General features: G+C 67.4%; 37 protein-coding genes (1 of these 37 only partly in view). 19 read left to right on the forward strand and 18 right to left on the reverse strand.

All coding sequences use genetic code 11. The features are described 5' to 3' along the window. Nucleotides 1-108, forward strand: the 3' portion of a protein-coding gene (locus BU28_RS0106025; RefSeq protein ID WP_028718677.1) for a FadR/GntR family transcriptional regulator. It extends 612 nt beyond the left edge of the window; the window shows 108 of its 720 coding nt (coding positions 613-720); its start codon lies beyond the left edge, outside the window; its stop codon occupies nucleotides 106-108. A 114-nt stretch (nucleotides 109-222) separates the two neighbouring features. On the opposite strand, the gene BU28_RS0106030 is transcribed toward BU28_RS0106025, so the two are convergent. The 3 genes from BU28_RS0106030 to BU28_RS0106040 form a co-directional block, all read right to left on the reverse strand. After that, nucleotides 223-1,332 (reverse strand): iron-containing alcohol dehydrogenase, encoded by a 1,110-nt coding sequence (locus tag BU28_RS0106030; RefSeq protein ID WP_028718678.1) that lies wholly within the window; start codon nucleotides 1,330-1,332, stop codon nucleotides 223-225. An 81-nt stretch (nucleotides 1,333-1,413) separates the two neighbouring features. Continuing rightward, on the reverse strand, nucleotides 1,414-2,364 hold the full coding sequence (gene pdxA / locus BU28_RS0106035; RefSeq protein ID WP_028718679.1) for a 4-hydroxythreonine-4-phosphate dehydrogenase PdxA: 951 nt from the start codon (nucleotides 2,362-2,364) through the stop codon (nucleotides 1,414-1,416). Continuing rightward, nucleotides 2,361-3,560, reverse strand: coding sequence for a sialidase family protein (locus BU28_RS0106040; RefSeq protein ID WP_028718680.1), 1,200 nt, complete (start codon nucleotides 3,558-3,560; stop codon nucleotides 2,361-2,363). The genes pdxA and BU28_RS0106040 overlap by 4 nt, the downstream gene beginning before the upstream one ends. 340 nt (nucleotides 3,561-3,900) lie before the next feature. Here BU28_RS0106040 and BU28_RS0106045 point away from each other — a divergent pair, with 340 nt between their 5' ends. The 8 genes from BU28_RS0106045 to BU28_RS0106080 are packed head-to-tail and all read left to right on the forward strand — an operon-like array spanning nucleotide 3,901 to nucleotide 12,673. Next, nucleotides 3,901-5,418, forward strand: coding sequence for an ABC transporter substrate-binding protein (locus tag BU28_RS0106045; RefSeq protein ID WP_028718681.1), 1,518 nt, complete (start codon nucleotides 3,901-3,903; stop codon nucleotides 5,416-5,418). Between the two features lie 53 nt (nucleotides 5,419-5,471). Then, nucleotides 5,472-6,383 (forward strand): ABC transporter permease, encoded by a 912-nt coding sequence (locus BU28_RS0106050; RefSeq protein WP_028718682.1) that lies wholly within the window; start codon nucleotides 5,472-5,474, stop codon nucleotides 6,381-6,383. Between the two features lie 12 nt (nucleotides 6,384-6,395). Beyond that, a complete protein-coding gene (locus BU28_RS0106055) occupies nucleotides 6,396-7,307 on the forward strand; it encodes an ABC transporter permease (protein ID WP_036762088.1) in 912 nt (303 codons plus the stop codon). Beyond that, on the forward strand, nucleotides 7,300-8,919 hold the full coding sequence (locus tag BU28_RS0106060) for an ABC transporter ATP-binding protein (protein ID WP_028718684.1): 1,620 nt from the start codon (nucleotides 7,300-7,302) through the stop codon (nucleotides 8,917-8,919). The genes BU28_RS0106055 and BU28_RS0106060 overlap by 8 nt, the downstream gene beginning before the upstream one ends. A gap of 43 nt (nucleotides 8,920-8,962) precedes the next feature. Continuing rightward, entirely contained in the window at nucleotides 8,963-9,844 is an 882-nt protein-coding gene (locus BU28_RS0106065; RefSeq protein WP_028718685.1) for a dihydrodipicolinate synthase family protein, read from the forward strand. A 4-nt stretch (nucleotides 9,845-9,848) separates the two neighbouring features. Then, nucleotides 9,849-10,814, forward strand: a complete 966-nt coding sequence (locus tag BU28_RS0106070) for a phosphoglycerate dehydrogenase (protein ID WP_028718686.1) — start codon at nucleotides 9,849-9,851, stop codon at nucleotides 10,812-10,814. Nucleotides 10,815-10,822: 8 nt separating this feature from the next. Continuing rightward, nucleotides 10,823-11,881 (forward strand): Ldh family oxidoreductase, encoded by a 1,059-nt coding sequence (locus tag BU28_RS0106075; RefSeq protein WP_028718687.1) that lies wholly within the window; start codon nucleotides 10,823-10,825, stop codon nucleotides 11,879-11,881. Between the two features lie 12 nt (nucleotides 11,882-11,893). Next, nucleotides 11,894-12,673: an HpcH/HpaI aldolase family protein gene (locus BU28_RS0106080; protein WP_028718688.1), complete on the forward strand. Its 780-nt coding sequence runs from the start codon at nucleotides 11,894-11,896 to the stop codon at nucleotides 12,671-12,673. A 58-nt stretch (nucleotides 12,674-12,731) separates the two neighbouring features. Here BU28_RS0106080 and BU28_RS0106085 read toward each other — a convergent pair whose 3' ends face one another. The 3 genes from BU28_RS0106085 to BU28_RS22135 all read right to left on the reverse strand — a co-directional run bounded on the left by BU28_RS0106085 (nucleotide 12,732) and on the right by BU28_RS22135 (nucleotide 16,065). Next, nucleotides 12,732-14,174 carry a GntP family permease gene (locus BU28_RS0106085; RefSeq protein ID WP_028718689.1) on the reverse strand — a complete coding sequence of 481 codons (1,443 nt, stop codon included), beginning with the start codon at nucleotides 14,172-14,174 and terminating at the stop codon, nucleotides 12,732-12,734. A 1-nt stretch (nucleotide 14,175) separates the two neighbouring features. Then, nucleotides 14,176-15,219: a patatin-like phospholipase family protein gene (locus BU28_RS0106090; protein WP_028718690.1), complete on the reverse strand. Its 1,044-nt coding sequence runs from the start codon at nucleotides 15,217-15,219 to the stop codon at nucleotides 14,176-14,178. A 132-nt stretch (nucleotides 15,220-15,351) separates the two neighbouring features. Next, nucleotides 15,352-16,065 carry a GntR family transcriptional regulator gene (locus BU28_RS22135; RefSeq protein ID WP_051577846.1) on the reverse strand — a complete coding sequence of 238 codons (714 nt, stop codon included), beginning with the start codon at nucleotides 16,063-16,065 and terminating at the stop codon, nucleotides 15,352-15,354. Nucleotides 16,066-16,283: 218 nt separating this feature from the next. On the opposite strand from BU28_RS22135, the gene BU28_RS0106100 reads away from it, so the two are divergent. From BU28_RS0106100 to hydA, 7 genes are read left to right on the forward strand one after another with little or no spacing between them, the layout of a single operon-like run. Beyond that, nucleotides 16,284-17,903 carry an ABC transporter substrate-binding protein gene (locus tag BU28_RS0106100; protein ID WP_198944924.1) on the forward strand — a complete coding sequence of 540 codons (1,620 nt, stop codon included), beginning with the start codon at nucleotides 16,284-16,286 and terminating at the stop codon, nucleotides 17,901-17,903. A 60-nt stretch (nucleotides 17,904-17,963) separates the two neighbouring features. Next, nucleotides 17,964-19,004: an ABC transporter permease gene (locus tag BU28_RS0106105; RefSeq protein ID WP_198944925.1), complete on the forward strand. Its 1,041-nt coding sequence runs from the start codon at nucleotides 17,964-17,966 to the stop codon at nucleotides 19,002-19,004. 12 nt (nucleotides 19,005-19,016) lie between these two features. After that, entirely contained in the window at nucleotides 19,017-19,874 is an 858-nt protein-coding gene (locus tag BU28_RS0106110) for an ABC transporter permease (RefSeq protein WP_036762092.1), read from the forward strand. After that, complete coding sequence (locus BU28_RS22140; RefSeq protein WP_036762095.1) at nucleotides 19,874-21,481, forward strand: ATP-binding cassette domain-containing protein; 1,608 nt, start codon at nucleotides 19,874-19,876, stop codon at nucleotides 21,479-21,481. Before BU28_RS0106110 ends, BU28_RS22140 begins: the two co-directional genes overlap by 1 nt. 17 nt (nucleotides 21,482-21,498) lie before the next feature. Further along, the gene (locus BU28_RS0106120; protein WP_028718694.1) at nucleotides 21,499-22,419 is read left to right on the forward strand and encodes an NAD-dependent epimerase/dehydratase family protein; all 921 of its coding nucleotides are present in this window, start codon (nucleotides 21,499-21,501) and stop codon (nucleotides 22,417-22,419) included. A gap of 8 nt (nucleotides 22,420-22,427) precedes the next feature. Further along, a complete protein-coding gene (locus tag BU28_RS0106125) occupies nucleotides 22,428-23,189 on the forward strand; it encodes an SDR family NAD(P)-dependent oxidoreductase (RefSeq protein WP_028718695.1) in 762 nt (253 codons plus the stop codon). A 19-nt stretch (nucleotides 23,190-23,208) separates the two neighbouring features. Continuing rightward, nucleotides 23,209-24,642 (forward strand): dihydropyrimidinase, encoded by a 1,434-nt coding sequence (gene hydA / locus BU28_RS0106130; RefSeq protein ID WP_028718696.1) that lies wholly within the window; start codon nucleotides 23,209-23,211, stop codon nucleotides 24,640-24,642. On the opposite strand, the gene BU28_RS0106135 is transcribed toward hydA, so the two are convergent. The 8 genes from BU28_RS0106135 to BU28_RS0106170 form a co-directional block, all read right to left on the reverse strand. Then, nucleotides 24,639-25,598, reverse strand: a complete 960-nt coding sequence (locus BU28_RS0106135) for a CobW family GTP-binding protein (protein ID WP_028718697.1) — start codon at nucleotides 25,596-25,598, stop codon at nucleotides 24,639-24,641. The two genes, hydA and BU28_RS0106135, sit on opposite strands and share 4 nt — an antisense overlap. Beyond that, entirely contained in the window at nucleotides 25,591-25,884 is a 294-nt protein-coding gene (locus tag BU28_RS0106140; protein WP_028718698.1) for a hypothetical protein, read from the reverse strand. The genes BU28_RS0106135 and BU28_RS0106140 overlap by 8 nt, the downstream gene beginning before the upstream one ends. 4 nt (nucleotides 25,885-25,888) lie before the next feature. Next, nucleotides 25,889-26,791, reverse strand: a complete 903-nt coding sequence (locus BU28_RS0106145) for a polysaccharide deacetylase family protein (RefSeq protein WP_028718699.1) — start codon at nucleotides 26,789-26,791, stop codon at nucleotides 25,889-25,891. Beyond that, nucleotides 26,791-27,828: an asparaginase gene (locus tag BU28_RS0106150; protein WP_028718700.1), complete on the reverse strand. Its 1,038-nt coding sequence runs from the start codon at nucleotides 27,826-27,828 to the stop codon at nucleotides 26,791-26,793. Before BU28_RS0106150 ends, BU28_RS0106145 begins: the two co-directional genes overlap by 1 nt. Nucleotide 27,829: 1 nt before the next feature. Then, entirely contained in the window at nucleotides 27,830-28,945 is a 1,116-nt protein-coding gene (locus BU28_RS0106155; protein WP_028718701.1) for an ABC transporter ATP-binding protein, read from the reverse strand. Beyond that, the gene (locus BU28_RS0106160) at nucleotides 28,942-29,784 is read right to left on the reverse strand and encodes an ABC transporter permease (RefSeq protein ID WP_028718702.1); all 843 of its coding nucleotides are present in this window, start codon (nucleotides 29,782-29,784) and stop codon (nucleotides 28,942-28,944) included. The genes BU28_RS0106155 and BU28_RS0106160 overlap by 4 nt, the downstream gene beginning before the upstream one ends. Nucleotides 29,785-29,793: 9 nt before the next feature. Continuing rightward, complete coding sequence (locus BU28_RS0106165) at nucleotides 29,794-30,669, reverse strand: ABC transporter permease (protein ID WP_036762099.1); 876 nt, start codon at nucleotides 30,667-30,669, stop codon at nucleotides 29,794-29,796. A 70-nt stretch (nucleotides 30,670-30,739) separates the two neighbouring features. Continuing rightward, nucleotides 30,740-32,038, reverse strand: a complete 1,299-nt coding sequence (locus tag BU28_RS0106170) for an ABC transporter substrate-binding protein (protein ID WP_028718704.1) — start codon at nucleotides 32,036-32,038, stop codon at nucleotides 30,740-30,742. A gap of 242 nt (nucleotides 32,039-32,280) precedes the next feature. Here BU28_RS0106170 and BU28_RS24110 point away from each other — a divergent pair, with 242 nt between their 5' ends. After that, nucleotides 32,281-33,303, forward strand: a complete 1,023-nt coding sequence (locus BU28_RS24110) for a GntR family transcriptional regulator (RefSeq protein WP_051577851.1) — start codon at nucleotides 32,281-32,283, stop codon at nucleotides 33,301-33,303. Beyond that, complete coding sequence (locus BU28_RS0106180; RefSeq protein WP_028718705.1) at nucleotides 33,296-34,462, forward strand: ABC transporter substrate-binding protein; 1,167 nt, start codon at nucleotides 33,296-33,298, stop codon at nucleotides 34,460-34,462. Before BU28_RS24110 ends, BU28_RS0106180 begins: the two co-directional genes overlap by 8 nt. Before the next feature lie 9 nt (nucleotides 34,463-34,471). Here the strand turns inward: BU28_RS0106180 and BU28_RS0106185 are convergent, their stop codons facing one another. Further along, nucleotides 34,472-34,936 (reverse strand): Lrp/AsnC family transcriptional regulator, encoded by a 465-nt coding sequence (locus BU28_RS0106185; RefSeq protein WP_028718706.1) that lies wholly within the window; start codon nucleotides 34,934-34,936, stop codon nucleotides 34,472-34,474. Between the two features lie 109 nt (nucleotides 34,937-35,045). Between BU28_RS0106185 and putA the strand changes: the two genes are divergently transcribed. Continuing rightward, nucleotides 35,046-38,450 (forward strand): bifunctional proline dehydrogenase/L-glutamate gamma-semialdehyde dehydrogenase PutA, encoded by a 3,405-nt coding sequence (putA, locus tag BU28_RS0106190; protein ID WP_028718707.1) that lies wholly within the window; start codon nucleotides 35,046-35,048, stop codon nucleotides 38,448-38,450. Between the two features lie 103 nt (nucleotides 38,451-38,553). Here the strand turns inward: putA and BU28_RS22150 are convergent, their stop codons facing one another. The 3 genes from BU28_RS22150 to BU28_RS0106205 form a co-directional block, all read right to left on the reverse strand. Beyond that, nucleotides 38,554-40,053: an FAD-dependent oxidoreductase gene (locus BU28_RS22150; RefSeq protein ID WP_051577852.1), complete on the reverse strand. Its 1,500-nt coding sequence runs from the start codon at nucleotides 40,051-40,053 to the stop codon at nucleotides 38,554-38,556. Between the two features lie 10 nt (nucleotides 40,054-40,063). Further along, the gene (locus BU28_RS0106200) at nucleotides 40,064-41,089 is read right to left on the reverse strand and encodes a quaternary amine ABC transporter ATP-binding protein (RefSeq protein ID WP_028718708.1); all 1,026 of its coding nucleotides are present in this window, start codon (nucleotides 41,087-41,089) and stop codon (nucleotides 40,064-40,066) included. After that, a partial coding sequence (locus tag BU28_RS0106205; protein ID WP_028718709.1) for an ABC transporter permease occupies nucleotides 41,082-41,480 on the reverse strand: 399 nt, incomplete at its 5' end. The genes BU28_RS0106200 and BU28_RS0106205, both read right to left, overlap by 8 nt.

Here is a 41,480-nt window from a genome sequence, read left to right on the forward strand (position 1 = left end):
ATCCGCGACGGCAAGGCCGACCTGGCGCAAAGTCTGATGCACCAGCACCTGATCGGCTCGCGCGAGCGGCTGTTCGAACGCAAGCGTCCCGGTGCGGTGGTCGCCTGAGGGGCGGCCAAGACGCCTGCCGCGCTGGAATGCCGGCCAAGACTGGATTATTTTCCAGATCGGATTGGATGGCCGGCCCCGCTCCCGCGGGCCGGCCGATCCGGTTTCGTGGCCTTAGTAGGCGGCGCGATAGATCGCCAGCACGTCCTCGGCGCTCATGTCCCGGGGGTTGTTGTCCATCAGGCGGCGGATGGCATGGGCGTCGCTGGCAAAGCGCGGCAGCTGATCCCTGGCCGCGCCATGGGCGGACAGCCGCATTTCCACCCCCAGGTCCGCGCAGAACCCATGCGCGGCGGGCAGAAGCTCGGCGCCCGAAAGGCCAAGGGCCGTCGCCACTTCGGCGGTCTTTTCCGGCACCGCGCTTTCGTTGAAGGCCAGCACATGCGGAAAGATGATCGCATTGGCCAGTCCGTGCGGCAGGTGCAGCAGCGTGCCCAGCGGATAGGCCAGCGCATGACCGGCGGCGGTGTTCACCGGCCCCAGGCAGATCCCGCCATAGAACGAGGCCAGCATCATCCCCTCGCGCGCCTCGGTATCCGATCCGTCGCGCACCGCGCGGGCCAGGTAGCGGCCGACCAGCGCGATGCCCATGCGCGCAAAGCCATCGATGACCGGATGGGCGTTCTTGTTGGTAAAGGCCTCGACGCAATGGGCCATGGCGTCGATCCCGGTGGCGGCGGTGACGGCAGCGGGCACGCTGAAGGTCAACTCGGGGTCCAAGACGGCCAGGTCGGCCAGCAGATGGGGGCTTTCGACGGCGATCTTGTTGCCGACGCCCGGGTCGGTGATCAGGGCGCGGATGCCCGCCTCGGACCCGGTGCCGGCGGTGGTCGCGACCTGCGCCAGCGGCGTGCGGCGGCCCGCGACCTTGTTCGGTCCGGCGACATCGGCCAGCGTCTGCGCGCCGTCCCACAGGGCCGCCACCAGCTTGGCCAGGTCCATGACCGACCCGCCGCCCAGGCCGACGACCAGATCGGGCCGCGCGGCGCGGGCGGCCGCCATGGCCGCCTCGAAGCACGCGATGTCAGGTTCTCCCGGAATATCGTCGAAGACGGTGACATGGCCGTTTAGCCCCAGCCGCTCGACAAAGCTGGCGGTGTGCGGCGTGGCCAGCACGAAGACGCGCTGCGTCTCTTTGGCCCAGGGGCCGACCTTGGCGACGGCGCCGGCGCCGATTTCCAGACGCTTGGGCAAATGCAGGGTGATGTTGCGGGCTAATGACATGCGGGCCTCCCCCGGCGAACGTGATTGCGCCCGGATGGGCGAATGGCGCCGCCCATCTTTCGGGGCGGTGCGTTGAAATCCTCAGCCGCGCTTGCCGGCGACCAGCTTGCGGGCATAGGCGATGGCGGCGTTCATGTTGCCGTGGTTGGCAATGCCCTTGCCGGCGATATCGAAGGCGGTGCCGTGATCGACCGAGGTGCGGTCGATCGGCAGTTCCACCGACACGTTCACCGCATCGTCAAAGGCCACCAGCTTGATCGGGATATGCCCCTGATCGTGGTATTGCGCGACCACCAGGTCGAAGGCGCCGTTATAGGCGCGGTGGAACACCGTATCGGCCGAAATCGGGCCCGAGGCGTCGATGCCCTCGGCGCGGGCGGCCGCGACGGCCGGGCCGATCTGGTCGTCGTCCTCGGTCCCGAACAAGCCGTTTTCGCCGCAATGCGGATTGATGCCGGCGACCGCGATGCGCGGGCTTTCGATGCCGATGCGCTTCAGATGCGCATTGCCGGCGCGGATCGTGGCCAGCACCCGTTCGGTCGTGGCGCGCGCGATGGCATCCTTCAGCGACACATGGGTCGAGACATGGATCACCTTCAGCCGCTCCGACGCCAGCAGCATGTAGGCCGCCTGCGATCCGGTCAGGCTGCGCAGCATGCCGGTGTGGCCGTCGTAGTGGTGGCCGGCGGCGTTCAGCGCCTCCTTGTTGATGGGGGCGGTGACGATGCAGCCGATCCGGCCGGCCTCGGCGTCGCGCACGGCCTTCTCGATAAAGCGGAAGGCGGCGTCGCCCGCGGCGGGGGACAGCTTGCCCCAGGGCAGCGGCGCGCCCTCGACGGCCAGGTCCACCACGCGGCCGGTCAGGTCCACGTCGCAGCCGACGGCGGCCTTGGCCGCCTCGAGCGTCGCGCGGTTGCCATAGATCAGCGTGCGGTCGCGATCCTCGGGCGACATGCCGGCCAGGGCCTTGATGCTGATTTCCGGGCCGACGCCGGCCGGGTCGCCCATGGTGATGCCGATGATGTCGCTCATGAAGTCCTCGAAGGGGTTGCGGGCGCCCAGCCCGGCGCCAGCCGGACGTATTTGATGGCGCGGCGGTGATAGGTATAGGCGATGTGCAGGCTGCCATCCGTGCCTTCCAGCAGCCAGGGATAGGACAGCTCCTTGTTGCGGCCGTCGGTCGAATCGTTGCTGGTGCAGGTGCCGGGACCATCCTCGATCACGATGTGCTGGGGGAATGTCATACCGCCATCGCAGGACAGGCAGACCGCCACCGGCGCGCGCGGCACGCCCCAGACCGGGGTGCAGCCGCCCGTGGGGTCGGCATCGGGTCGGTCGTCGTCCTCGCCCAGCTCGTCGTAAAGCGAGGCGCGCCGGTCTGCCGAGGTTGCGGCGGAGGCGAGGTTGCAGATCACTGCCACGCGGCCATCGGCAAGGCGGGTCGCGGCAATCGAGGAATTGTTGTTCGGCAGATCGGTCGGCTGCGGCGCCGACCAGCTGAAGCCGCCGTCCAAGGACAGGCTGCGGTGCACCGCATCCGCCTGCCGGCGGCGATAGAAGGCGGGGATGGACCCATCCGGCAGCGGCACGGGGCTCATGTGGACCGAACCGACCGAATCCGGCACCTCCTGCAATTGCCAGGTGGCGCCGCCGTCGGTCGAGACGCCGACCGCCGCCACGTCATGGCTGCCGGTCCATTTCTGGCCCGGCCGCGGAACGCAGCGAAAGATCGGCAGCAGCCAGGCGCCGTCGCGGCGCAGCATGACCCGGCCGCGCACGAAGCAGCCGCGGGGCAGGTCGTCCAGGAACCGGCCGGCGCCCGGAAGCAGCCGCAGCGGATCTGCCGGATCGCGTGCCAGCGCCACCATGCGCACGCGGCACTGGTCCTGGTTCCCGGCCGGCTGCGAGGTGTGAAACAGCCACAGGCGCCCGTCCGGTGCGGCAAAGACCACCGGGTTCTGTTCGGAATGGGCGGGATCGTCGCTGATCTGCTGCGCCGGTCCCCAGGCGTCGGCGCCGGGCAGCAGCATCGAGGCATGGATCGAGATGTCGGATTTCCCCTCGAGCGTGCCGCCGAACCACAGGCACAGCAGCGCCCCGTCGTCGAACAGATGCAGGAAGGCCGCGTGGTTCTGGACCATGGGCGAGGGCAACAGCGCCTCGACCCGGCCGGGGGCCGTGGCCGAGAGCACCCCGGTCATGCCGCTTGCGATTTCTTCGGGTGACATGGGCCTCCTCCGCCTCGCGGACCGCCGCGATCAGGTCCAGAAACAGCATTCTTCACACAGTTGTCAAGTTGGTGTTTTTCGATTTGATTGCCAGTGGTATCGGTTTTGTCGAAAAATACCCGTATCTTACAATATATTAAATATAATCTTGACCCCTTATCCGGGAATGCGACCATCAAAACGTTGACAAATATTCCACACTGACTGCAATCTGCCCCCTGAGGAGAGGGCGCCATGAGTCACGGCGGAATGCGCCCAGCCGGATGTCCGGCGATCCGCAGCAGGTGGCGAACAGGTCCGCGGGAACGCCTTTGGCCGGCGCCAGCAAGGGGAGGAGACAATGGGAAAACGCATTCTTGCCATGGGCGCGGCGGCTGTGCTTGCCGGGCTTTCAGTGACGGTCGGGACGGCGCAGCCCGAGGGAACGGACATCAAGATCGTCCTGCCCGAGGATCTGGACCTGCTTGAACCCTGCATGGCCACGCGCTCGAACATCGGGCGGGTGATCTTTCAGAACGTCAGCGAGACACTGACCGAATACGACGCCCGCGAAGGCAGCGGCGGCGTCCTGCCGCGCCTGGCCGAGACATGGGAACAGATGCCCGATGGCTCCTGGCGCTTTCACCTGCGCCAGGGCGTGACCTTTTCGGACGGCAGCGGTTTTGATGCCCAGGACGTCAAGCATTCCTTCGAACGTGCCCTGAGCGACAAGATCAGCTGCGAGACGCCGCGCTATTTCGGCGGCATGACGGTCCAGGCGAATGTGGTCGATGACCATACCATCGACTTCAAGGCCGATCCGGTGCAGCCGATCCTGCCCCTGCTGATGTCCATGGTCACCATCGTCCCCGAGGAAACCCCGATCGAATTCGTGCGCGACCCGATCGGGACCGGGCCCTACAAGGTCACCGAATGGACCCCCGGCCAGCGTATCGTGCTGACGCGGCGCGACGGCTATTGGGGCGCCGAGCCCAAGGTGACCTCGGCCACCTATCTGGTGCGCTCGGACCCCGCCGTGCGCGCCGCCATGGTCCAGACCGGAGAGGCGGATCTGGCGCCCTCGATCTCGCTGGTCGATGCGACCAACCCGGAGACCGATTTTCCCTATCTGGACTCGGAAACCGTCTATCTGCGGCTGATGCACGACGTGCCGCCGATGAACGACGTGCGGGTGCGCAGGGCGCTGAACATGGCCATCGACCGCCAGGCCTTCATCGGCACGCTGCTGCCCGAGGGCGCCGAACTGGCCGTGGCCCTGTTCCCGCCGACCACCGCCGGCTGGAACCCGAATGTCAAGGTGCCCGCCTATGATCCCGAGGGCGCGAAGAAGCTGCTGGCCGAGGCCAAGGCCGACGGCGTGCCGGTCGACACGCAGATCAGGCTGATCGCCCGCACCGCGCAGTTCCCCAACATCACCGAAGTGATGGAGGCGATGCAGCAGATGCTGACCGACGCGGGCTTCAACGTGAAGCTGGAGTTCCGCGAGGTGGCCGAGCACGAGTCCTTCTACAGCAAGCCCTATCCCAAGGATCAGGGTCCCTACATGCTGGCCGCGATGCATGACAACAGCCGGGGCGATCCCGCCTTCACCATGTATTTCAAATACGACAGCGAGGGCATGCAATCGGGCATCGCGGACCCCAAGGCCGACGACCTGATCGCGCGGGCCTCGGCCGCGACGGGGGACGAACGGGCGAAGCTGTGGCAGGACCTGGTCGCCTATCTGCATGACGACGTGGTGGCCGATGTCCTGCTGTTTCACATGGTCGGCTATGCCCGGGTCAGCGAGCGGCTGGACTTCAAGCCCAGCATCGCCACGAACGGGCAACTGCAACTGTCGCAAATCGGCTTCAAGTAACCAGCGCCGCCCGGTCGGCCGATGCGCCGGCCGGGCAGGGGACGGGAGGCACCATGCTAGGCTTTCTCAGAAAACGTGCCGTCGGCAGCCTGATCTCGCTGGTCGGGTTGATCGTTCTGGTGTTCTTCCTGTCGCGGCTGACAGGCGATCCGACGGCGCTGTTTCTTCCGGTGGACGCGACCATCGAGATGCGCGAACAGTTCCGCGACCTGCACGGGCTGAACGATCCGCTTCTGGTCCAGTTCGGGCGTTACGTCGGCGATCTGATGCATCTGGATTTCGGCGACTCGCTGCGCAAGGCGCGCCCCGCCATCGAGGTGGTGATCGAGGCCTTCGCCTGGACGCTGCAACTGGCCGTCATCACCATGACCATCGTGACGGCGCTTGCCGTCGTCATCGGCTCGCTGGCGGCGTGGCGGGGCGGTCTTTTCGACCGCATCGCCTCGATCCTGGCGCTGATCGGCGCCTCGGCCCCGGATTTCTGGATCGCCATCGTCGGCATCGTGATCTTTTCGGTGTCGCTGGGCTGGCTTCCGACCTCGGGGACCGGGACGGTCTGGCACTGGATCCTGCCGATCTCGGTGCTGTTCATCCGGCCCTTCGGGCTGATCGTGCAGGTCGTGCGCGGCGCGATGATGACGGCGCTGAGTTCGGCCTATGTCAAGACCGCGCGGGCCAAGGGCGTGCGGGCGCGGCCGATCATCTTTGTCCATGCGCTGCGCAATGCGATGCTGCCGATCATCACCGTGATCGGCGATCAGGCGGCGGCCCTGCTGAACGGCGCCGTGGTGATCGAGACGATCTTCGGCTTTCCCGGCGTCGGCAAGCTGATGATCGATTCCATCCTGCAACGCGACTTCAACGTCGTCATGGCCGCGATCATGGTCACGGCGCTGGCGATCTTCCTGATGAACGTGCTGATCGACATCGCTTATGCGCTGCTCGATCCGCGCATCCGGCACTAAGGGGGCAGGGCAATGACCGATATCCCGATCGTGGAGGAACCCGGCGCGCTGCGGCGCTATGCCCGGATGCTGTGGGCCGACAAGTTCGCGCTGTGCGCGGTGATCTTTCTGCTGGTCGTGGTGCTGATGGCCCTGTTCGGCCCGGCCTTGATGGGTGATCTGGCGACCCGGCAGAACCTGCGCGGCCGCAACGCCCCGCCCTTCGATCTGTCGCGCGGCTGGGTCTGGTTCATGGGCGCCGATGCGCTTGGCCGCCCGCTGCTGGCGCGCATCGTGGTCGCGGCGCAGAACACGATGCTGGTCGCGGCGGGCGCGGTGCTGGGTTCGGCCGTCATCGGCACCACGCTGGGGCTGGTCGCGGGCTATGCCGGCAGGCGCACGGGCGAGGTCATCATGCGGCTGGCCGATATCATCATGTCCTTTCCGTCGCTGCTGCTGGCGGTGGTGGTGCTGTATATCCTTGGACCTTCGGTTCCCAACCTGATCATCGTCCTGGCGATCACCCGCATCCCGGTCTATCTGCGCACCACCCGCGCCGAGGTGCTGGAAATCCGCGAGCGGATGTTCGTGCAGGCTGCCCTTGTGATGGGCGCGCCCACGCAGCGCATCCTGTTCCGCCATATCCTGCCGGTGGTGATCCCCACGCTGACGACGCTGGCGACGCTGGATTTCGCCTTTGTCATGCTGGCCGAAAGCAGCCTGTCGTTCCTGGGCATCGGCATCCAGCCGCCCGAGATCACCTGGGGGCTGATGATCGCGCAGGGCAAGCAATACCTGACCAATGCCTGGTGGCTGTCGTTCTGGCCCGGCCTTGCGATCATACTGACGACGCTGTCCTTGAACCTGCTGTCGAACTGGCTGCGCATCGCGCTGGACCCCGTGCAGCGCTGGCGTCTGGAAATGAGGGGACGCAAGAATGACTGAGCACCTGCTGGAGGTCCGCGACCTTTCCGTCGAATTCCACACCGCCGCCGGCACCGTGAAAGCCGTCCAGAACGTCAGCTGGCACTTGGACCGGGGCGAGACGCTGGCGATCCTCGGCGAAAGCGGGTCGGGGAAATCGGTCTCGGCCTCGGCGATCATGAACCTGATCGACATGCCGCCGGGCAGGATCACCAGCGGCCAGATCCGTTTCGGCGGTCAGGACCTGCTGACGCTGTCCGACGAACAGCGGCGTACCGTCAATGGCCGCCGCATCGCGATGATCTTCCAGGATCCGCTGAGCCACCTGAACCCGGTCTATACCGTGGGCTGGCAGATCGCCGAGGCGATGACCACCCACGGCAGCGACCAGGCCCGCGCAAAGGCCGAGGCGCTGCGGCTTCTGACCCGTGTGGGCATCCCCGATCCCGCCGGCGCGCTGAAGAAGTACCCGCATGAATTCTCGGGCGGGCAACGCCAGCGCCTGATGATCGCCATGGCCCTGGCGATGAAGCCCGATGTCCTGATCGCGGACGAGCCGACCACCGCGCTGGATGTGACGGTGCAGGCCGAGGTGCTGTCCCTGCTTGAGGAACTGCAGGCCGAAACCGGCATGGGCATCCTGATCATTACCCACGACCTGGGCGTCGTCGCCGAGATCGCCGACCGCGTCGTGGTGATGAACGGCGGGGTGGTGGTCGAGACGGGCAGCGCCGCCCAGGTTTATGCCAATCCCAGCCATCCCTATACCCGCAAGCTGATCGGCGCCGCGCCGGGCAAGGGCGCCATGCACCAGCCTCTGCCTTCGGCGCAGCCGGTGCTGAGCGTGCGCGACCTGCGCAAAAGCTATGGCGGCTTCACCGCGCTGGACGGGGTCAGCTTCGACCTGATGCCCGGCGAGACGCTGGCCGTGGTGGGCGAATCCGGGTCGGGAAAGTCCACGCTGGCACGCATCCTGCTGCGGCTGGATCAGGCCGACAGCGGGCAGGCGCTGTGGCAGGGACGCGACCTGCTGAGCATGCCGCCGGCAGAGCTGTTCAAGCTGCGCCGCGATCTGCAGATGGTGTTCCAGGACCCGACGCAGTCGCTGAACCCGCGCATGACGGTCTTTCAACTGATCTCCGAGGCCTGGGTGATCCATCCGGACATCCTGCCGAAATCGCGATGGCGCGCCCGTGTCGCGGATCTGCTGGCGCAGGTCGGGCTGTCGCCCGAGCATGCCGCCCGCTATCCGCACCAGTTCAGCGGCGGCCAGCGCCAGCGCATCGCCATCGCCCGGGCCCTGGCGATGGAGCCCCGGCTGATCGTCTGCGACGAGGCGGTGTCGGCGCTGGATGTCTCGGTCCAGGCGCAGGTGATCGCGCTGCTCGACAAGCTGCGCCGCGACATGGGCATCGCCTTCATCTTCATCGCCCATGACCTGCCCGTGGTGCGCGACTTCGCCGATCACGTCATGGTCATGCAAAAGGGCCGGGTGGTCGAGATGGGGACCGTCCGGCAGATCTTCGACCACCCGCGCCAGCCCTATACGCAAGCCCTGCTTGCCGCCGGGCTCGACCCGGACCCCGCCGTGCAGGCCGCCCGCCGAAAGGCACGGCTGGCCCTTGCCCGATGAATCCCTGCGGCGGAACGACCCGCCCCTCTACCCGGAGCCCTTGATGACCAAAGAAGCCTTTGTCGCGCTTGTCACCTGTTTCAACGATGACGAGACGATCAATTTCGACGCCACCCGCGCGCAGGTGCGCCGCCAGGTGCAGGCCGGCAACAACATCATGTGCGCGGGGACCAACGGCGATTTCACCGCCCTGACCTATGACGAAAAGGTGGCGCTGACCGAGGCGGTGGTGGACGAGGTTGCGGGCAAGGCGCGCGTCATCGTCAACGCCGGCATGCCCGCCACCTTCGAGACGATCAAGCTTGCCCGCGAGTTCGACCGCATCGGCGTCGACGGCATCGCGGTCATCACGCCCTTCTTCATCGCCTGCACCCAGGACGGGCTGGTACGGCATTTCTCGGCCGTGGCGGATGCGGTGGAAACGCCGGTCTATTTGTATGACATCCCGGCCCGCACCCAGAACCATATCGAGCCCGAGACCGCCCGCGCCCTGGCTGGTCATGGCAATATCGCCGGGATCAAGGATTCGGGCGGCGCGCAGGACACGCTGGAGGCCTATCTGGCCGTCGGCCGCGAGGTCGAGGGCTTTGCGGTCTATTCCGGTCCCGACCATCTGGTGCACTGGTCGCTGCAGAACGGCGCGGCGGGCTGCATCTCGGGCCTGGGCAACGTGCTGCCCGAGGTGCTGGCCGGCATCATCCGCGCCTTCAACGCCGGCGATCAGGCCGAGGCGGCGCGCCAGCAGGAGATCTTCGGGAACTTCCGCAAGGATCTTTATGGCCTTGGCTATCCGCCCGCGCTGGTCAAGCGCGCGCTGTTCCTGATGGACAGTTCGGTCGGCGCCAGCCGCCAGCCCGCCCTGCTGCCCGACCCGGCCCAAGACGAAAAGATCCGCGAAATCCTTGTGAAATACGAACTGGTATAAGCCCATGACCGTCCTTTTGACCACCTCGCCCAGCTTCGGCCGCATCGGCCGCGTCGCCGCCAAGCTGGAGGAACTTGGCTGGGAACTGATCCGCTGCTCGGACCCGAAGCTGAAAGATGGCGGGGTCTGGGACCATATCGACCGCGCCGACTATCTGGTCGTCGGGCTGGTGCCCGCGACGGACGCCCTGCTGGAAAGGGGACCGCGCATCAAGGCCGTGCTGAAGCATGGCGTGGGCGTCGACAACATCGACATTCCGGCCTGCACCCGGCGCGGCCTGCCGGTGCTGAACACCCCCGGCGCCAATGCCGACGCGGTGGCGGAACTGGCTTTGGGGATGATGTTCGCCCTGGCCCGCAACATGCCCGCGGGCCATCAGACGGTGGTGACGGGCGGCTGGGACCGCAAGGTCGGCAGCCAGCTTGGCGGCAAGACCCTGGGCATCCTTGGCCTTGGCAACATCGGCCGCACCCTTGCGCTGAAGGCGCGGGGGCTGGGCATGCGGATCATCGCCTCGGACCCCTATGCCGATGCCGAATTCGCGACGGCGAACGACATCGAGCTGACCGACCTGGACGGGCTGCTGTCCCGTTCCGACTATCTGTCGCTGCACATCTTCGGCGGCAAGGACAATGCCGCGCTGATCGACGCCAAGGCCATCGCCCGGATGAAGCCCGGCGCGCGCCTGCTGAACCTGGCCCGCGGCGAGGTCGTCGATCTGGACGCGGTGTCCGAGGCGCTGCGTTCCGGCCAGCTGGGCGGGGCAGCCATCGACGCCTATGTGGTCGAGCCGCCGGACCGGAGCCACCCGATCTTTACCGCGCCGAACACGGTCTTCATGCCCCATAACGGCGCCGACACCGTCGAGGCGGTGGAAAACGTCGGCCTGATGAACATCGCCGACATTCGGGAACTGATGGCGGGCGGCCAGCCGCGCCGCGTCCTGAACCCGGAAGTCTTTGCCAAATGAGGACCGACATGACGATCAAAGCCGATATCCTGCGCGGTTTCTCGGCCGAGCTGTTCCGGGCCGCCGGGCTGGCCGATGACAAGGCCGAGGCCGTGGCGAAATACCTGGTCGAGGCCGACCTGATGGGCCACACGACCCACGGCCTGGCGCTGGCGCCCTGGTATCTGCAAAGCATCGCGGACGGGGTCATGACCCGCGACGGCACGCCCGAGACGGTCTCCGACAAGGGCGCCGCGATCTGCTGGCGCGGCAAGCGCCTGCCCGGCGCCTGGCTGGTCGCCCAGGGCGTCAAGCTGGCCTGCGCGCGGGCCCGCGAATACGGCACCGCGACGCTGGTCATCGGCGACAGCCACCACATCGGCGCGCTGGCCGCCTATCTGGAGGATGCGACCAGCCAGGGCCTGATGATCTCGATCGCCTCGTCGTCGCCCTCGGGGGCGCAGGTGGCGCCCTTTGGCGGGCTCAAGGGGGTGTTCACGCCCGACCCGGTGGCCTACGGCATCCCGACGCCGGGCGACCCGATCCTGATCGACATCTCGGCCTCGATCACCACGGTCAACATGGCGCAGCGCATGATCCGCGAAGGGCGCGTCTATGACCACGCCTGGGTGGCCGACGCCACGGGCAAGCCCACAACCGACCCCAAGGCGGTGCTGGAGGGCGGCACGCTGCTGCCGACCGGCGGGCTGGACCACGGCCAGAAAGGCTATGGCATGGCGCTGTCGGTCGAGGCGATCACCCAGGGGCTGGCGGGCTATGGCCGTGCCGATGCGCCCAAGGGGACGAATGCGGCGGTGACCATCTCGGTTTATGACCCGGCGGCTTTCGGCGGCGCGGAGGCCTTCCTGAAGCAGACCGGCTGGCTGGTGGATGCCTGCCTTGCCTCGCCCCCGCGCAACCCCGACCAGCCGGTGCGCCTGCCGGGGCAGGCGGCGCTGGCCCGCAAGCGCAAGGCCCTGGACCAGGGCGTCACCCTGTATCCCGGCATCCTGGCCGGGTTGATCGAACAGGCGGGCACGCTGTCCGTCGACGTTCCGGCCGTGCTGGCCGCCCACGAAGCCGCGTGAAAGGAAAAGCGCATGGGAAAATGGACCTTTGCCGCGCGCCTTCGCGCGCGTGAGCGGCTGGTCGGCTACTGGTCGCAACTGCCGGTTCCGGCCGTGCAGGAGCGCGCGGCCCGGCATGGCTACGATTACGTCTGCTTTGACGCGCAGCACGGCTTTCTGGACTATCACGCCGTTCTGAACGGTCTGATCGGCATCGACGCCGGGGCTGCGCTGGCCGGTAGCGCCTGCGGCGGCATGGTCCGCGTGGCGGCCAATGATCCGGCGCTGATCGGGCAGGCGCTGGACGCCGGCGCCCAGGGGGTGATCGTGCCGCTGATCGACACCCCGGAGCAAGCCCGCGCGGCCGCAAGGGCGTGCCGCTTTCCGCCGCTGGGAACGCGCAGTTACGGGCCGATGCGGGCGGGTTTGCGGTCGGGCCCGCGCACTGCCGACATGAACGCCGAGGTCGCCTGCATCGCCATGATCGAGACGCACGAAGGGCTGGCCAACCTGGAGGCCATCGCCTCGGTCGAGGGGATCGACGGCCTTTATGTCGGTCCGGGCGATCTGATGCTGGCGCTGGGGGGCGAGACGATCACCGATCCGGCCCGCGCCGAGGATTTCGAGGCCGCTCTGGCCCGGATCCGCGAGGCCGGCGCCGCCGCCGGGATCGCCACGGGCATCCACACCGGCCACGGCGATGTCGCGCGGCAAAGGCTGGACGAAGGCTTCACCTTCGCCTCGATCTCGTCGGACCTGAACCATCTGGATCAGGCGGCCCGCCAGCACCTGGAAAAGGCCCGCGCCGACTGACGGGCCGCGGGGCGGGTCCGGGCCGATGAAGGCCCCAGGACCCGCCGCCCGGCAGGCGCTAGAAGCTGCCCAGCAGCGTTCCCAGCGCGATCACCGCGACCAGCGCCAGCAGGGCGCCGACAATGGCCACCATGACGATGTCGCGATAGCTTTGCCGGGCCGAAACGCCGCAGACCGACAGCAGCGTCACGACCGCGCCGCTGTGGGGCAGGCTGTCGAGCGTCCCCGCGCTCATCACCGCGACGCGATGCAAAAGTTGCGGGTCGATGCCCAGTTCGGCCGCGCGTTCCAGATAGGTCGGACCCAGCGCGTCCAGCGCGATGGTCAGCCCGCCCGAGGCCGAGCCGGTCAGCGCTGCCAGGATGTTCGTGGCGACCGCCATGGAGACCAGCGGGCCGCCCTGGATCGACAGCACCCAGTCGCGCACCAGCTCAAAGGCTGGCAGCGCGGCGACGACGGCACCGAAGCCGACCAGACTTGCCACCGCAAAGATCGGCAGGACCGAGGCGCTGGCACCGGCATCCAGGGTTTCGCGCAGCCGCGTCAGGCGCGGCCGGTTCAGGACCAGCACGACCAGGATCGCCGCCGCAAGCGCCACCGCGACCGACCAGACGCCGCTGACCGCGCCGATGTCCGTCCCGCCCCAGCGCGGCTGCGCCAGCCAGTCGAAGGATCGCGCCGGCAGGATCAGAAAGGACATGGCCATGTTCACCCCGATCACCACGAACAGGGGCAGCACGGCAATCGCCGGCGGGGGCAGTTCGGGACTTTGATGGCCGTGCGGGGCCTCGGCCGGGTCGAACTCGCGCGCCGTCACCGCCCGCTGGCGCAGGACGGTTTCGTCCACGCCCGGAACGCGGCTGTCGGAAAAGCCTTCGCCCCGGGCGCGCGCGGCACGTTCGGCACGGGCCAGCCACCACAAGCCGAAACCCAGCATGATCGCCGAGGCGAGGAGCCCCAGTCCCGGTGCGGCAAAGGGCGTCGTGCCGAAGAACGGCATCGGAATGGCGTTCTGGATCGCGGGGGTGCCGGGCAGCGCCATCATGGTAAAGGTGAATGTGCCCAGTGCAATCGCCGGAGGCATCAGCCTGCGCGGGATCCGGGCGCGGCGAAAAAGCGCCTCGGCCATGGGTGCCAGCACGAACAGCGCGACGAACAGGCTGACGCCGCCATAGGTCAGCGCCGCGCCCGCCAGGACCACGGCCAGGATGGCACGGCCAGGGCCCAGCGTCCGGGTCAGCAGGTCGGCGATGGCGCGGACCGATCCGCTGTCCTCCATCAGCTTGCCAAAGACCGCGCCCAGCAGGAACAGCGGGAAGAACTGACCGATGAACCCTGCGCCCGCTCCCATGAAGGTCTGCGTCCAATGCGCCAGCAACGGTTCGCCCGAGATGGCGGCCGCCAGAAGCGCGGCGACCGGCGCCAGCAGCAGCACGCTCCAGCCGCGATAGGCCAGCCAGATCAGCAGCGCCAACGCCAGCAGAATGCCGGTCAGCCCCATGTCAGACCCCGTCCAGAAGCGTGTCGATGTCGACGGACGACCGCTGGCCGATGTTCCGGCCGTTTTCGGTCAGGAAACGGTCCGCCGCCTCTCGGCCCCGGTCGCGGAGCCAGCGCAGGAAGGTCCGGTCCGCGTTCAGCTTGGACGAGTGGTCAAGGCTGGTCATGACCGCATTCGGCACCATGTGGACCCGCATCCGCGCCCATCGTGCGCCTTCCCCGTTGCCGGGGTCGGCGACCTGGCGCAGCAGCGCGATCATGCGCAATTCCTTCAGGGTCGCTGCGTTGAACGAAACCTCGTTCAGGCGATTCAGGATGGCCGCCGCGCTGCGCGGCACGCCGGGGCGCTCGATGGGGTTGATCGGGACCAGGATGGTGTCGTCGCTGTCGACCTCCCGCACCAAGGGGGTCAATGTCGGGTTCCCGGCATAGCCGCCGTCCCAATAGCTTTCGCCGTCGATCTCGACCGCCTGGAACAGCGTCGGCAGGCAGGCCGAGGCCAGCAGCACCTGAGGCGACAGGTCGGCGTTGCGAAAGACCCGGCCCCGCCCGGTGCGGACGTTGGTGGCGGTGACGAACAGCTTGATCGGCGCGGCGCGCAGGCGGTCGAAGTCGATCACCCGATCCAGCACCCGCAGCAGCGGATTGATCCCCGCCGGGTTCAGCGTATAGGGCGAGGCCAGCCGCGACAGCATGTCCATGGCGACGAAGGCGGGCGAGTGGGCCAGCGACCAGTTGCCCAGCGCCATGTCGATGGGGGTGGCCTGGAACGGGCTGAGCCGGGCTGCATCGGCGACGAATTCCCAGAAGGCGGTCAGCGCCTTGCGCGCGCCCTCGGCCCCGCCCTGGGCAAAGCCGTCGGCCAGAACGGCGGCGTTCATGGCCCCGGCCGAAGTCCCCGAGATGCCGGCAATCGTCAGCCGATCCTCCTCGAGCAATCGGTCGAGCACGCCCCATGTGAACGCCCCGTGAGAGCCGCCGCCCTGCAGGGCCAGATCGACGGGCACCGAGGCCGTCTTGCCACGAGGGGGAGATGAACTGGCCATGGGCCCCCCAATATGCTGCTTCGGCGCGATCCTAGCACGGTGTCCCGCGTTCTCAAGGCTTTCTCTGCGGTGCAGAAAGAGGCTTGGCCCCTGGCATCGCGGGCTATGGTTGTACCAGCTGCGTCGGCAGGCCTACTGGGCGGCACCCAGCCAGCGCAGCGCGCTTTCAAGGCTGGGCTCGGGCCTTAGGGTGTTGATCTGCAATTCTTCCGAGATATGGGACAGGTGATGCGCCATTTCGGCCGCCGCCTTTTCCCCATCGCCCTGAGCTATGGCGTTGACGATGCTGCTGTGTTCGTCCCTCGGACATCCCGTCTCGGACTCGGCATGGACCAGGATGGCAAGGCAGGTCAGCACCTGCAGCTGCGTCATGATATGAACCAGATAGACGTTGCCGCTGATCTCGGCCAGCTTTAGGTGAAACTCTCCGGTCAGGCGCACAAGGGTCGAACGGTCGCCCGCGCTGCGCGCCGCCTCCTCGGTGGCGATGTGGTCCAGAAGCGATTGCAGATGTTCGGCCGACCGGGTCACGGCGATGGACCGGACCATGCTGGGCTCGATCATCTTGCGCACGTCCAGCATCATCCTGGCCTCGGCGCGCGAGGGCGAGGCGATCGTATATCCGAGGTTGGGGGTCTTTCTGAAAACGCCGATCTCGGAAAGCTTGCTCATGGACAGGCGCACGACCGTGCGGCTGACCCCGAAGATATCGGCAAGCTGGTTTTCCGTGATCCTTTCCCCGGGCGGAAGCCGCTGTTCGAAGATCGCCTCGATCAGGCGGCGTGTGATTTCCTGCTCGGTATAGCCGTGGCGGCGCTTCTGCGGGGGGATGCCTGTTTCTGCCATGACGTTCTACCAATCGACTGCCTGAAAAATGGACGTCACCGACGGCACCCACCTTTTTCACGCGCTTTTCCTTGCTATCGCACGGCGCAGAGGCAATTTCAATTGACAGAAGCCAGCGTTGTTCATTTCATTGTATCCAACGTAGTAGACGACTCACCATCCAGAAACCTTGCGCAGACAGGGGCGGGAAAGGGAGTCCAGAACAGGGAGTTTCCGTCTTGAAGATCAACCATATCCCTTCGCCCCTGCATCGCCTGCTGATGCAGGCTGCCATCGGTGCGCTGATGGTGGCCGCGCCTTGGGGCGGTCAGGCGGCCTGGGCGCAAAGCCCGCAGGAAACGCTGATCGTCGCCGGTCCCCGCACCCCGGAGTCGCTGGATCAGGAATACCCGCCGACCGAGGCGGTGCACGAACTGCGCCGGAACGTGAACGAACGGCTTCTGGCCTATGAGATGAAGAAGGCCGAGGATGGCATCTCCTATGAGGACTTCTCGAAGATCACCGGCGCCCTGGCCGAGCGATGGGAGGTCGCGCCCGACTTCAAGTCGATCACCTTTCATCTGCGCCCGGGCGTGGTCAGCGGGGCAGGGCATCCGCTGGATGCCGACGATGTCATGTGGTCGTTCGAACGGGGCTGGAACCTGAAGTCGAACTTCCACTGGTACATGACCCAGATCCTGAAGATCGAGGATTTCGACGCGGCCTTCACCAGGGTCGACGACATGACCGTCCGGGTCAGCATCCCCAACGCCTCGCCGCTGCTGGAAAAGCTGTGGATCAACAGCGATCTGGGCATCCTCGATTCAGACACGATGAAGGAACACCTGACGCCCGAGGACCCTTGGGGCCAGCGCTGGCTGGCGACAAACTCGGCCTCGTTCGGGCCCTACAAGGTAACGAAATATTCGCCCGGCCAGGAAATCATCTATGAGGCCAACACCGATTATTACCGCGGCGTCCCGAAGCTGAAGAAGGTGATCTTCCGCGAGATGCCGACCAGCGCCAACCGGCTGGCGGCCCTGCAGGCGGGGGCGGTGGATGTGGCGGAATACCTGTCGCCGCGCGAACTGTCCATGCTGGGACAGATGCCGGGGGTGAAGGTCAACAAGGTGTTCGGAAACTTCATCCATCGGGTCGAGATGCAGAACGAAACGCCGCCCTTCGACAATCCCAAGGTGCGGCTGGCGCTGAACTATCTGGTACCGCGCGACGAGATCGCCAAGGCCGTCTACTTCGACACCGCCCGTCCGACAAAAAGTCCGATTTCCGAGATCTATCCGGCCTTTACGGACGAATACTACAGTTTTTCCAACGACCTCGAAAAGGCCAAGGCGCTGCTGGCCGAGGCAGGCTTGCCGGACGGGTTCAAGACCGAACTGGGGTATCGCACCGGCGACCAGCTTGAGGAGGAACTGGCCATCATCCTGAAGACCGCCTTCGCCAAGGCCGGCGTGGATGTGACGCTTTCCAAGCTGCCGGCCTCGACCCTGGTCGAACGCTATACCAAGGGTCAGATCCCGATGTATTTCTTCCGCGACATGGCGATCGTGCCCGACGCGGCCTATGTGGCAAACCTGTGGCTGAACAGCAATTCGCTGATCGACTATTCGCGCTTTCACAGCGACGAGGTGAACGCCCTGATCAACAGTGCCCTGACCTCGACCGACGAGGACAAGCGGCGGGCCGACATGAAGCGCGTACAGCAGATCACCATGGAAAACGCGCCATGGGTCTTTCTGTTCAACCCGGGCTATCAGCTGGCCACCCGCCAGAACGTCAAGGGCTATTCCTGGTACACGCCGAACGGCAACGCCTGGTTCGATTTCCACAAGGAATGATCCGACGCGAGGCCGGCCGGGTCGTCCCGGCCGGTGCCCATTTCCGATGGAATGACCACGATGGCAATTTCGACGACCTGGCGGCGTCTGCCGCGCGTGCTGCGCATCGTCCTGACGCGGCTTCCCATGGTGCTGCCGCAGATGCTTGGCGTCATCTTCGTGACCTTCATGCTGGTCCGCCTGCTGCCCGGGGATCCGGCCCTGCTGATGCTGGGTAACATGGCGACCCCGGAAAGCATCGCCAACCTGCGCGAGCAGCTGGGGCTGAACGGCAGCCTGTGGCAGCAGTTCCTGCATTACCTGGGCGGGGTCGTGCACGGCGATCTTGGCGTGTCGCTATTCACCTCGAACCCCGTCGCCGTGGACCTGATGGAGCGCGCGCCGGCCACGCTGGAGCTGATCTTCTATGCAATGATCCTGACCATCCTGATCGCGGTCGCCGTGGCGGTGCTTGCGGTGGTGCGCCCCGGCGGCATCGCCGATTACGTCAGCCGCTTCTATGGCATGGCGGCCGGCGCGATCCCGGATTTCTGGGTCGGGCTGCTGCTGATCTTTTTCCTGTTCAGCACCTGGGGCATCGCGGCAGCGCCGTTCGGCCGGATCGACCCGATGGTGACTCCGCCGCCCACGGTCACGGGCTTTTATACCTTCGACGCCCTGATCGCCGGCGATTTCGCCGCGCTGAAATCGGCGGCGGGGCGGTTGCTCTTGCCGGTGCTGACGCTGACCATCGTGAACGCGGGCGCGCTGATGAAGATGACCAAGACCACCTTCGCCGAGATCTGGCGCGCGGATTTCATCCGCCACCAGCGCGCCAGCGGCCTGAGCCAGCGCACCATCGTGCGCAACGCGCTGCGCAACAGCCTGCCGCCGATCATCACGCTGGTGGGCTTTCTGGTCGGCTTCCTGCTGGGCGCAGCGGTGCTGGTCGAGACGATCTTTTCCTGGGGCGGATTGGGTCAGTACGCGGTCCAGGCGGTGACCTATTCCGATTATCCCGCGCTCCAGGGCTTTGTCCTGGTCGCGGCGGTCTTCATCCTGCTGGTCTATCTGGTCGTGGATATCCTCTACGAACTGGCCGACCCGCGGATCCAGGTCTGAGGAGGGCGGATCATGTCGCAAATCATCGTCCAGACCCGGGCCTTCCTGCGCTTTATCCTGGGCCGGCCCGGCGCGGCCTTCGGCTTGGCGCTGCTGCTGTTGCAGGTGATCGCCATCGTCTTCGCGCCGATCCTGGCGACCCATGCCCCGACCGAGGCCGACCCCATCTCGTCGCTGCAACCGCCCTCGGCGGCGCATTGGCTGGGCACGGACGTATCGGGCATGGATATCTATTCGCGCATCATCTACGCCACGCGGGTGAACCTGCTGATCTCGGTCGTGGCGGTGGCGGTGGCATTCGCCATCGGCGTGCCGGTGGGACTGCTGGTCGGCTATTACCGGGGCTGGGCCAGCACGCTGGTCATGCGCGTCTTCGATTTCATCCAGTCCTTTCCGGTCTTCGTGCTGGGCATGGCGCTGGTGTCCGTCATGGGGCAGGAAATCTGGAACGTCGCCATCGTTCTGGCGGTCCTCTTCGTGCCGATCTTTGCCCGCCTGATCCGGGCCGAGGCGCTGTCGCTGCGCGACCGCCCCTTCATCGCCGCCGCGCGCTGTTCGGGGGCGACCGACGGGCAGATCATGTTCCGCCACATCCTGCCCAATGCGCTGACCCCGGCCATCGTGCAGATCTCGATTTCCATCGGCATGGCGATCCTGCTGACCGCCGGCCTGTCCTTCATCGGGGCGGGGGTGCGGATGCCCTTGCCGGAATGGGGGCTGATGGTCTCGGTCGGGTCGCAGCAGATGATCCTTGGGGTCTGGTGGGTGGCGCTGTTCCCGGGACTTGCCATCGTCTTTTCCGTGCTGAGCTTTGCCCTGATGGCCGACGCCCTGCGCGATTATGTTGACCCCCGGCGGGAGAGAGCCTGATGCACCAGCCTGATACGAAGCCCCTGCTTCAGACCCGCGACCTGTCGGTGGCCTTCGGTGACCGGACCGTGCTGCACGGTGTCAGCCTGACACTGCGCCCCGACGAGGTGCTGGGCATCGTGGGCGAGACAGGGGCCGGCAAATCCGTCCTGGCCCGCGCGCTGATCGGCCTTCTGCCCGGCAAGGGACGCATCAGCGGCGGCACGGTCGAGGTCGGCGGCCGCGACCTGCGCCAGATGCCGGCCGAGGAGCTGCGCCGCATGCGCGGGGGGCAGGTCGCCCTGATCGGGACGGATGCCAAGTCTCTGCTGGATCCGGTGCGCCCGGTGGGCGCGCAGGTGGCCGACGTGCTGCGCGCGCACAAGGGCATCGGCGCGGCCGCCGCCCGCGAACAGGCCGTGGCTCTGTTCGCAAAGGTGGGCATCGTCGATCCAGAAAAACGGGCCGAGGCCTATCCGCACCAGTTGTCGGGCGGCATGGCGCAGCGCGTGATCATCGCCATGGCGCTGGTGGCCGAGCCGCGCGTGATCCTGGCCGACGATGCGACGCTGGGCCTGGACGCGACGATCCAGGTTCAGGTGCTGGATCTGCTGGTCGCGCGCTGCCGCGAGGCCGGGATGGGCGCGGTCATCATCACCCATGACCTGGGCATCGTCGCGCGTTATTGCGACCGGGTCGCGATCATGCGCGAGGGCCGCATCGTCGAGGAAGGCGCGACCGCCGCTTTCCTGCATCGCCCCGCGACCCCTTATGGCGCCGAGCTGCTGGCCTCGGCCCGGGCGCGGCCGGCGCCCATGGTCAAGGCCGCGCCGCGCGCCGGGGCCGCGCCGCTGCTTGAGGTCAGGAACCTGGTCAAGCACTTCCCGACCCCTTCGGGCCATGTCGTCAAGGCGGTGGACGACCTGTCCTTTGCCATCCCCAAGGGCGAGACCCTGGCCCTGGTCGGCGAAAGCGGCTCGGGCAAGACCACGGTGGGGCAGTGCCTGGTCCGGCTGCTGGGCGCCGATGGCGGCCAGGTCCTGTTCGAGGGCCGCGACCTGCTGACGCTGCCCGACCGCGCCTTTCGCCCCCTGCGGCGCAACATCCAGATGGTGTTTCAGGAACCCTATGTCGCGCTGAACCCGCGCTGGACCGTGGCCCGGCTGATCGCCGAACCGCTGGCGCTGGACCCCGGGATGGCCAGCCCCGCCGCACGCCGCGCGCGGGTGCTGAAGATGCTGGATCTGGTCCACCTGCCGGCGCGGCTGGCCGGGGTCTTTCCCCACGAGCTGACCGCGGGCGAGCAAAAGCGCGTCGGCATGGCGCGGGCCTTGGCGACGCGGCCCGATTTCGTCGTCTTCGACGAGCCGACCACCGCGCTGGACATCCGCGTGCGGGCCCAGATCATCGACCTGGTGCGCGAGCTTCAGCGCGAGATGCAGCTTGCGACCCTGTTCATCACCCACGACCTGAACTCGGTCCGATCGCTGGCCCATAACGTCGCCGTGATGCGCCACGGCAAGATCGTCGAGATCGGAGAGACCGAGCGCATCTTCGCCAGCCCGCAACACGACTACACCCGCATGCTGCTGGGGGCGGAACTGCCCATCGAACGCTATGCGGCCTGACCGGAAAGGAACCTTCCATGAGTGAAACCCATGTTCTGGTCACGGGCGCGGCCGGGCTGATCGGGCACGCGGTGCGCTGCACGCTCGAGGATCGCGGCACAAGCGTCATCGCCATCGACCGCATGGCCACGACCGTCGAAGGACGCGCCGTGCGCGAATGCGACGTGACCGACATCCACGGCCTGCACGCCATCTCCCGGGCCCATCCGATCGGCGCGATCGTGCATTGCGGGGCGTTCTCGGGCCCTATGGTTTCGCCCGACCATCCGATCCAGATGGTGCAGGTGAATATCGGCGGCGCGGCCAATATCGGCGAACTTGCCCGCATCATCGGCGGCGTGCGCGTGGTCTTTGCCGCGACCGCGACGGCCTATGGCGTGACCCCGCCGGGGCCGGTCCCCGAGGATACGGTCATGGTGCCGGACACGATGTATGGCGCCTCGAAGGCGGCGGCCGAACATGTGATGAACGCCTACAAGCTGCAGTTCGGCGTCGATACGGTGAACCTGCGCATCGGCTGGGTCTATGGCCCGCGGCGCAGCACCGCCTGCCTGATCCGCCAGATGCTGCTGGACGCGATGGCGGGCCGGGTGACGCAGATCCCCTATGGCCGCGATTTCACGCGCCAGTATCTGCATATCGACGACGCCAGCGACGCGCTGATCGCCGCGCTGGACCGCCCGAACCTGCCGCAGCAGGCCTATAACATCACCGGCGGCAGCTGGTTGACCCTGTCCGAGGTCGCCGACGCGGTGATGCAAGTTGTGCCGGGTGCCCGGGTCGAGGTCGCGCCGGGCGACGATCCGGGCGACATGCGGCAAGAGCGTTTCGATATTTCCGCCGCCGCGCGCGACCTGGACTATCGCCCCCGCGTGACGCTGGAGGACGGCATCCGCACCTATCTGGACTGGTTGAAGCGTCAGGAAGCATCCAAGTGACATCCATCATGCCCCCCTTTTCCCTGCAGGGCCGCAAGGCGCTGGTGACCGGCGGCAGCCGCGGCATCGGCGCGGCCATCGCCCGCCTGTTCGCCGAGGCGGGCGCCAGCGTTGCCATCTGCCATTTCGGCGACGACGCGGGAGCGCAGTCCCTTGGCGCCGAATTCGCGTCAGCCGGGCGCAGCCTGGCCACCCGCGAATGCGACGTGGCGGATGAGGCGCAGGTTACCGCCCTGGCCGACTGGACCGCCAAGGTCCTGGGCGCACCCGACATCCTGGTGAACTGCGCCGGCATCGGCGGCAAGGACAAGCCGTTCGGCGATGTCACCGTTGCGGAATGGGACCGGATGCTGGGCGTCAACCTGCGCGGCGTGTTCCTGGTGACGCACGCCTTCTTTCCCGGCATGGTCGAGCGGCGTTACGGCCGCATCGTGAACATCGCATCGCAACTGGCCTACAAGGGCGCGCCTGGGCTGGCAGCCTATGTCGCCGCCAAGGCGGGCGTGGTCGGGCTGACCCGCGCCCTGTCCTATGAAGGCGCGCCGCACAATGTCATGGTGAACGGCATCGCGCCGGGCCCGGTGGAAACGCCCCTGCTGATGGCCCACAGCGAAGCGTGGCTGGCGATGAAAAAGGGCCAGCTGCCCGTCGGACGGTTCGGCCAGCCCGACGAGATTGCGCCGACCGCCTTGCTGCTTGCCTCGGAAACCGGCGGGGCCTTCTATTGCGGGCAGGTGCTGTCGCCGAACGGCGGCGACGTGATGGTTTAGAAGGGGAGGGACAAGGACCATGCAGGATTTCGACCTGGTGATCCGGGGCGGCACGGTGGTGACCGCCGCAGACAGCGCGTGCGCCGATGTGGGCGTCCGGGATGGCAAGATCGTGGCGATCGGGCTGGAGCTTGACCCGGGACGGCGCGAGATCGACGCGACCGGCCTGCGCGTGATGCCGGGCGGCATCGACAGCCATGTGCATCTGGCCCAGCCGGCCTTTGGCGGACCTGCGATGGCGGACGGGTTCGAAAGCGGCACCCGCTCGGCCATCGCGGGGGGCAACACCACCGTCATTCCCTTTGCGCTGCAATCGCGCGGCATGTCGCTGCGCCAGGCCGTCACCGACTATCATGCCGAGGCCGAGGGCCGGGCCTATTGCGATTACGGCTTTCACCTGATCCTGACCGATCCCACACCCGCCGTGCTGGGCCAGGAACTGCCGGCGCTGGTGGCGGGGGGCTATACCTCGCTCAAGGTGTTCATGACCTATGACGACATGGTGCTGAACGACCGCGAGCTTCTGGAGGTGTTCGACGCGGCGGGCGAACAGGGCGCGCTGGTCATGGTCCATTGCGAAGGCTATGACGCCATCCGCTTCATGACCGAAAAGCTGGAAAAGGCGGGCAAGCTTGCGCCCTATTACCATGCCGTTTCCCGCCCCCAGTCGGTCGAACGCGAGGCCGCCCACCGCGCCATCAGCCATGCCGAACTGACCGGCGTGCCCATCATGATCGTCCATGTCTCGGGGCGCGAGGCGATGGAGCAGATCCGCTGGGCCCAGAACCGCGGGCTGAAGATCATGGGCGAGACCTGCACGCAATATGTCTCGCTGACGGCCGATGACCTCAAGGGCCTGAACATGGACGACACGGGCAGCAAATACGTCTGCTCGCCCCCGCCGCGCGACCGCGAAAGCTGGGACGCGATCTGGAACGGCATCCAGACCGGGGTGTTCCAGACCTTTTCCTCGGACCATTGCCCGTTCTATTTCGAGGGCGAGATGGGCAAGAAGAACCCCAAGGCCCGCACCGGCTTTCGCTGGGTGCCGAACGGCATCCCGGGGGTCGCGGTGCGCATGCCGATCCTGTGGTCCGAGGGCGTGGTCAAGGGTCGCATCACGGAAAACCAGTTCGTCGCCCTGACCTCGACCAACCACGCGCGGATCTATGGGCTGACGACCAAGGGCAGCATCGCGCCGGGCTATGATGCCGACATCGTGCTGTGGGACCCGGATCGCCGCGTGACGATCAGCCAGTCGCTGATGCACCACGGCTCGGACTATACGCCGTGGGAAGGGTATGAGGTCACGGGCTGGCCCCAGGCGACGATCCTGCGCGGCGAGGTGGTGATGCAGGACGGCGAGATTCTGGGCAGCAAGCAGGGCGGCCGGTTCCTGCCGCGCGCCCTGTCGCCCATGGCGGCGCGCGGCGCGAGCGCACCCTTGGGCTAGGCGCCAAAGCGCCGCCAGGACCGTTCCAGCGTCTCGGCCGTCATGCCGCGGCCGATCAGCACGATCACGCCTTCCTCTGGCGCGGGGCCGGCCAGGGCCGCATCGTCGTCGGGCAGGATCTCGGGCGGCTGGACCACGCGGCGGACCGATTGCAGCAGCAGCCGGCCCGCCGGCGTGCGCACCACGCCCTTGATGCGCACGATGTCGTCGCCCCGGGCGTGCAGCAGCGCCGACAGCCAGGTCGACAGCGCCACCCAGCCGCCATCCTGCCCGACCGCCAGCCGATAAGGGGCGATGGGTTCGCTGGGGCCAAGCGGCGGCAGGTCCAGCGGGCGCAGGTCATCCGGCACAGAGGGCAGGGGGACCGCGACGCCCTGCTCGGCCGCCGACAGCGCGGCATGGGGGTTCATCCGGCGCAGGGTCAGCGCCAGCCGCCCCAGGTCCGCAGCCTCGGCGGGCTTGGTCAGGATCAGCGCGTCCGCCGCCTCGATCTGCGCGCGGGCCAAGGCTTCGGATGCCAGTTGCCGGGCACCGTGCAGGCCGTCGACCAGGACCAGCGTTTCCTGCAAGGCGATGCGCCGCGACAGGATGGGATCGGCGGCGATGGCGGCGGCGATGCGCCCGGGATCGGCCAGCCCGCTGGTTTCCAGCAGCACCCCGCCGATCCGCCCTGCATCGCGGCCGCTGGCATCGTTGCACAACTCGCGCAGCGCGGCGACCAGCGCGGCCTGTCCGGTGCAGCAGGCGCAGCCGCCGGCCAGCACCCCAAGGCGCAGGGCTCCGGCCAGCAGCAGATTGTCGACCGGGGTTTCCGCGGCCTCGTTGACCAGGATGGCATGGTTCCGGAACCGGCCCTGGTGCAGCTGATGGCGCAGCCAGGTGCTTTTCCCGGCTCCCAGGAAACCGCCCAGGATGGTCAGCGGCAAGCGGCCGTCCGAACGCGCGCCCTCAGCCATCGGCCAGGGCGTGGTCGGACAGAGGGTCGATGGGGCGGCCGGCCATCCGCTCGGCCGCGGCCCAGAGGGCTGCCAGATCGGGCACCAGCTCCCGCTGGCCGCCCGGAGCGAACAGCTGCAACCCCGGCGTCACGCCGTCGTCCCAGGCCTTCAGCCCATAAGGCGCCAGCAGTCGGTTCACCGCCCCCAGACGGGCAAAGCGCAGGCGCAGCCGGTCGCCCGGCGTCTGCGCGCCCGCATCCGTCCAATGGCCCGGCGCGGCCGGAAAGCCGCAGGCGCTGCACATGGCTTCAGATCACCTCGGGCCGCTTGTCCGAGGCGAAGGGATAGCGCTTGCGGAAATCGTCGGCGATCTCCTCGAAGGTGGCCCATTCGATGCCGTCGTGGCCGTTGATGTATTCGATCAGCCGTTCCAGCATCAGCAGCACCTGCGGACGGCCGGATACATCCGGGTGGATGGTGAAGGCAAAGACGGCATAGTCCATCTCACGGTAAACCCAGTCGAACTGGTCGCGCCACAGTTCCTCGATGTCGCGGGGATTGACGAAGCCGTGGCTGTTCGGCGCCTTCTTCATGAACATCATCGGCGGCAGGTCGTCGACATACCAGTTGGCGGCGATATCGACCAGGTCGATTTCCTTGCCGTGCTTCAGCGGGTGCATCCAGTCCTTGGCCTGCTTGGTATAGTCGATGACGTTCCATTCGTCGCCGACGCGGGCATAGAACGGCTGAAAGTCGCGGTAGCCCTGCGAGTGGTCATAGCTGAAGCCGTATTTCTGCAACAGCGCGGCGGTCGAGTTCGACATTTCCCACCACGGCGCGACATAGCCGCGCGGCGCGCGCCCGGTCAGTCCCTCGATCAGCTCGATGGACTTGACCAGCACGTCCTCTTCCTGCTGGGGGGTCATGGCGATGGGGTTCTCATGCAGATAGCCGTGGGCGCCGATCTCATGCCCGGCATCGACGATCATCCGCATCTCGTCCGGGAAGGTTTCCAGCGAATGGCCGGGGATGAAGAAGCTGGTGCGCAGGTCGTATTTCTTGAACAGCCGCAGCAGGCGCGGGATGCCGACCTCGGTCGCGAAGATGCCGCGCTGGATGTCCGAGGGGCTGTCGCCGCCGCCATAGGACCCGATCCAGCCGGCGACCGAATCGATGTCGGTGCCGAATGCGCAATAGATTTTCTTGGCCATCATAGCCTCCCTGTTGAGGTGTTGTCGGGATCGTCGGTGCCGCGGGCGTCCGCCGCGGAGCGCCAGGACAGGTCGGTGAAGCGGTCGAAACGCTCGGGCGCCCCGGTCATCAGCGCCAGCATCAGCACCAGCCGCGCCTTCAGCGCGTCAAGATCGCCGCTGCCGCGCAGGCCCCGCTTCAGCAGGTCGATTTCGCCCCCGACCTGGCCATAGGTCCGCGACAGCACGCGCCCGCCCCGGGTGCGGCTGGAAAAGACCACCGGGATGCGGCGGGCGGCGTCGGTCAGCGGCTCCAGCCAGGACGACAGCACATGGCCGCCGCCCGCCAGGTCCAGCACAAGGCCCGCCGCGCCGGCGGCCAGTGCCGCCTCGACCAGCAGCGGCGGGTCGGAAAGGCCGGGCTTGAGGATCGGGACGAAGGGCAGGGCGGCCTTCAGCGCCGGGTCAAAGGTTGGGCTGCGCGGCGGGCGGGCGTAAAGCGCGGGCCGCCCCTCGGCCATCCAGCCCAGGGGGGCGGGGGACCAGAACGCCCCGGTCGAGGAGGTGTCGCGCTTTTGCACCCAGGCGGCCGGGTGGATCACGTCATCAAAGGCGACCATCACCCCGAGGTCGCGGCATTGCGGATCGGCGGCGCAGGCGACGGCGGCGAACAGGTTCGCCGCCCCGTCGGCCCCCGGCACCGAAGGGTTGCGCATCGCCCCCGTCACCACCACCGGGACGCTGCCCCGGTGCAGCAGGTGCAGCAGAAAGGCGGTTTCCTCGATGGTGTCGGTGCCCTGGGTGACGACGATGCCGGCGGCGCCCTGATCCTCATGCGCGCGGATCGCGGCGGCCAGTTCGATCACCAGCGGCAGGCCGATCTCGGTCGAGGGGACGTTCGACAGGTTTCGCGCCTGAACATCGGCCAGGGCGGCCAGCTGGGGGACGGCCGCCACCAGGTCGGCGCCGGTCAGGCCGGGCGCGACGCCGGACCCCGCGCTGTCGGGCGTGCAGGCGATGGTGCCGCCCAGGGCGATGATCTGGACTTGGGGCTTCATCCTAGTCCTCGTGCGGCGTGCCGGCCGAATTGTTCGTGCCGGGCAGGTAATGGTTCAGCGCCGGGTCCCAGGCGGCATGGACCGTCTCGCCCACCGCGCGGGGGCGGGCGAAGAATTCCTCGTCGTCCATGTAGATGATGAATTCCTCGCGCAGGCCGGTGTCCAGCGCGACCTTGACGAAGGTGCCCTGGTATTCGATGTTCACCACCTGCCCGGAAATGCCGTTGCGCGGGGCGGGCGCGTCGGCGGCGCGGATGCGGTCGCGGCGCACCGAAAAGCGCAGCTCCTGCCCGGTCTGCAGCCCCGCCGCGCCGGCGACGTCATAGGTCAGGCCGGTCGGCCCGGTCACGACCGCGCTGCCGTCCTCGGCGCGGGCGACGGTGCCGCCCAGCACGTTCTGGCCGCCCATGAAGCGGGCGACATAGGGGCTGTGCGGAAAATTGTAGATCTCGCGCGGGCTGGCGGCCTGTTCGATCAGGCCGTGGTCCATCACCACCACCTGGTCGGCCAGGGCGATCGCCTCGGGCTGGGTATGGGTGACGTGGATGAAGGTGATGCCCAGGTCGTTCTGCAACCGCTTCAGTTCGACCCGCATCTTCAGTCGCAGGAATTCGTCCAGCGCGGAAAGCGGCTCGTCCAGCAGCAGGACCTTGGGCTTGTTGATCAGCGCGCGGGCCAGGGCCACGCGCTGCTGCTGGCCGCCCGACAGCTCGGATGGCACGCGGTCGGCCAGATGCAAAAGCTGCACCCGATCCAGCATCTCGCGCGCGGCGCGGCGGCGTTCGTCCGCGCGGACGCCCTTGACGCGCAGGCTGAAGGCCACGTTATCGGTCAGCGACAGATGCGGGAACAGCGCATAGTTCTGAAACATCAGCGCCGTCCCCCGGCTGCCGGTGCGGGCCGTGGTCACGTCGGTGCCGCCGATCGAGATGGTGCCGGAGCTTGGGGTTTCGTGCCCGGCGATCATCCGCAGCAGCGTCGTCTTGCCGCAGCCCGAGGGGCCGATCATGCAGCAATAGGCCCCGCCGTCGATGGTCAGATCGACATTGTTGACGGCTTTCACCGGGCCGTAAAGCTTGGTGACGTTGCGGATGTCGATGCGGCTTTGTTCTGTCATTCGGTTTTTCCCCGCTTGGCGCGCGACCGCTGCCTCTGGATGACGGCGATGGCACCGAAGGCCAGAGCGATCACCAGGAAGCTGACGGCCGAGGTCACCGTGCCGATGGCGTAAAGCGCCGGCGTGGTGACATTCGTGGTCATGTTCGAGATTTCGATGGGCAGCGTGTTCTTGCCCCCCACGGTCAGCAGCGACCGCGGCATTTCGTCATAGGACAGCGTAAAGCCGAACAGGGCGACGGCGATCAGCCCGGGGAACAGGATCGGCACCGTGACCAGGCCCAGCACCTGCCAGGGCCGGGCGCCCGCGTCGCGGGCCGCTTCCTCCCACGATCCGTCGAAGCGGTTCAGCACGGCGAACATGATCAGCAGGCCAAAAGGCAGCGTCCAACTGAGATGCGCGCCCAGGCCTGACAGCCACCAGCTCAGCCGCAGGCCAAGCAGCTGGAACAGCTGGCTGATGCCCAGGCCCAGCAGGATGCCCGGCACGATCAGGCTGATGATCGACAGGTAGAACAGCGGCCCCGCCCCCCAGAAGCGGCGGCGAAAGCCCAGCGCCGCGAACAGGCAGACCGTCGCGGTGATGACCATCGCCATCAGTCCCAGCACAAGCGACCGGCGGAATGCGCCGCCAAGGTCGCCATAGCGGCTGGAGGACCACAGGTCATGGAACCAGTGCGTCGAGACGCCGCGCATCGGGAATGTCAGCCCGCCCGTCGGTCCCTGGAAGCTGAGGATGAAGATCATCAGCATCGGACCGTACAGGAACAGGACGAACAGCGCGAAGAAGGCCGCGAGGATATAGAAATCGACGCCGCGGCGGGTGGATGACTGTGCCATGATCGCCCCCTACTTCGCCAGTTCGGCGCGGATGTCGACCACCCGCAGGATGGCCGAGACCATCAGCACCACCACCACGATCAGCAGCACCGCCAGGGCCGAGGCCTGCGGATAGAACAGCTGGTCGATCTGGTTCTTCATCGCCGAGACGACCGAGGCGCTTTGCCCACCGCTCATCACCCGGACGACGAAGAAATCGCCCATCACCAGCGTCACGACAAAAATCGACCCCAGCGCGATCCCGGTCTTGGACAGCGGGATGATGACGGATGTCAGGATCTGCCAGGAACTGGCGCCGGCGTCGCGCGCCGCCTCGATCAGGTTCGGGTTGATCTTGGCCATGCTGTTGAAGATCGGGACGATCATGAACAGCGTGAACAGGTGGACATAGGTCAGCACCACTGCGAAATCCGAATACAGCAGGATATCCAGCGGCTGCCGGATCAGCCCGGCCTGCATCAGCATCTGGTTGAACAGCCCCTCGCGCCCCAGGAAGGGGATCCAGCTGACCATGCGGATCACGTTCGAGGTCCAGAACGGAATCGTGCACAGCAGGAAAAGCCCGATCTGCCATTTCAGGTTGCGGACGTGAAAGACCAGGAAATACGAACAGGTGAACCCGATCAGCACCGTCGCCACCAGCACCATCGCTGCGTATTTCAGCGTGTTCAGGAACAGGGTCAGCGTGACGCCGGCGGTCAGCACGTCGTGGTAGTTCTGCCAGGTGAAGGCGGGATAGACCGAGATCCCGTCGGATTCCCAGAAGCTCAGCATGACCACGGTGCCGATGGGGATGCCCACCATCGCCAGCATGATGAAGGCCAGCGGAGCGACCTGCAGATAGGGGGCCAGGCGCGATCCGCTGCCGGACGATTTGGCGGACATGGCGGTTCTCCGAACAGAGGCGTTCTTCAGGAAGGGCGGCGCGTGTGGTGCCACGCCGCCCGCCCGGCGCTCAGGCCGAGACGAACTCGTTCCAGCGCTGGACCATGTAGCGCTCTTCGTCCATCACCGTGTTCCAGCAGGCGACATGGCCCATGCGGTCCTGGAACGACCCGCCGTCGCGCACGGCGCCGGCCTTGTCCATCACCGCGCCGTAAGGGTCCAGGATGTCCTCGGTCGCGGGCTTGCCTTCGTACCAGTAGCCGACCTCGTTCGGGGTCAGGTTCGCCAAGGCGGTTTCGGGAACCGAGGAATAATAGCCCTGCCGCGCGATGAAGGCGCCCTGCCAGCCGGACAGATACCAGTTCAGGTATTCGTAGGCCGCTTCCAGCTTCACGCCTTCCAGGTGCCCCATCAGGCCCATGCCAAGGCCCCAGCCGCGATAGCCTTCCTTGAGGCCCTGATAGACGCATTGCAGCCCGCGCGACTTGACCGCCGTCACGGCGGGCGACCACATCGACTGGATCACCACCTCGCCCGCGGCCATCAGGTTCACGGATTCGTCGAATGTGCTCCAGAAGGCGCGGAACTGGCCGGCCTTCTTCAGCTCGATCAGGCGGTTGATGGTGTGGTCGATCTCCTCTCGGGTCATGTTGCCCTTGTCGGCATAGGTGATCTCGCCCATCGCCTCGAGCGCCATGGCGGCGTCCATGATGCCGATCTGGGGGATGTTCACCAGGGCGGTCTTGCCCTTGAACTCGGGGTTGAAAAGCTCGGCCCAGCTTTCCACCGGCCGCCCGATCAGGTCCGAGCGGATGCCCAGCGTGTCGGCGTTGTAGATGGTGGGCATGGTGGTGGCGTAATCGGTCGCCTCGGTCGCGAAACTGGTGTCGCCGGGGCCGCCGGTGTACATCACCTCGAACGGCATGGTGCCCTGGCGCGACAGGTCCGAGCCGTCGAAGTTCTTGCCGTCCCGCATCAGCGGCGTCATCTTGGACCACAGCTTGATCTTGGCGATCTCGACCGGCTGCAGCTTGCCCGAACGCCAGACCTTCTGCATCGCCCAGAATTCCAGGTCGGCGATGTCGATGGTTTCGGGCTGGGTGACCACCTTGGCCATCAGCGCGGTGCTGTCGGCGGTCTGCGGCACGATCTTGAAGCCCAGGTCGGCGCTGGCCTTTTCCGCGATGTCGGCGATCACCGAATAAGAGGGGCCCACCTGGTTCAGGGTCACGTCCTTGATGGTCTGGGCCCAGATCATCGGTGCGCCGATGGCACCCGATCCCAGCGCCGCCCCGGTGGCCGCGGCCGTGGTCTTCAGAAAGCGGCGACGCGTCAGCCCCGCGCGATCCTGTCTGTCAGATTGCGTCATCTCATATCTCCCCGTTGGATCCCCGTGACCATCGCACGGACAGCGCCGGCCCGGGCCAGTTCGGCGGCCTTCTGGAGTCGGCATCGACAAGCATACGGTAGCAAACTGTATTTAGGATGCAATGCACATTTCCATTTGCGCGACCAGAATGGCGGGCGCAAGATCGCGGACGGGGGCAGGTGCGGAACCCTGGGCCGTTTGCCTGAAAATCCGCCCGGTTCTTGTGCAGGAAGTGGATCGCGATGACCTTGGGCAAGGCGCAGGACCAGGCGGGGGGCGCAGGGGGGGCGTTCTTCTATGCCTCGGTGCGCGATCTGCTTGCAGGCAAGATCCGGACCGGCGAACTGCCCGCCGGCACCGTCCTGAAGGAGGCGCGGATTTCCAGCCAGCTGGGGATGAGCCGGGCGCCCGTGCGCCGGGCGCTGGCCATGCTGGCCCAGCAGGGGCTGGTCACGCGGGCATCGGGCCAGGGCTATGTCGTGGGCCGGTCGGGTACCCCGCTGCGCCTGTCCTCGCGTCACCTGCACCAGATCCTGACGGCCGAGGCGGACGACATCGAGCGCACGGCTTCGTGGGAGCGGATCTTTTCGCAGGTTGCCGAAACCGTCACCGCCTGCATGCCCTTCGGCACCTTCCGCATCCAGGAAACCGAACTGGGCGATTTCCACAATGTCAGCCGCACCGTCGCGCGCGAGGTCCTGTGGCGCCTGATGGACCGGCGGCTGATCGAAAAGAACCGCAAGTCGCACTGGATCGTCGGGCAGATGACGGCGCGGGACCTGCGCGACACCCTGCAGATGCGCCGCCTGCTTGAGCCCGAGGCCCTGGCCCAGGTCGCCCCCGGCCTGCCCGCCGAACGGTCTGCGGCGCTGCTTTCCCAGGTCGAGGCCGCGATCCAGGCGTTTCCGGCCTGCGGCGCCGCCGCGTTGGACAGGCTGGAGCAGGCGATGTTCGTCGAGATGTACGAGGGCGTGCGCAATTCGCGCTTGCTCGGCTCGATCCGCCGGAACCAGTTGTCGCTTCTGGTCCCGCGCCTGTTCCGGCGCCATTTCCCGATCATCGACGACCTGCCTGCGCTGCACGAATATGCGGGGATCCTGCGCCATCTGGGGCGGGACCAGATCGGCCAGGCGCAGGGCTTGCTGCACGCCCATCTGCTGCGGGTCGAAGCGCTGACCCTGGCCCGGCTGCGCGTCCTGTCGCTGCTGGAGCCGCCGGACCTTGCCCCCTACATGGCGCCCGTCTATCGGGGCCGCGATGGCTGAGGCGCTCAGGGTCATCGGCACTTCGGCCACGCTGACCGGCGCGCTGCGCCGGCAGGCGCATGCCGACCTGGACTTTCCGATCGAATTCGAGGTGCTGGACGGGCTCGCTTGCCAAAGCCGGGGCGTGCTGTCGCCGGAAAGCTATGACGTCTATGACCAGTGGTTCCATTCCCTGGACCTGCTGTGGACGGCGGGGTCGATCCAGGCCATCGACACCGGCCGCATCGGACGCTGGCCGCAGGTCCGCTCCTCGGGCGTGTTCGGGGGGGCGGGGCAGGGCTTCGGCACGCGTCCCGGGGATGTCCTGTTCGTCCAGCCCGACCGCACCCTGTCGGCCGTGCCCGCCTCGGCGGTGCCGCCGATCTCGATGCTGCCGACGTCCTACAACGTGGACAGCTTTGCCTATATGCCCGAACTGGCCGCCCACCGCCGCCCGGATGAACCGGAAAGCTGGGCCTGGCTTCTGGACGAACGCTGGCACGGCCGCTGCGCGCTCAGCCTGGACCCGGCGGCCAGCGCGGTCGAACTGGCCATGGCGGTCGAGGCGGCCGGCCTGATGCGGGTCGGCGATCCGGGCGACCTGACCGTCGAGGAGATCGACGAGATGTTCGGCCATCTGATGGCGCGCAAGCGCAGCGGGCATTTCAGCCGCTTCTGGACCTCGGCCGAGGATTCGATCCGGCTTTTGTCCACCTCGGGCTGCGTCGTCTCGTCGCTGTGGTCCCCGGCCTATTACGGCATGAGAAAGCTTGGCTTCGATCTGACCTATGCCGCCCCGGCCGAGGGCTATCGCGGGTGGCATTCCGGCATGTGCCTGTCGGCCGCGGCGCAGGGTGCGCGGCTTGAGATGGCCTATCGCTATCTGAATTGGTGGCTGGACGGCGTGCCTGGCGCGATCATGGCCCGCCAGGGCTATTACATGTCGGTGCCCGAGCCCCTGCGCGACACGCTGACCGGCGAGGAATGGGATTACTGGTATGGCGGGCTGCCCGCCGCCGCCGACCTGCCCGACATGGAGGGGCGGGTCGTCGTCCGCAAGGGCGAGTGCCGCGAAGGGGGCGGCTATCACCAGCGCCTGGCCAAGGTCCGGGTCTGGAGCACGATCATGCCCGAACACAATTACCTAGTCCGGCGCTGGCACGAATTCCAGCAGGCCTGACGCCGCCCCTTAGCCCAGGTTGAAGTTCTGCTCGACCACGGCCTCCATGGACACATGGCTTGACGTGTTGCTGATGTGGGGCAGGATCGAGATCTTCTCGGCAAGGATCTGGCGGAAATGGGCCATGTCACGCGAACGCACCTTCAGCAGGTAATCGCAGCCACCGGCGATCATGTAGCATTCCTCGACCTCGGGGATGGCGCGGACGGCGGTGTTGAACTGCTGCAGCGCGTGTTCGCGCGTGTCGTTCATGCTGACCTCGAGATAGGTGACATTGGTCAGTCCCAGCTTCAGCGGGGACAGGATCGCGCGATAGCCGGTGATCAGGCCGATCTCCTCCATGTGCCGGATGCGCAGCGCGACGGGCGTCTTGGACAGCCCCACCTTGCGCGCCAGTTCCGCGACCGGGATGCGGGCGTTCTGGGTCAATTCCTCAAGAATTTTCCAATCCACCGGGTCCAGCCTGTCCTGCATCCTGTCATCGCCCTGAAAAATGTTCCGTTCGCCTAGCAAATAGCACATCTTCGGGCACATGGACCATGGGACATGTGGTATCACTGCCGCAACGAACCAGGAGATCCGCATGTCGTCATCCGTCAGCCCCACCGTGTTTTCGACCGAAGCCAAGTTCGCGGATGAAGCGGCGCTTCTGGACCGGCTGGTCGCCCAGGCCGCGCTGAGCCCCGCCGCGCGCGCCCAGATCACCGCCCGCGCCGCCGATCTGGTGCGCCGCATCCGGGCCGAGGCCAAGCCCAGCCTGATGGAGCATTTCCTGTCGGAATACGGGCTGTCCACGCGCGAGGGCGTGGCGCTGATGTGCCTGGCCGAGGCGATGCTGCGCGTTCCCGACCGCCAGACCATCGACGCGCTGATCGAGGACAAGATCGCCCCCTCGGACTGGGGCAGGCACCTGGGCGAGGCGACCTCGTCGCTGGTCAACGCCTCGACCTGGGCCCTGATGCTGACCGGCAAGGTGCTGGACGACGACCAGGCCGGCACGCTGCGCCGGATGGTCCGCCGCCTGGGCGAGCCGGTGATCCGTTCCGCCGTCGGCCGCGCGATGAAGGAAATGGGCCGCCAGTTCGTGCTGGGCCAGACCATCGAGGCCGCGCTGGACCGCGCCCGCACCCGCGAAAAGCAGGGCTTCACCTATAGCTACGACATGCTGGGCGAGGCGGCGATGACCGGCGCCGACGCCGCACGCTATGACCGCGCCTATGCCGACGCCATCGCGGCCATCGCCAAGGCCTGCGACAAGGGCTCGGTCCAGATGAACCCCGGCATCTCGATCAAGCTTTCGGCGCTGCATCCGCGCTATGAAGTGGCGCAGGAAGCGCGCGTCATGGCCGAACTGGTGCCGGTGGTGCTGCGGCTGGCGCAACAGGCCAAGGCGGCCGGCATGGGCATGAACATCGACGCCGAGGAACAGGACCGGCTGGTGCTGTCCCTGAAGGTGATCGAGGCGGTGCTGTCGGACCCCTCGCTGGCCGGATGGGACGGGTTCGGCGTGGTGGTGCAGGCCTATGGCAAGCGCGCCGGCCAGACCATCGACTGGCTTTACGATACCGCCGTGCGTCTGGACCGCAAGATCATGGTGCGGCTGGTCAAGGGCGCCTATTGGGACACCGAGATCAAGCGCGCCCAGGTCGAGGGTTTCCCCGGCTTTCCGCTGTTCACCAGCAAGGTCGCGACCGATGTCAGCTATATCGCCAATGCCCGCAAGCTGATCGGCTACGGCGACCGGATCTATCCGCAATTCGCCACCCACAACGCCCAGACCGTCGCCGCCATTCTGGAAATGGCCCAGGGCGTCGAGTTCGAATTCCAGCGCCTGCACGGCATGGGCGAGCGGCTGCATGACATCGTCCTGCGCGAGACGAAAGGCCGCTGCCGGATCTACGCGCCCGTCGGTGCGCATCGCGACCTGCTGGCCTATCTGGTCCGCCGCCTGTTGGAAAACGGCGCGAACAGCAGCTTCGTCAACCGGATCGTTGACGAAGCCATCCCGCCCGAGGAGGTCGCCCGCGACCCCTTCGACGCGCTGGCGACGGCGCGCCCGCCGCGTTCGCTGCTGACCCCGCAGGCCCTGTTCGGCGATGACCGCCCGAACTCGACGGGTTTCGACCTGAGCGACGAGCAGGTGCTGGCCGCGATCGAGGCCAGGCGCGACCTGCCCATTCCCGATGCGCTGCCGCAGACCGTCTCGGAGCCGACCGGCACGCGGCAGGATGTGGTGAACCCGGCCACCGGCGAAAAGATCGCCGAGGTGCTGATGGTCGATGCCGAAACCGCGGGGCGTGCCATTGACGACGCCCGCATCTGGGACGCCCCGGCGGCGGAACGCGCCGCCGTGCTGCGCCGCGCCGCCGACCTTTACGAGGAAAACCACGCCCGCATTTTTGGCATCCTGGGCCGAGAGGCCGGCAAGACCCTGGGCGACGCCGTGGCCGAACTGCGCGAGGCGGTCGATTTCCTGCGCTATTACGCGAGCGAGGGCGAGGCGAGCCCGCAGCCCCCGCGCGGCATCGTCGGCGCGATCAGCCCGTGGAACTTTCCGCTGGCGATCTTTACCGGCCAGATCGCGGCGGCGCTGATGGCGGGGAATGCCGTCATCGCCAAGCCGGCCGAGCCGACGCCGGTGATCGCGATGCTGGGGGTGCAATTGCTGCACCAGGCCGGCGTGCCAAAAACCGCGCTGCAACTGCTGCCGGGACGCGGCAGCGTGGTGGGCACGGCCATGACCTCGGACCCGCGTGTGGCGGGGGTGGTCTTTACCGGCTCGACCGAGACGGCGCAGACCATCGCCCGGACCATGGCCGCGAACCTGGAACCCGGCACGCCGCTAATCGCCGAAACCGGCGGGCTGAACGCGATGGTGGTCGATTCGACCGCCCTGCCGGAACAGGCGGTGCGCGATGTGGTGGCCTCGAGCTTCCGGTCGGCGGGGCAGCGCTGTTCGGCCCTGCGCTGCCTGTACGTCCAGGAAGACATCGCCCCGCATCTGATCGAGATGATCAAGGGCGCGATGGACGAACTGACCGTGGGCGACCCCTGGGCGCTGTCGACCGACGTGGGCCCGGTGATCGACCCCAAGGCGCAAAAGGACATCGCCGGCTATATCGAGGCCAACGGCAACCGCGTGCTGCACAAGCTGGACGTGCCGGACCAGGGCTACTTCATCCCGCCGACGCTGCTGAAGGTCGGCGGCATCGCCGACCTCGAGCGCGAGATCTTCGGCCCGGTCCTGCATGTCGCGACCTTCCGGGGCGACGATCTGGATCAGGTCGTGGCCGACATCAACGCGCGCGGCTTCGGGCTGACCTTTGGCCTGCACACCCGCATCGACAGCCGCGTGCAAGAGGTCTCGGACGCGATCCATGTCGGCAACATCTACGTCAACCGCAACCAGATCGGCGCCGTCGTGGGCAGCCAGCCCTTTGGCGGCGAGGGGCTGTCGGGTACCGGGCCCAAGGCCGGCGGGCCGCGCTATGTGCCGCGCTTCTTCGCGCCCGGCGCGCCGGCGGCCATCGGCATGGCGTGGAAGGCGCCGGCCGATGAGGCCCGGCTGCGCAGTGCCCTGTCGGCCGCCGCAGTCCCGAAAAGGATCGAAGAGCGGCTGATGCCCGGCCCCACCGGAGAGCTGAACCGGCTGTCCGCCCACGCTCGGGGCCCGGTCCTGTGTCTGGGTCCGGGCCGGGCGGCCGCCGCCGCGCAGGGGACCGCGGTCGAGCGGCTGGGCGGCATCGCCGTTGCTGCCGATGGCGATGTCGCGCCCGCGCTGCTGACCCAGATGCCGCAGCTTTCCGCGGTGCTGTGGTGGGGCGACGAGGCGCGCGGCCGCGCCTATGCCGCGGCGCTTGCGGACCGCGATGGCGAAATCGTGCAGCTGATCACCGCCATGCCCGACCTGGCCCATGTCGCCCACGAACGCCACCTGTGCGTGGACACCACCGCAGCCGGGGGCAATGCCGCGCTGCTGGCGGGCTGAACCGGGCAAGGGGGCCCCGCGCGGGTTCCCGCCCGAACGGGCGGGTGACGCCATGGCAAAGGGGACCCCGCGGGGTCCCCTTTCTTGCGCGCCGACGCGCGGCTCAGGCGGCGGTTGCGGCTTGGGGGCGCATGGGCGGGTTGATCCGCTCGACCTCGGCGGCAAAGCGGCGCAATTCCTCGTGCCGGCGCTCCTCGCTCCAGCCCATGGCGGCCGCCATGACATGGGACAACCCCTCGGCCCGGGCATGGCCCAGATCGGGGCCCAGCCCATCGGGCAGGCGGCGGCGGACCAGGTCGGCCAGGGTCACGACATGTTCGGCCTGCAGCAATGCCTCGATCCCGGCGCGGGTCGCGGGCGGTTCGGGCTTCAGGATGGTGCCTTGGGGCGCCGCGCCGCGCTTGCCCAGCCGCCGTTCGACGGCCCGGGCCGCCAGCCGCGCCGCGTGGCGATGCAGCATGATGGTCGAGCCGGTGATCGCCAGCAGCCGGGGCCGCGCCGCATCCTCGACCACGCGAACCGGCAGGACGGTCGTCCGGCCATCCTGGGTCGAGGTCGGACGCACGCCGCACCAGGCATGGATCACGTGGCTGCGGTCCAGTCCCAGCCGGGGGAACAGCAGGTTCGCCTCGGCCAGGATATAGTCGATCTCGGCCTCGTCGACCGTCACGGTGTCGGGGTCGGCTGTGACGACGGTTTCGGTCGGACCGATGAAATGCAGGTCCCGCCAGGGAAAGACATAGAAGGGCTCGCCCTTGCTGGAGAACGCCTCCAGCCCCAGGCCGCGGAAGCGGTCGGGCAGGCGGATCATGACGTTGACGCCCTTGACGCCCAGGACGCGCGGGCCGGTTCCGCCGCCCGGCACCCGGTCGATCCAGGGACCTGCGGCGTTCACCACCAGATCGGCCGTGACCCGGGCCGTGCCCGCCGCACCGGGCGCGCGTTCGGCCAGCGAAACCTGCCAGCGCCGGTCCAGCCGGTCGATCCCGGTGACCGCGGTGTAGGTGCGGATCGTCGCGCCGCGCCGTTCGGCATCCAGCGCGGTGTCGACGCAGATGCGTTCGGGCCAGGCATACATGTATTCCTGAAACAGCCCCACGCCCGTCAGCGGCCCGCCCAGTTCGGCGGCAAGCGCGCTTGCGCCCCCCACGTCGGCCGTCCGGCGATAGGCCAGCGGGACCCGCCAGCCGCCAAGCGCCTCGACCAGCTTGAAGCCCAGATCGACCAGCCAGGCCGGATAGCGGTCGCCGCGCCGGAAGGGATAATGGAAATCGTGCCGCGTCAGGTGCCCGGGCATCGACTGCACAAGCTCGGCCCGGCAGCGCATCACCTGGCGGGTATAGCGCAGGCGCTGCAGCATGTCGCGGGGCCGCAGCGCCATCTGCCACAGCGGATAGCGCGCCGCCAGGTAGCCAAGGCCCGAATACAGCATCCGGCTGGACCGCGCCGAGGTGCCCGAGGCGATGTCGCCCCGGTCCACCAGCAGGGTGCGATAGCCGCGCCCCGCCAGTTCGCGGGCCGTCGCGCAACCGACGGCGCCCGCGCCGACGATCACCACGTCGAAATGGACGGCATCGAGGTCGTCCAGCGTCGGTCGGGTCATGGCGCCCCCTCTATGCCCCGGCCGAAACCGAGATCGCGCGCTGCATCGACAGTCGCCCGACCGGCTTGCCGCTGGGGTCCTCGACGCCCAGGCTTTGCACGCCCCGGGCCATCATGTCGCGCAGCGCCTGCGTCAGGGTGATGTCGGACCGCACCACGGGTTCGGGCAGGGGCTCGCCGTTCAGGGGCTCCATCACCGAGGCCACCTGCACCACCTTGCCGCGGTCGACATGCTGGACGAAGTTCGCCACATAGTCGTCGGCCGGGTTCAGAACGATGTCCTGTCCGGTGCCCTGCTGAATGACCGAACCGTCGCGCAAAAGCGCGATGCGGTCGCCGATGCGCAAGGCCTCGTCAAGGTCGTGGGTGATGAAGACGATGGTTTTCCTGACCTCTTTCTGCAAATCCAGCAGGACGGTCTGCATGTCGTACCGGATCAGCGGGTCAAGGGCCGAATAGGCCTCGTCCATCAGCAGGATCGGCGCGTCGTTGGCCAGCGCGCGGGCCAGGCCCACCCGCTGCTGCATGCCGCCCGACAGCTGGCTGGGATACTTGGCCTCGAACCCTTTCAGGCCGACGCGCTCGATCCAGCGCATCGCGGTCTTGTGCCGGGTCGCCGAGTCGACGCCCTGCACTTCCAGCCCGTAGCCCACGTTTTCAAGGACCGTGCGGTGCGGCAGCAGGCCGAATTTCTGGAACACCATCGCCGTCTTGTGCATGCGGAACTGGCGCAGCACCTCGGGGGCCATCTGCACGACGTCCTGGCCCTCGATGACGATCTGGCCGGCGGTGGGCTCGATCAGCCGGTTGATGTGGCGGATCAGCGTCGACTTGCCCGAACCCGACAGGCCCATCACGACCTGGATCGCGCCGGCCGGGATCGAGATGTTGATGTCGCGCAGGCCCAGCACATGGCGGTGCTTGTCGTTCAACTCCTGCTTGGTCATGCCGCGGTTGACGGCATCGACGTACTCCGCTCCGCGCGCGCCGAAGATCTTGTAAAGGTTGCGGATCTCGATTCCGATGGGTTCAGACATGATGGCCTCCGCGGTGTTTCTGCAGGCGCTGGCCCCAGGCCTGGCTGATGCGGTCGAACAGGATCGCGATGCCGACGATGGCAAGCCCGTTGAAAAGCCCCAGCGTGAAATACTGGTTCGAGATCGCCTTCAGCACCGGCTGGCCCAGGCCCTGGACGCCGATCATGGATGCGATGACGACCATTGCCAGCGCCATCATGATGGTCTGGTTGATGCCGGCCATGATGGTGGGCAGGGCCAGCGGCAGCTCCGCCTTGATCAGGCGCTGCCATTTCGAGGACCCGAAGGCGTCGGCGGCCTCGAGCACTTCGCTGTCCACCTGGCGGATGCCCAGGTTCGTCAGCCGGATCATCGGCGGGATGGCGTAGATCACCACGGCGATCAGCCCCGG

Source organism: Paracoccus yeei ATCC BAA-599 (genome assembly GCF_000622145.1).
GTDB classification, from domain to species: Bacteria; Pseudomonadota; Alphaproteobacteria; order Rhodobacterales; family Rhodobacteraceae; genus Paracoccus; species Paracoccus yeei.

What these genes read in the sequence shown, in the direction of transcription:
- BU28_RS0106030 (WP_028718678.1), bottom strand. Translation starts at nt 1,332, where the DNA reads ATGTCATTAGCCCGCAACATCACCCTGCATTTGCCCAAGCGTCTGGAA.
- pdxA (WP_028718679.1), bottom strand. Translation starts at nt 2,364, where the DNA reads ATGAGCGACATCATCGGCATCACCATGGGCGACCCGGCCGGCGTCGGC.
- BU28_RS0106040 (WP_028718680.1), bottom strand. Translation starts at nt 3,560, where the DNA reads ATGTCACCCGAAGAAATCGCAAGCGGCATGACCGGGGTGCTCTCGGCC.
- BU28_RS0106045 (WP_028718681.1), top strand. Translation starts at nt 3,901, where the DNA reads ATGGGAAAACGCATTCTTGCCATGGGCGCGGCGGCTGTGCTTGCCGGG.
- BU28_RS0106050 (WP_028718682.1), top strand. Translation starts at nt 5,472, where the DNA reads ATGCTAGGCTTTCTCAGAAAACGTGCCGTCGGCAGCCTGATCTCGCTG.
- BU28_RS0106055 (WP_036762088.1), top strand. Translation starts at nt 6,396, where the DNA reads ATGACCGATATCCCGATCGTGGAGGAACCCGGCGCGCTGCGGCGCTAT.
- BU28_RS0106060 (WP_028718684.1), top strand. Translation starts at nt 7,300, where the DNA reads ATGACTGAGCACCTGCTGGAGGTCCGCGACCTTTCCGTCGAATTCCAC.
- BU28_RS0106065 (WP_028718685.1), top strand. Translation starts at nt 8,963, where the DNA reads ATGACCAAAGAAGCCTTTGTCGCGCTTGTCACCTGTTTCAACGATGAC.
- BU28_RS0106070 (WP_028718686.1), top strand. Translation starts at nt 9,849, where the DNA reads ATGACCGTCCTTTTGACCACCTCGCCCAGCTTCGGCCGCATCGGCCGC.
- BU28_RS0106075 (WP_028718687.1), top strand. Translation starts at nt 10,823, where the DNA reads ATGACGATCAAAGCCGATATCCTGCGCGGTTTCTCGGCCGAGCTGTTC.
- BU28_RS0106080 (WP_028718688.1), top strand. Translation starts at nt 11,894, where the DNA reads ATGGGAAAATGGACCTTTGCCGCGCGCCTTCGCGCGCGTGAGCGGCTG.
- BU28_RS0106085 (WP_028718689.1), bottom strand. Translation starts at nt 14,174, where the DNA reads ATGGGGCTGACCGGCATTCTGCTGGCGTTGGCGCTGCTGATCTGGCTG.
- BU28_RS0106090 (WP_028718690.1), bottom strand. Translation starts at nt 15,219, where the DNA reads ATGGCCAGTTCATCTCCCCCTCGTGGCAAGACGGCCTCGGTGCCCGTC.
- BU28_RS22135 (WP_051577846.1), bottom strand. Translation starts at nt 16,065, where the DNA reads ATGGCAGAAACAGGCATCCCCCCGCAGAAGCGCCGCCACGGCTATACC.
- BU28_RS0106105 (WP_198944925.1), top strand. Translation starts at nt 17,964, where the DNA reads ATGGCAATTTCGACGACCTGGCGGCGTCTGCCGCGCGTGCTGCGCATC.
- BU28_RS0106110 (WP_036762092.1), top strand. Translation starts at nt 19,017, where the DNA reads ATGTCGCAAATCATCGTCCAGACCCGGGCCTTCCTGCGCTTTATCCTG.
- BU28_RS22140 (WP_036762095.1), top strand. Translation starts at nt 19,874, where the DNA reads ATGCACCAGCCTGATACGAAGCCCCTGCTTCAGACCCGCGACCTGTCG.
- BU28_RS0106120 (WP_028718694.1), top strand. Translation starts at nt 21,499, where the DNA reads ATGAGTGAAACCCATGTTCTGGTCACGGGCGCGGCCGGGCTGATCGGG.
- BU28_RS0106125 (WP_028718695.1), top strand. Translation starts at nt 22,428, where the DNA reads ATGCCCCCCTTTTCCCTGCAGGGCCGCAAGGCGCTGGTGACCGGCGGC.
- hydA (WP_028718696.1), top strand. Translation starts at nt 23,209, where the DNA reads ATGCAGGATTTCGACCTGGTGATCCGGGGCGGCACGGTGGTGACCGCC.
- BU28_RS0106135 (WP_028718697.1), bottom strand. Translation starts at nt 25,598, where the DNA reads ATGGCTGAGGGCGCGCGTTCGGACGGCCGCTTGCCGCTGACCATCCTG.
- BU28_RS0106140 (WP_028718698.1), bottom strand. Translation starts at nt 25,884, where the DNA reads ATGTGCAGCGCCTGCGGCTTTCCGGCCGCGCCGGGCCATTGGACGGAT.
- BU28_RS0106145 (WP_028718699.1), bottom strand. Translation starts at nt 26,791, where the DNA reads ATGGCCAAGAAAATCTATTGCGCATTCGGCACCGACATCGATTCGGTC.
- BU28_RS0106150 (WP_028718700.1), bottom strand. Translation starts at nt 27,828, where the DNA reads ATGAAGCCCCAAGTCCAGATCATCGCCCTGGGCGGCACCATCGCCTGC.
- BU28_RS0106155 (WP_028718701.1), bottom strand. Translation starts at nt 28,945, where the DNA reads ATGACAGAACAAAGCCGCATCGACATCCGCAACGTCACCAAGCTTTAC.
- BU28_RS0106160 (WP_028718702.1), bottom strand. Translation starts at nt 29,784, where the DNA reads ATGGCACAGTCATCCACCCGCCGCGGCGTCGATTTCTATATCCTCGCG.
- BU28_RS0106165 (WP_036762099.1), bottom strand. Translation starts at nt 30,669, where the DNA reads ATGTCCGCCAAATCGTCCGGCAGCGGATCGCGCCTGGCCCCCTATCTG.
- BU28_RS0106170 (WP_028718704.1), bottom strand. Translation starts at nt 32,038, where the DNA reads ATGACGCAATCTGACAGACAGGATCGCGCGGGGCTGACGCGTCGCCGC.
- BU28_RS24110 (WP_051577851.1), top strand. Translation starts at nt 32,281, where the DNA reads ATGACCTTGGGCAAGGCGCAGGACCAGGCGGGGGGCGCAGGGGGGGCG.
- BU28_RS0106180 (WP_028718705.1), top strand. Translation starts at nt 33,296, where the DNA reads ATGGCTGAGGCGCTCAGGGTCATCGGCACTTCGGCCACGCTGACCGGC.
- BU28_RS0106185 (WP_028718706.1), bottom strand. Translation starts at nt 34,936, where the DNA reads ATGCAGGACAGGCTGGACCCGGTGGATTGGAAAATTCTTGAGGAATTG.
- putA (WP_028718707.1), top strand. Translation starts at nt 35,046, where the DNA reads ATGTCGTCATCCGTCAGCCCCACCGTGTTTTCGACCGAAGCCAAGTTC.
- BU28_RS22150 (WP_051577852.1), bottom strand. Translation starts at nt 40,053, where the DNA reads ATGACCCGACCGACGCTGGACGACCTCGATGCCGTCCATTTCGACGTG.
- BU28_RS0106200 (WP_028718708.1), bottom strand. Translation starts at nt 41,089, where the DNA reads ATGTCTGAACCCATCGGAATCGAGATCCGCAACCTTTACAAGATCTTC.